The organism is Arthrobacter sp. Y3225116, from assembly GCF_059091245.1.
In genome coordinates this window covers 1-57,671 of record NZ_JBNHGL010000001.1, presented here as the reverse complement: position 1 = coordinate 57,671, position 57,671 = coordinate 1, and the positions used below count along the sequence as shown (strand labels likewise).

Sequence of the window (57,671 nt, the reverse complement as noted above, 5' to 3'; positions counted from 1 at the left end):
GATTACTTTCCGCAGGCTCCTCGCGTGCAGCAGGTCATCAACTACCGGGCCAAGCTCTGGTTCGGACAGCGCGTGTCCGTTAACCTGTCCGTGCAGGACATGGGGCGCACATCCATGACTTTTGGCTTTGAGGTACACGGGCACCCACACGAGAAGTCGGCCGGCGGGCTCGCTGCCGACGGGACATTCACCACCGTTTTCGTTCCTGCCGGCAGCGACAAGGCGCAACCCTGGCCCGAAAACATCAGGACTGCGATCTGCGGCACGAGCGTACTGAGCTAAGGGGGAACGAACCATGCAGATTCCCACGCCTCCGCTCCGGCACCAGCAGTTGATCCTGACCATCTTTGGTTTGTATGGGCGCCGAGGAGGGTCCGCGCTTCCGGTATCCGTCCTGATCGAGATGCTCGGCGACCTCGGTCACGACCCGCCGGGTGTGCGCTCGGCAGTGTCGAGGATGAAAGCCAAGGGCGTGCTCAACAGTGTGCGCAGCGGGGGAGCCGCCCGCTACGAATTGTCGCCGCGCTCTGTTGAGATGGTCCGCGAAGGCGATGAACGCATCTTCAATCCGCACCCGGACGACTCCGACGATCGCTGGGTGCTGGCGATCTTCTCCGTGCCCGAATCGATGCGCGAACGCCGGCACCAGTTGCGCGCCGAACTGGCCCGGCTCGGCTTCGGCTCGATGTCGGCAGGCGTGGGGATCGCGCCGGCCGCTGTCCGCGAGGGCGCCCGCAGGCGGCTCACGGAACGCGGACTGGCCGAGTACGTGGAATTCTTTACCGGAGATTACTCCGAGGAATCAAACATGCGCGACAAGGTCGCGCAATGGTGGGACCTGGAGGCACTCGCGGGCCAGATTGACGAGTTCATGGACTACTACGGCGGGGCGTTGGCCGCCTGGACCGCCCGCGTTGGTGAAGACCCCGCCGCCGCCTTGGCCGCCTCCGGTCCCGAGGCCAGGCGTGACGCTTTCCGCTACTACGTTCCGATGCTGACACTGTGGCGGCGGCTGCCGTACCGTGACCCGGGCCTGCCGTTGAAGTACTTGCCCGAGGGCTGGCGCGGACCGGAAGCCCGCGAAGTGTTTTTCGGCATTCACCGCCTCATCGGCCCGCTGGCTGAGGCGCATGCGCTCTCCCTGGTGGATTCCTCGGCGGCAGCCTGAGCCGGCACAAAAGCCGTGGATAACCCGGCCACGTCCGGATGGCGGAACCGCTCATCTCCGCAATTCGACTTCGGCGCTCAATATCACGATAAAATTACGGCCGCAATATGTGTTGCATATCACGCGCGGCGGTGCGATGCTGAGGAACACCAGACTCATCACCACGAGATGGCGAAGGGCGCACATCACGGCCGGGGTTCAGCCTTGGGGCCTGAAGGAAGGGACAACGCAGTTCCAGACGGTCTCGCGCTCGTCGACAGCTCACTGACGCACCGACCCGCGCATTGCATGCGCAGAAGGAATGCAACCATGCCTGAAACATTCTCGAAGGGCCTTCGCCCGGGACGCCGCACCACCGTCCTGCTTTCCAGCGCGCTCGCAATGATGCTGCTCTCAGCGTGCGGCGGCGGGAGCCTCAACACCGGCGGCGGCGACGGCGGCAGCGGCGGCAAAGACAGCGGCGAAGCCGTAACGATCGGCCTTGCGGTCCCGCAGTCCGGTGTGTACGCGGGGCTCGGCGAGGACATGAAGCAGGGCTTTGAGCTTTACCTGGAGGAGGCGGGCAACAAGCTCGGCGGCCACGACGTCAAGGTGGTTTCTGCCGACACGGGTGAGGGCCCGCAAACGGGCGTCCCGGCTGCCTCGCGCCTGGTCACGCAGGACCAGGCCGACGTCGTCGTCGGCATTGTGAACTCCGCGACTGCCCTGGGCCTCAAGGACACCTTCGTGCAGGCGAAGGTTCCGCTCATCCTCGCCAACGCGGGCGCCAACGACATCACGGCCGAGCCCTCCCCCTACATCTGGCGCACGTCGTACAGCAACGGCATGGTCAGCGGGATCATCGGCAAGCACGTCGCGGAGGAAGTCGGAGACGGATCGGTCTACCTCATCACGGCCGACTATGCCGCCGGGGAAGAGCACATCTCAGCATTCCGTGAGGAGTTTGAAGCCGCCGGCGGCAAGATCGCCGGAGAGACCCGCACCCCCTTCGGCACGACCAGCGACTGGCAGCCGTACCTAAGTGAGATCCGCAATTCGGGGGCGTCTGCCGTCTTTGCCTTCTACGCCGGAGCGGAAGCCGCCAACTTCGTTCAGCAGTACTCCACCTTCGGTCTGGCGAAGGATATCCAGCTTTACGGCAACGGGTTCCTGGTAGAAGGCGACGTTTTGGAGGCCCAGGGCAAGGCCGCCCTCGGCATCCAGACCTCGCTGAACTACAGCCATACGATCGACTCCGAGAACAACAAGAAGTTTGTGGAAGCCTACAAGGCTGCGTACGGCGAAGTTCCGACGACCTACGCCATGGCGACCTACGATGCCGTCGCCGCCGTCGCCGCAGCGTTGGAAGTGGCCGAGTCCGTTGACGGTGAAGGCATCGCCGCCGCGTTGGGCAAGGTGGGGGAGTTCACGGACAGCCCGCGCGGCCCCTGGAGCTTCAACGAAAACCATGACCCCGACCAGCCGTACTATCTCCGCGAGGTCAAGGACGTCGACGGCACGCTCGAGAACGTCGTCCTCCAAGAACTACAGGGCTAAAGGACAGCCAGACGTGGGTTGGCTTGATGCGAACGCCGCAACCATTCTCAACGGCTTGGCACTCGGCTCCGTGCTGTTCCTCATCGCCATCGGTTTGTCCCTCGTCTTCGGCACGATGGATGTGCTGAACCTGGCGCACGGGGCCGTGTCGCTCGTGGGTGCCTATGTGGGGGTGGCGATGTTTGGCGCGCCGCCGGCAGCGGGGATGTTCTTCCTGGCCGTGGTCGTTGCGGCCGTCATCGGTTTCGCCGCCGGCGGCCTGCTGGCGGCGATGACGTCGCCGGTGCGGAACCATCTCAGGCAGGCGATGCTGACGCTGGGAATGGCGCTCATTGTTGCCGAACTCATCCAGGAAGTGTTCGGTGCGAACGTGCGGTCCGTGCCCCCGCCGGACTTCCTCTCCAGCACGGTGACGATGCTCGGCAACCCCTACCCGGTCTATCGGCTCGCCATGGTCGGCGCGGGGATTGTCGTCGCGGTTGTCCTCTACATCGTGCTCGAGCGCACCCGTGCCGGGGCGATCGTGCGGGCCACGGTGGCGGACAGGGCCATGGTCGAGGCCATCGGGATCCGCACCAAGGTCGTCCTGACCCTCGTCTTCGGCTGCGGGGCGGCGCTGGCTGCCGTGGGTGGGCTGCTGGCCGCGCCCATCCTGGGTGCGCAGCCGGGCCTGGATGACCAGATCCTCCTTCTCGCCCTGGTCATCGTCGTCATCGGCGGCCTCGGATCCTTGCGCGGAGCACTGCTCGGAGCGCTGGTGGTCGGACAGGTGCAAACGGTCGGAGTGGTCATGGTCCACGAGTTTGCTACCTTCCTTCTCTTCGCAGCACTGGCGGTGGTCCTCCTGCTTCGGCCGCAGGGGCTGCTGCCGGCACGGGCAGGAGCGCACGCATGAGTCCGACGGTGACAGATTCAGGCCTCGCTACCGGGCGGGGGCAGGCGCGGATGCCCTTGCTCCGCGATCCCCGGCGCACGATGCTGGAGTGCGCGATCGGGGTGGTCATCCTCCTCCTGCTCGCGGCACTGCCGTTCTTCCTGGCGCCATACCCCCTCAGCCTGGCGGGGCGTGCGCTGGCCTTCGGCCTGCTGGTGGTCAGCGTCGACCTGGTGACCGGCGTGTTGGGCATGCCGACCCTGGGGCAGGTGGCCTACTTTGGCGCCGGCGCCTACTCCGCCGGCCTCGTGGGCATCCACTTCTCCGCGAGCGGCCTGGTCCAAGTAGTCGTGGGCATGGCTGCGGGAGCGGTGCTGGCGCTCGTGACCGGGGCCGTGGCAGTGCGCACGGCCGGAATTGTGTTCCTGATGGTCACTCTCGCGATCGGTGAGCTCGCCCACCGCGGCGCCGACTCCCTCAAAGTGGTCGGCGCGAGCAATGGCCTGACCGGAATTCCGCCCATCAGCGTGTTCCCCGGCGGAGAGCCCTTGATCGTGCCCGGTTACGTCTATTGGTGGATCCTGGCGGTATTCGTCGTCGGCTACTGCGCGGCGATGCTCCTGAGCCGCTCGCCTCTCGGCCGCTCCATGCGCGGGGTGCGCGACGGCGAGCTTCGACTGCGCGCCCTGGGACAGAACACGTACGCGGTCAAGCTGCTCGCGTACACCATCGCCGGTGGAATCGCCGGTGCCGCGGGAACGGCATGGGTTGCCCAGACGCAGTTCATCTCCCCCGGCGACCTGGGCTTCGACATGGCCGCGTTCGCGCTCCTCAGCGTCGTGCTCGGCGGGGCCGGGAGCCTCTGGGGACCGGTCATCGGAGCGGCCCTGGTCATCTTCGTGCGCGACTGGCTGGGCGGATACCTCGAGGGCCGCGGCACGCTCCTGCTCGGGATTGTCTTTGTCATAGGCGTCTACCTCCTGCCGAAGGGCGTGGCCGGCGTCCGCTGGCATCCCCTGCGACGAAAGGCAGGTGCATCAAAATGACGACGGCGGACGAACCGATGCTGGAAATCCGGGACCTCACGCTGAAATTCGGCTCGCTCACCGCGGTGGACGCGGTGACCCTGAACATAGCGCGGGGCGTCCGGCACGCACTGATCGGGCCGAATGGGGCGGGCAAATCGACGCTGTTCGGGGTCATAGCCGGACGACTTCGCCCCACGGACGGGACGCTCACCTTCAACGGGCAGGACGTCACGGGACTGAGCGAAGCTGGCCGCGCGCGCGCCGGCCTCGTCCGGACGTTCCAGCATTCCAGCCTCTTCCTTAACATGAGCGTGCTGGACAACGTCCGCCTCGCGGTGGAGCGGGCCACGAGCCGGCCCAAGCGACCCTGGCCGAGCCTCGGGGCCGACCGTGCCGTGACCGATGCCGCCATGGCACATTTGGAAAACGTCGGGCTCCTTGACCGGGCCTCGTCGATGTGCGGCGCACTGTCCCACGGCGAACGGCGCCAGGTCGAGGTGGCCATGGTGCTGGCGTGCGAACCCAAGATGGTCCTCTTCGATGAGCCGACGGCCGGAATGTCCGTGGCGGAGACCAACCGCTTCGCCGAAATCGTGGAATCGTTACCGAGAGAGGTGACCGTGGTCGTCGTCGAGCATGACTTGGACATCGTCTTCCGCCTGGCCGAGCGCGTCAGCGTGCTGGCAGCCGGCAGGCTCATCGCCGACGGGACGCCGGAGGAAGTGCGGACCAGCGATGCCGTGCAGGAGGCCTACCTCGGGCGCACGCAAAGCGTAGACCTCTTCGAGGCGACACCATGACCGGGCGGCCGCTCCTGGAGGTCGAGGATCTGGTGTCCGGCTACGCCGGCAGCCGCGTGCTCGGCGGCGTATCGCTCTCGGTCGATTCGGGCGAGGCGGTGGCACTGCTCGGCCGCAACGGCGCCGGGAAGACCACCCTGGTCGAAACCATCATGGGGATGGTGAGCGCCAAGGGCGGCCACGTCCGGGTCGACGGCAAAGATGTCACCGCAAAGCCCCCGCATGTGCTCTCCCGGGCGGGCGTGGGGATAGTGCCGCAGGGGCGGCGCGTCTTCGCGCCGCTGACCGTGGAAGAAAACCTCGAGATTGCGCTGCACAAGCGTTCCGGGGACTGGACGGTTGAGCGGGTCTACGAGCTCATGCCGCGGTTGCGTGAACGCCGGACGAACCTCGGCTCGCAGCTCTCCGGCGGGGAGCAGCAGATGCTTGCCATCGGGCGGGCGCTGCTGGGCTCGCCCCGGCTGATGCTCCTCGATGAGCCGTCCGACGGATTGGCCCCCGCGGTGGTCGAGCAGGTGGGGAACATCATACTGGACCTGGCCGGTACCGGCATGGCGATCCTGCTGGTGGAGCAGGACCTGCGGCTGGCTTTCACGGTGTCCGACCGGCTCGCGGTCATGCGCAAGGGAGAGATCGTTCACGAGAGCAGCACGGCGGATTTCCGGCGGAACGAGCCGCTGGCGCGGACCCTCCTGGGCGTGGCGTAACCGTTACGCAACGGCGGCAGTCGGTCCGGGGAAACACGGACCGACTGCCGCCGTTCTCGTACCTTCGGAGGGTCGGGCTCCGGTCACCGGTTGGGGATGACGGCGATTCCCTGGATCTCGATGAGGGCCTCCTTCTGCCACAGCCGGGAGACGCCGATGCCTGCCATCGCCGGGTATTCGGTGCCGGCCATCTCGCGCCAGAGGCGACCGATCTCCCGGCCGTTCGCGAGGTAGTCGTCCACATCGGTCAGGTAGATGGTGACGCTCACCAGGTCTTCGGGGCGCCCGCCGGCCTCCACCAGCGTGGCCAGCACATTCGAAAATGCCTGCTTGAACTGCTCCACAATGCCGCCGGGGACAATCTTCATGTCCTTGTCCAGGGCGGTCTGGCCGCCCAGGTAGACCGTGTTTCCGGCCAGGACGCCGTGCGCGTAGCCGGACGGCTTGGGCAGTGACGCGGGATTGATGGTGCGGTTTCCGACGGCTGTCTCGTTGCTCATGTGCTCTCTCTCCTTGGCGATGGGGATGCCGGTTTCACTCGTTGGAAAAAACTCTGGTGCAGATCGTTCGGATCGTGTAGGTTGAGCATATGTGACGGCCGTAAAAAAGTCGACACATGAAAATCCGAAGGAGATCCCATATGAAACTGGCCACCTTGCGAACCGGCCCCGAGAGCACGACCGCCGCCGTCCAGCTGGCGGACGGCGCCTACCTGCCGTTGCCCGCCTCCGATATGGGAACCCTGCTGGCGGACCCGAACTGGCGGGCACGGGCGGAGGAAGCGGTGCGCACCGCCGCGAGCACCGCCGTCGTCAGCGTTTCCGACGCGGAGCTGGCTCCGGTAGTGCCCCGCCCGGGCAAGGTGATCTGCTGCGGACTGAACTACGGCGACCACATCCAGGAGATGGGCCGCGACCTGCCCGAATACCCCACGCTGTTCGCCAAGTTCGCGGACACCCTCGCCGGACCGGCCGACGAACTGACGGTCAGCGGGAGCGAAAGCGTGGACTGGGAGGCCGAACTGGCCGTGGTCGTCGGAACCACCCTCACCCGCGCGGACGAAGTCCAGGCCGCGGCCGCCATCGCCGGCTACACGGTGGCCAACGACGTCTCGATGCGGGACTGGCAACGCCGGACCCTGCAGTGGTTCCAAGGCAAGGCCTTCGACGCGACCACCCCGCTCGGGCCCGTGCTGGTCACGCCCGACGAGGTCGACGGGACCGACGTTGAGGTCCGCGGCTACGTCAACGGCGAGCTGGTGCAGCGTGACCACACCGGCACCTTGGTGTTCGGTCCCGCCCGGCTGCTCTCCTACATCTCGCAGTTCACCACGCTGCGCCCGGGCGACGTGGTCCTGACCGGCACGCCCGGGGGCGTCGGCATGGGCATGACCCCGCCGCGTTTCCTGGCCGACGGCGATGTGCTCGTCACCGAGATCGACGGCATCGGGCGGCTGGAGAACCGCGTCCGGATCCATGCCGCCGGCGCCACGCAGCAGCCCGCACCGCCCTTCGGCGGAACAACGACGGCGGAGCCCGCCGCCCGCGCTTAACGCACCATTCCAACCCCTCGAGAAGGAGAACGATCATGACGGATGCGACAACGGAATACCGCACCGAAGGCGACAACTCGATGTACGCAGGCGCCGACGGCAAGGTCGCCCCGGTTGTCACCCGCGCGGGGAGCGAGGACACCAACACGGCACAGTCGGGGGACTGCGTCCGCGTTTCGGGTGTTTCCATTCAGCACACCCCGGCCACCAAGATCTGGTTCGGGCAGGTCTCCAACGTCCCGGGCTACCGCTCGCTGCCGCACCACCACGGTGAGGCGGAGACGGGTGGCTACGTGCTGCGCGGCCACGGCCGGATCTACTTCGGCGACAACTACTCCGAATACCTGGACATGAAGGCCGGCGACTGGGTCTTCGTTCCGCCGTTCATGCCGCATGTGGAAGCCAACATGTCGGTCACCGAGGAGCTGGTTTGGCTGACCACGCGCACGCCGGAGAACATCGTGGTCAACCTGGACGAGGTTCCGGACGAAACGCTGGAAGGATACCGCCGGGCATGAACGCCGCAAGCGCCTCCGAGACCCAGGTTCCCACGGCCGAGACGTTCCTCAAGGCCGTCGAACTGACGGCCGTCGAACCCCAGATCCACGACGAGGCCTACGAGGCCACGACACAGTACGTGCCGTGGCCCAAGGCCTACGGCGGCGACATGGTCGCCCAGGCCGCCGCGGCCATGATGCGTTCGGTCACCGATGACCGGCAGCTGCACTCGATGCACAGCTACTTCATGCGGCCGGTGGATATCGGCGCCGTCGTCCGCTACGAGGTGGAGAAGCTGCGGGATGGACGTGGCTATTCCACCCGCAGCGTGCGCGGCTGGCAGGGCGGCAAGACCGTGTATGCCGCCATGGGCTCCTTTCACGTGCCCGAAGACGGCCCGGAGTTCCAGCCGCAGATGCCCGCCACCGTCGACCCCGCCTCGCTGCGCAGCGCCGCCGAGGTCCTGACGGGCGTCGAGGGCGACGCCGCGGCCTACTGGTCCCATGGCCGCAGTTTCGACATGCGGCACGTCCCCGGCCCGGTGTACCTGCGCGTCGAGGGGGAGCAGGTGCCGCAGCAGGCGGTGTGGGTGAAGGCGTTCACGCAGCTGCCCGACCAGGCCGATGACCGTGCGACCCGGGACCTGCACCGCACCGCGCTCGCCTATGTCTGCGACTACACCATCCTCGAGCCGATCCTGCGGGCGCAGGGGCACTACTGGGCCGAGCCGGGACTGGTCACCGCCAGCCTGGACCACTCCATGTGGTTCCACCGCGACGGCCGTGCCGACGACTGGGTGTTGTATGCCCAGGAAGCGGTCTCCGGCCAGCACAACCGGGGCCTGGCCACCGGCCGGTTCTTCGACCGCGAAGGGCGGCTGCTGGCCACCGTGGCGCAAGAAGGCATGATCCGCCCCGCGCGCTGAGCCCCGTGCCTCCATCCGGGCCATCGGATGGAGGGCGGACTCACGCCGTCCACTCAATCCACTGAAAGGAACGCCATGGAACTGTCCCCGTCAGCACATGTGGACTCGTTCACGCGCGACCATCTGCCGCCCGCCGAGCAGTGGCCGGTCTTCGAATTCACCCTCCCCGAGCTCCAGTACCCCGACCGTCTCAATGCCGCGACGGTCCTGATTACTGACGCCGCTGCCCAGTTCGGCGGCGACCGGCCGGCCCTGCTCACTCCGGACGGCGAGGTGTGGACGTACAGCCAACTGCTGCAGCGGGCCAACCAGGTCGCCCAAGTGCTCACCGAGGACTTCAGCGTTGTCCCGGGCAACCGCGTCTTGCTGCGCGGACCGAACAATCCCTGGCTGGTCGCCGCCTGGCTGGGCGTGCTCAAGGCCGGTGCCGTCGTCGTCACCACCATGCCGGTGCTGCGCGCCAACGAAGTAGCCACCATCTGCCGCCTGACCCAACCGGCCGTGGCGATCAGCGACTTCCGCTTTTTGGACGGTATGGCCGAGGCCGTGGGGGAGGGCACCGCCGTCGTCGCCTATGGATCGGACGACGCCGATGATCTCACCGCCCGCTGCGCCGCCAAGAGCGGATTGTTCGAGGACGTGGCGACCGCCGCGGACGACGTGGCCCTGCTCGGACCGACCTCGGGCACCACTGGCACGCCCAAAATCACCATGCACTTCCACCGGGACATCCTCGCGAACGCCGATACGTTTGCCCGGTACATCCTGCGGCCGACCGCGGACGACGTGTTCGCCGGTTCGCCGCCGCTGGCCTTCACGTTCGGGCTGGGCGGGCTGGTGGTCTTCCCGCTGCGGTTCGGTGCTTCGGCACTGCTGACGGAACGGTCCACCCCCGTGCAACTGGCCGAACAGGCCGCCGCCGCCGGGGCCACGGTGCTGTTCACCGCCCCCACCGCCTACCGCGCCATCCTGAAGGAAGGGCGGGCGGACCTGCTGCGCGGACTGCGCATCGCGGTCTCCGCCGGCGAGCACCTGCCGAAGGAGACTTGGGAGGCCGTGCACGAGGCCACCGGGCTCGCCCTGGTCAACGGGATCGGTGCCACGGAAATGCTGCATGTGTTCATTTCCGCCGCGGGAGACGACATCCGGCCCGGTGCCACCGGCGTGGCCATCCCCGGCTACCGGGCCACGGTGCTGGACGAGGACGGCAACGAGTCGCCGGTGAACCAGCCCGGCCGGCTCGCGGTGATCGGCCCGACCGGCTGCCGCTACCTGGACGACCCGCGCCAGGCGAACTACGTGCAGAACGGCTGGAACATCACCGGCGACACGTTCCTGCGCGACGAGGAAGGCTACTTCGTCTACCAGGCACGGTCGGACAACATGATCGTCTCCTCTGGCTACAACATCGGTGCCCCCGAGGTGGAGGCGGCGATCGACCAGCATCCGGACGTGGTGGAGAACGCCGTCGTCGGCCGGCCCGACGAGGAGCGCGGCAGCGTGGTCTGCGCTTTCATCGTGCTGCGCGACGGCGTCGTCGGCGACGATGCCAAACGCAAGGACATCCAGGACTTCGTCAAGAAGACCATAGCGCCCTACAAATACCCGCGGGATGTGCGGTTCGTGACCGAGCTGCCGCGCAATCCGAGCGGAAAACTCCAGCACTTCAAACTGCGTGAGCAGGTCGGCAAGCAGGAAACCGACCTGGCCGGCAGCACGGCGTAGACAGACCCTAAGGACAACAGACATGAAAATCGCAATCGTTGGAGGCGGCCCCGGCGGCCTCTACTTCGCGGCCCTGATGAAGCAATTGGACCCGGCGCACGAGGTGACCGTCTGGGAGCGAAACGCGGCCAGCGACACGTTCGGCTTCGGCGTCGTGTTCTCGGACGAGACGCTGGGCGGCATCGGCAACGCGGACCCGGTGGTGGCCGAGTACATGAGCCGCCGCTTCGCCCGCTGGGCCGACATCGACATTCACTATCAGGGCGAGACGGTCACGGTCGGCGGCCAGGGCTTCGCCGCGATGAGCCGCAAGGAGCTGCTGGAACTGCTGCAGCGCCGCTGCGCGGAGCTCGGTGTGGACGTGCGCTTCTCCACGCTGGCCCCGCCGGTGGAGGAACTCGAGGCCGGCTACGACCTGGTGCTGGCCGCCGACGGGGTGAACTCGCAGATCCGCTCCAAGTACGCCGCATCCTTCGGGCCGGAGCTTGACCCGCGGCCGAACAAGTTCATGTGGCTGGGCACGGACCTGGTGTTCGAGGCCTTCAAGTTCTTCATCAAGGAGACGGAGCACGGGGTCATGCAGATCCACGGCTACCCGTACTCCGACGAGGGATCGACGTTCATCGTCGAAATGCCGGAGGACACGTGGCGGGCCGCGGGTTTCGACGAGACCGAGACCGAGGTGTTCCCGCCCGGCGTCTCGGATGAGAAAGCCATTGCGAAGATCCGCAGCATCTTTGCCGACGAACTCCAGGGCCACAAGGTGCTGGCGAACAACTCGAAGTGGCTGAACTTCACCACCGTCCGCAACACCAGCTGGCGGCACGGCAACGTGGTGCTGCTGGGCGATGCGGCACATACCGCGCACTTCTCCATCGGCTCCGGAACCAAACTGGCCATGGAGGACGCGCTCGCCCTGGCCGCCTGCCTGCACGAACACCCCGACCTGGAAACGGCGCTCGAGGCCTACGAAACCGAGCGGCGCCCGGTGGTCGAGTCCACCCAGCGCGCCGCGCAGGCATCGCTGGAGTGGTTCGAGCGCGTGGGGCAGTACACCGGCCAGGACCCCGTCCAGTTCAGTTTCAACCTGCTCACCCGCAGCCGGCGCATCACGCAGGACAACCTGCGGCTGCGCGATCCCGAGTTCGCCCATCAGGTGGAAGAGCACTTCGCAGCCTCGCAGGGCCTCGATTCCGTCGCGCCGGCAATGTTCCAGCCGTACCGCATCGGCGGGCTGGAGCTGAAGAACCGCATCGTGGTCTCGCCCATGGACATGTACTCCGCTGTCGACGGGATGCCGACCGACTTCCACAAGGTGCACCTGGGCAGCAAGGCGATGGGCGGCGCCGGTTTGGTCATGACCGAGATGGTCTGCGTCTCAGAAGAGGGCCGCATCACGCCGGGCGACACCGGACTGTACACCGACGAGCAGCGAAACGCCTGGCAGGACATCGTCGGCTTCGTGCACGGCCACTCCGCGGCCAAGATCGGCGCCCAGATCGGCCACGCCGGCCGCAAGGCGTCCACGAAGCTGATGTGGGAAGGCATCGACCAGCCGCTGGAGACGGGCAACTGGGAAGTCGTTGGCCCGTCGCCGCTGCCCTACGGACCGGACAACCAGGTCCCGCTGGAGATGGACCGTGCCCACATGGACAAGGTCGTCGCGGACTTTGTCGCCGCAGCACGGCGGGCCGACGAGGCCGGATTCGACCTGCTGGAGGTGCACGCCGCGCACGGCTACCTGCTCTCGTCCTTCCTGTCCCCGGTGGCCAACCAGCGCACCGACGAGTACGGCGGCAGCGTGGACAACCGGCTGCGCTTCCCGCTGGAGGTCTTCGACGCGGTGCGGGCTGCCTGGCCGGCGGAGAAACCGCTGACGGTACGCATCTCCGCGACAGACTGGATCGAGGGCGGCAATACCTTGGACGATGCCGTTCACATCGCCAAGGCCTTCGCCGACCACGGCGCCGACGGGATCGACGTCTCCACCGGCCAGATTGCCAAGGGCGAGAAGCCGCGGTTTGGCCGCAGCTACCAGACGCCGTACGCGGACCGGATCCGGCAGGAAGTGGCCGTTCCGGCAGGGATCGCGGTCATCGCGGTAGGAGCGATCTCCACCTACGACGACGCCAATTCGATCCTGCTGGCCGGCCGCGCCGACCTGATTGCGCTGGGACGTACCCACCTCTACGACCCGCATTGGACGCTGCACGCAGCGGCCGAGCAGGAATACCGGGGCGACGGAGTGGCCTGGGTCCCGCAGTTCCGCGCCGGCCGGCGCAAGCCGCCGAGCGCTCGAACCGACGCCGTCCGCCCGCGCCTGTCCCTGTTGCAGGAAACCGACGACCCGACGGCCAACGCTCACCTGCGGTGGAAACCGGTGCGGCCGTCCGAGCCGGCCCTCGCACGGTAGCGACCAGTCCGATGTAACTAGCGGTGGCGCCCGGCCCTGCAATCGCAGGGCCGGGTGCCCCTCGTACGATTCTGTTTGGAGTGCCCATGCTGCCCCTTTTCGGTACGTGGTCCCGCAGGGCTGTGCTAACTCCGCGAATCGCCTTCTGGCTGCAAGCCACTGTGCTAATTGTTCTACTGGCAGCTTCCAGCGCCCCCACACCGCTGTATCCGATCTACCAATCCTTGTGGGGGTTTCCGCCCGTAGTACTCACTGTTGTGTTCGCCGTTTACGCTTTGGCCTTGTTGGCGGCCCTTCTTACCCTCGGATCGCTCTCCGATCACCTTGGCCGGCGCCCCGTCCTTCTCATGGCCCTGACTGTAGAGATTGTCTCGATGCTGGTTTTCGCGTTGGCTGAAAACGCAGCCGTCCTCGTCATTGCCCGCATTATTCAGGGGCTTGCGACCGGGGCCGCCATCGGGACGATCGGAGCGTATCTCATTGAACTCGAACCCACAGTCCGCCAAGGCTTGGGAACCGTACTCAACAGTGCAGGGCCGGCCCTTGGTTTGGCCGTCGGGGCCGTCTCTTCAGGCCTGATGGTGGCCGCGGCCCCCGAGGCGATCCATATGGTCTACCTGACTCTTGTGGCACTTCTTGTTCTCCAAACGATTGGAACCGCATTTTCTCCGGAGACAGTCAGCAGGCGTGCGGGCGCATTGAAGTCGCTGCTGCCCCGCGTCAGTTTTCCAGCAGCCGTCCGTCAGCCGGCTCTGTGCGTGATGCCGGCCGCCGTGGCGGTTTGGGCGCTTTGCGGATTGATTCTTTCCCTAGGCCCCAGTGTTGTCCGGTCAATGACCGGGCAGGAGTCCATTGTTCTCACAGGATTGATTGTCGCGGCGTTGACTGGCACCGGCGGATTGACAATAGTGCTGCTCGGCCGGACCCTGCCGGCAAGGACCCTGACCCTGGGCATGGTGGCTCTGTTTGCGGGCATGGCAGGAACTCTGGCTGCTGCCGCGGCGGACGCCGTTGAACTTTACTTCATTGCCACCATCGTGGCAGGTATTGGATTTGGCGCCGGTTTCTTAGGGGTCATGCGCACTCTGCTGCCCCTTGCCCGGGCTTCTGAAAGAGCGGGGCTGATCTCGGCGATCTATGTTGTCAGTTATCTGGCCCTGAGCGTTCCGTCCGTAGTCGCGGGCGGCATCGCCGGAGCAGCCGGCCTGATCCCGACGCTGATTGGATACACCGGTGTGGTCATGGTCCTGGCATTATTCGTGCTGACAGGTCTTTTCCTAAGAAGGCGAGTTGAAGTAGCTGACGCTGCTGAATGGGACGCCGAACTCGTGTAAGCAGAAGTGGAAGGTCGCGTCCAGGACTAGGGAAGTTACTGGTCGTCGATGGGGCTCTCGCCCCCGTGAAAGATGTCCGTCTCCAGCAGGCGCAGATCCTGCGGTCTATCGATGTCGAGCCCGGTTCCAAGGTCGGTGCAGTCGACATAGTCCACCACGTCTGGATTCTGCCGCAGGAACGTTCTCGCGCCGGCATCACCGGAAGCCTTTGCGGCGGCATCCCGTGCCAAATTGGCGTCGAACAGGACCGGGTGGCCGGGTTTTCCCTGATAGAGCGGCACCGTAACGCGGCCGCTGCCATGTTCGCTTCTTAGCCGGTCAATGGCCTGCCTTGAAATCCCCGGCTGATCCACCACTGAGACGAGGAGATCCCCCTCCAATGGAGCGGCTGCCGCGACCCCTTGACGAAACGAACTGGCCATGCCACTGGCCCATTCGTCATTCACAAGCACGCGAATGCGCAGCAAGTTCGCTGTCTTCAGTACTTCGTCAGCCTTCCATCCCAGGACCGCTGTGACCGGAAAACACCCCGATTCCTGCAGGGTTCGTGCAAGCCGATCGATGAGGTATTCGCCCCGATAGACGAGGAGAGCTTTGGCGAGGCTTCCGAGCCGCGCTCCGCCTCCTGCGGCCAGGATCAAACCCGACGGCTGGCGCTGACTCACTGTTTGTCCCAGCTCGTGGTTGAGCCCCGGAGCGGCTCGTAGAGCCGGGGAATGTCCATCGGCAGGCGCATTACTCCGCAGCGGCATGAGCATGTGTAGGGGAAGACCCATACTCGAAGCGGTCGCTGATTTGGGCTGTTGCTTGCCTTAGCATGTGTGCAATTTGCGGGACTTGCGTCGACTGAAAGCGGGAAGCAGGAACGGCTACTGTCAGCGCGCCGAGGACCTCACCCCGCGGGCCATAGATCGCCGATCCGATCCCGATGATTCCCGACTCCGATTCTTCGAAGTTCGTCCCGTATCCGGCAGATCGGGTTTCGCGAAGGTTTTCGATCACATCACTGACCGTCTCGATGTCGCTCGTCGGCCAGCTTGGAACACCGTCCATATAGAGGTGCTCTATATCCGTGTCGCTCAGTTGCGCCAGAAGTGCCTTGCCGCCGGCAGAAGCAAAAGCCGGGATCTGCACGCCGAACCGGCAGCTGACTCTCAGCAGGTTTTCACCCTCGACACCGTCGACAAACTCGATGTTGCCCCCGCGTTGGATGGCCAGCTGTACGGTCTCCTGCAAAGACTGGGCCAGAGACATCATTGAGGGCCGCGCGATTTCGCGCAAACGCGCCACGGTAATCGGATCCGCACTATCGTTGGCGATTTCCCGACCGGGCCTGTAACGCCGGTCCTGCATCTGCTCCGCGAAATGGCGCTGCACCAGGGTCGTGAGCAGACGATGTGCCGTACTCGGGGCGACAGCCAGGTGTTCAGCGGCGTCTTTGACCGATACGGTGCCGGCCTCTCGCAAATACACAATGAGCTGAAGCGCCCGGTCCACGCTCTCGTTCACTAGCGGCGACTCCGCCATATTTCGCATGCTCGAATTCTTGCACAGTCAGGTGCGCCTGGTCGAACGAATTGGCCGAAATGTATCGAAATATATTGACGCACGTCACACTCTCCACCATACTTGAGATGGATTCGCCGGAACAGAATAGTGAATCGCACATTCGCCTCAGCGAAATAACGGAGTGATGAGGCTCCCGCCGCAGAGGTCGTTTTGTAGCAAGGGTCCGAACGCGCAGCGCAGCAGCGCTGCTTGCGGGTCTTCGTTCATCGCGGATCGGCTTCGCAACTTCATTCACCCACTCAGGGAGGACGAAATGTCCAATCAAGACACCGACACGACGTTACCAAGCGAAAACACATCCAATCTGCGCTCAACCGCAGAGTTCAGTGAGCTACGGCGTAAGTCCAGGAGATTCACCTTCGTCGCGGGCGCAGTGGCATGGGTCTATGTCCTGCTGCTTTTTTGGGCTGTCGGCTATGCGCCGGGAGCAATGGCGGTTCCCGTCTTTGGGCCGGTTAATCTTGGGTTCCTTTTCGTCTGGTCCCAAGTCGTGGTGGCTCTGGTCATCGCGGTCATGTTCATGAGGCACACGGCTGCAAACCAGTCGCTCATCGCAAAGATGCGGGGAGAAAGCTCGGAGGGGGAGAAATGATATCGACCGTAGCGGTAACTACTCAGGCAGCGGCGTCCGGGCTGGAGAGCAATCGTCCGCTGACATTGGGACTCTTTGGCCTCATCGTCCTCATTACCTTTGGCATCACCGGGTGGGCAGCACGCCATAAAAAATCGCGGGACGAATTCTTCACCGCCGGCAGAGGATTGACCGGCCGGCAGAACGGCCTCGCCATGGCCGGAGATTCGCTGTCCGCTTCAGCCGTCCTGGGCAGTGTCGGGCTGGTCTCGCTCTTCGGATTCGACGGCTTCATGTTCGGCATCGCGAACGTCGTAGCGTTCATCCTGTTGCTGCTGCTGGCCGGGTATCTGCGCAACACCGGGCGTTTCACCGTCTCTGACGTCCTGTCCTTCCGGATGCAGGGGCGGCCGGTGCGGCTGGCCGGAGGCCTGTCTTCGCTGACGATCTCCGTGTTCTACCTCATTGCGCAGATGGTCGGGGCCGGGGCTTTGCTCGGGCTCTTGATCGGTGCCGACAGCCCTGCCGTCAAGAACGCCACTATTGTGGTGGTCGGCATTCTGATGACGATTTACGCAATCTTCGGCGGGATGCGGGGAGCGACCTGGGTGCAGATCGTCAAGGCAGTCATCCTCATGGGCATGGTGCTGGTGATGGCGGTACTTGTGCTGTCCCGTTTTGGCTTCAACCTGGGTGCGCTCATGACGGCGGCCGTTGGCGGAAGCGGCCACGGCAGCCAGTTCCTGGAGGCCGGCCTGCAGTACAAGAACCCGCTGGACCTGATCAGTCTCGGCGTAGGAGTAACGCTCGCGTTCATCGGTCTGCCGCACGTCTTTCAACGGTTCTACACCGTCAGTGACGACAGGACCGCCAGGAAATCAGCTCTGTGGCTCTTCGGCATTGAGGCGGTCTTCACGCTCTCCGTGGTTCTGGTCATGGGGCTGGGCGCCGTGGCCATCGTCGGCACCCAAGCGATTGCCGCTTCGAATGGGGGCGGCAACACAGCCGCCGTGCTTCTCGCCCGGGAGTTGGGCGGCGGCGCCGGCACGATGGGCGGCGATCTCTTCATGGCGGCGTTCTCCGCCGTCGCATTCGCAACCATCCTGGCTGTTGTCGCCGGCATCATGGTCTCTGCCATTACGACGTTCTCCCACGACATCTACGGGAATGTGATCAAGCGCGGCGAGGTAACCGACGCGCAGGTAGTCCGCGTCGCACGCATCGCCGCGGGGGTGATCGGCATCGCCGCCATCATCATCAGCCTCACCGTGCAAGGGTTGAATATTGGCTTCATTGTCGGCCTCGGGATGGCGATTGCCGCCTCCGCCCATGTGCCGTCGCTGCTGCTGAACCTCTTCTGGCGCCGGTTCAACACCAGGGGAGCGCTCTGGGGCATTTACGGCGGACTGGGAACCGCGGTGCTGCTGGTTGTTTCCTCTCCGACCGTTTCCGGAGCCGCGAATTCGCTGTTCCCCGCGGTCGACTTCAGCTGGTTCCCCTTGACCAACCCGGGACTGGTGTCCGTGCCGGCAGGCTTCTTGTTCGCCGTCATCGGCGCCCTGTCAAAGCGTGATACTGCCGCCGAGGAAGGCTACGACGAACTCGAACTGCGAGCCCTCAGCGGCGCCCGGGCCCAGTAGCTCAGCCCAAATTTTGAAAGTCGTTTCACGAGAATATGCAAGATAGGAAGTCAAAGGACATGACGATGGAATTCGCACCCGACCTCATTCTGACCAACGGAAACGTTGTGACCGTCGATAAGGAGTTCTCTACCGCCGAGGCAGTGGCCGTATTTGACGGGAAGATCGTTGCCATCGGCGGCACCGATGAAGTCTCTGCCCTCTCCGGCAAGCGCACGAAGCGCGTCGACTTGCGCGGCAAGACCTTGGTACCGGGACAGATGGACAACCATGTGCACTTCTCGCTGGCCGGGATGGATGCCCTGGACGGGGAGGCCAAGGTTAATATCGCGGCCCTCCAGTCGATTGACGAAATCCTCCGCGCTATCAAGGAGCGAGTCGATGTAACACCTGCGGGTGAATGGATCGGCACCTCATGCATGTACCGGGGTGCCCTCAAGGACGGACGCTTCCCCAACCGGCACGACCTCGACAAGGTGGCGCCGGAGCATCCGGTGTATATCTTCCAGTCCGGCAAGAACGTCATCTGCAACACCTATGCCCTTCGCATGGCGGGCATCACGCGCGATACCCCGCAGCCCGTGGAGCCTGAAGGCTGGATCGTCCGCGACGACGACGGCGAGCCCACGGGTCACCTCATAGCCGGCGCCGGCGACATGGCGCGCAAGGCCTGGTGGCGGGCCGCCAACCAACCCATCAAGAAATGGGACTTCCTGTACTTCGACCAGGAGACCCAGATTAAGGCGTTGATGGCCCAGCAGGAGATCTACCACGCCTGCGGCGTCGTTGGGGTCCGTGACATGGGCACCTCCATAGACGAACTCGATTCGCTGACCGAAGCCCACCGCCGCGGTCTGCTCAAGACGCGGACCGATGTGCTGCTGGGTCTCCCCGCCCGCTATATGTCGGAGGAGGAAGTGCTCAACTCCTTGGACTCGTACTTTGGTCCGAAGCAGCACTTGGGTGATTCGATGCTGCGCCTGAACGGCATCAAACTCGTCGTCGTCAATGACGGATGGTGGGCCTACACCAAGGAAAAGCTGAAGTTCCTCATCGACGAGTACAACCGCCGCAACTGGAACATGGCAATCCACATCAATACCGGCGGCTCCGATGATTCGACGGAAACGGTCCTGAACGCCTTGGAGGAGGCAGCGCTGGACAACCCGGTCCTGGGCAGGCGCATCACCTTCGAGCACGGATTCGGGCTGCAGCGACCGGAGCACTACGAACGTGCGCGCAAGCTCGGAGCCATCATTGCCTCGAACTCCCTCCTGGCCTATTACGCTTCGGCCCGGTCGATGCGGATGAACCAGATCATGGAACAGGTCCGGATCGCCAAGATGTCCGATTCCGATCCCTGGCGCCGTACCGTCCGGGACTGGGGGATGCCCATCAAGTCCTGGATCGACAACGGCCTGGTCGTAACCGGTGGCTCGGACAACCCGGCAGTCGTCTACGACCCCGACCGTCCGTTCCTTAGCCAGTACTCGGCGTTGACCGGCGACACCATGGCCGGCGTCCTGCTGCCGGGTGAGCAGATCAGCCGTGAGGACATGCTGCGCATGTACACGATCAATAATGCCTACGCCTGCTGGCAGGAAGACACCCGCGGTTCCATTGAAGTCGGAAAGCTGGCGGATTTCGCCGTTCTCGACCGCGACATCCTCACCTGTGCCGACCAAGAGGTCGCCGAACTCAAGGTCCTGCAGACCTACGTTGGCGGTGAGCTGGTCCATGAGCGCTGAGGCGAACATGATTAAGCAGCACCTCGGCCAGAGGATATCCCAGGGCCACGAGACCGCCGTCGCACTCAGCCACCGCATCCACGCCAACCCCGAAATTGGCTTCGAGGAAGAGAAGGCCAGCAGGTGGCTCGGCGAGGCACTGACCGGCGCCGGGTTTACGGTCGAGGCCGGTATCTGCGGGCTGCCCACTGCCTTCCGTGCGTCGATTGGATCCGGCGACCTCAACATCGCTTTATTGGCGGAGTACGACGCCCTCCCTGGTGTTGGCCACGCCTGCGGCCACAACCTGATCGCCGCTACTGCCTTTGCTGCTGCGGCAGCCTTGGCGCCACTCGCCGATGAGTTAGGGGTGACGCTAACGGTACTGGGCACGCCGGCGGAGGAAAAACTCGCTGCCGGGGGCAAATTGCTCATGCTGGAGAGAGGCGGATTCGACGGCGTTCACGCCGCCTTGATGGTCCATCCCACACCCTTTGAAGCGGCCACGCCTCAAATGATCGCCGCCAGCAGCATGCTCGTTGAGATGACGGGGCGACCGGCGCACGCGTCGGCTGCCCCCGAGCAGGGACGAAACGCTGCCGATGCTTTAAACATCGCCCAAGTCGCCCTCGGACTCCTGCGGCAGCACATGGACAAGGACGCACGGGTCAGCGGTTACACCACTCACGGCGGGGATGCTCCCAATATCATCCCGGCCCACACGTCGGCCGAGTATGTTCTGCGGGCGGCGAACGTGGCCCAGTTGTCGGAACTGCAAGCAAGGGTTGCTGCCTGCTTCGAAGGAGGCGCCCACGCCGCCGGCTGCACCCGCAGGTTCACAGGCGGAGATCGCCATTATGCAGAACTGAAGTCGGACCCGGAGTTGTCCAAGCTATACCGCGAGAACGCCGAGGCGCTGGGAAGGGACTTCACCCCGGATCCCAACATGAACGGGTTCCTGGCTTCCAGCGACGTCGGCAACGTCTCGCAGGTGATGCCGACGATCCAGCCATTCATCGGGCTGGGCACATGGCCCATCGTCAACCACCAGCCCGAGTTCGCTGCGGCTTGTGCCACGCCAGTGGCCGACAGTTCGTTAGCGGACGGCGCCCAGTCGCTTGCAGCGACCATCGTCGACGCGGCTACCCGACAGAATGTGCGGGGAGCCCTCCTCGGTGCGCTGGCGGGACAGGCTGAACTCGCGGAAGGAAGGTAGCAAAAAATGAAGGCAACTACTCCCGTGACGGTGATTACCGGCTTTTTGGGCAGCGGCAAGACGACGCTGATGAATCACGTTTTGGGGCAGCAGGAAGGGCTCCGAATTGGCATCGTGGTTAACGAGTTCGGGGAACTGGGCATTGACGGCGCCCTGATTTCCCAAGCGGAGGGAATGGATATTGTCGAGTTGGCGAACGGTTGCGTTTGCTGTGCAAGCCGCGGCGACCTGGAAGCGGCCTTAAGCGCACTGGCCTCCGGGGGAGTACAGTTCGACCACATCCTGCTGGAAAGCAGTGGACTCGCCGACCCCGGTCCGGTAATGGAGAGGCTGGCCAGCCCGCCGCTGTCGGATGATTTGCATCTGCACCAAACGATCACGGTGGTGGACGCCGCAAACTTTGATAAGAATCTCGAGTTTGCAGAGGCGGCCTATAACCAAATCACGCATGCCGACATTCTGTTGCTAAGCAAGACTGATTTGGTTAGCAACGAAGTCGTCGAACAGATCTGCGCCGGGTTGCAGCTGCTCAACTCTTCGGCCGAGGTCCTCACCGCAGGGTGGGCCTCCCTCGACGTGGCATCTTTGATCGCTGGGTCGCCCTCTTCCAAGCCGGAGGGCCGCCAGGCGAAAAGTCCTCATCCAGGACCGGCACATGCCACCCATGCGCCGTCCCTGACCAGCGTCAGCATTCCGGTGGAAACGCCGCTCGACGAAGCGAAACTGGTTTCCTGGCTGGAGGCCTTGCCGGACAGCGTGGTGCGGGCAAAGGGCATCGTGCAAATCTCCGGGGCGGCCGGAATCAGGACGTCAGCAGTGCACGTCGTCTCGGGTTCTGTCGCCTGGGAAGACGTTGCCCACGATAGCGCTCAAGGCAGGCGCGGAATGGTGGTCATCGGCCACAACCTTGAGGAAGACATCCTGCGGCGTAGCTTTGGCAACTGCCTTTCACAGCCGGACCAATCCGCCGCGTGACTGGCAATTCGGAGTGGCTGAGGACTGTGCGGCAGGAACCCAAGGAGGAAATATCCATGTCTACGGTGGGAACCCCGGCAAGGCACGTTGACTGGACCGCGCTGACCAGCGGAACGGCAAAGTATGCCGCCGACATCGTCCTGCCCGGCGAATTGGTTGCCGGGGTGTTGCGCAGTCCCCACCCACACGCCCGCATTCTGGGAATCGATGTTTCCGGCGCCCGGAAACTGCCCGGTATTCACGCGGTGTTAACTGCCGGCGATGTGACGGACAACTTCTACCTGGACTACCGGGCGGTGGATGCCGACCGGCGGATCTTAGCTGCGGATAAGGTCCGGTACGTGGGGGAGCCCGTCGCACTGGTCGCAGCCGAAACCGCTGATCAGGCTGAGCGGGCCCTGGAAGCCATCCGCGTCCAGTACAAACGACTCCCCGTCCTCGATACGGTCAGTAAAGCGGCAACATCAAGGGCGCCTGCGATCCATGCAGGGGCGACAAAGGGAAACGTGGCCCACACCGTCAGCCGCCGGTACGCTTCACCGACGGCTCTGCAGGTCCCGACGGAGCACACCGTCCGTTCACGGTACTTGTCGACCCGACAGTCACACGTCACGATGGAACCGCATACGGTGATAGCGCACTGGCAGGCAGAAGAGGACTGCCTCCACGTGTGGGCCCCTTCGCAGAACCCGCGGCTGATACACCGCGACCTTGCCCAGCTATTCAATCTGGCTCCGGAGGCAGTCCGGATGCACGAGTTGACGGTGGGCGGAGACTTCGGCGGACGTACCCAAACCTCCGGCACCGAAGGGCTCGTGTGTGCGCTCAGCATGGCCACCGGGCGTCCGGTCAAACTGAAACAGTCCCGGTCGGAAGAGTTTGCCTTCACGAAGTGGCGTCTCAGCTGGGATACCTCCTTGGAGCTCGGCTGCGACAGCGAGGGAAACGTTACGGGGCTCAGTGCCGCGTTCGACGTCGACAATGGAGCTTACAACCAAGCCGGTCCCGGCGAGATGGACTACGGATCGATTGCGCTCGGCTCCACTTACCGCTGGGACACATACAGCGGCGACGGCCGATGCGTTTACACCAACAAGCCGTCGCCTTCCTCGTTTCGCGGTGCCGGGGGCTATGCGGTCACCTGGTCCCTTGAATGCGCCATCGATGAACTTGCCGAAAAGGCCGGCATCGACCCCATTGACTTCCGCCTGCAAAACGCTGTGTCCGAGCCGGCAGAAAAGTCGATTACAGGCTGGGAAATCAAATCCAGCGGGCTCAAAGAATGCTTGCAGGCTGTCCGGCAGGAAATCGATTGGGACCGCAAACGTGCCCAGGGAGGCAATGGGCGGGGCGTCGGCGTAGCCTGCGCAATGCATGTTACCGGCCTCTCACGCGAGAACATGCTGACCTCAGCGGCCGCTGTGGACGTCTTCCCTGACGGACGGGTGAGGATCCGGTCAGGATGCGGTGATGCAGGTACCGGACAAAAGACACTACTCTGCCAAGCGATGGCCGAAGTTCTGGGCATCGAACTGGAGAACGTCTCGATACTGGCAACCGATACTGCACACACGCCCCACGATGCCGGAGCAGGGGCCTCTCGCGGCAGCTTCGTTTCAGTTAGCAGCGTTAAGAAACTGGCCGAAGAAGTCCGGGAAATCCTCGTGACGACGGCGGCGCAAAAGTTCCACGCCAGTCCGGAGGACATCCACTGGGACGAAGGCCAAGCCGAATACTCCGGGGACGCAATCGATATCGGCACCTTGGCGGGGCTCGCGGCACCCGGCGAGGAATCCTTAACCGTCGAGTCGGAGTTCCGGGGACTGGCCCGGCCTGCCGACCCCAACGGGTATGAGGATATTGCGCCGACGTATTCGTTTGCTGCCCATGCCGTAGAGGTGGAAGTCGACCAGAACACCGGAGCAGTTCGGGTCATCCAGGTCGTAGCAGCCCACGACTCCGGAACGATCCTCAATCCCAACACTGCCCGCGGCCAAGTCGAAGGCGGCGTAGTCATGGGCATCGGAGCGGTACTCGGGGAATCGCTGATCTTCGAGGAGGGCCGGGTCGTCAATCCCAGCTATGCCGACTACGTGGTGCCTCGGGCCTCGGACGCCCCCGGTATCCATACGGTTTTCATTGAGACAGCCGATACGGCCGGCCCTTTCGGGGCCAAGGGCCTCGGTGAAATCCCGCTGATGGCCATCGGCCCGGCAGTGACCAACGCTATTCACCACGCCACCGGGGTCCGGCTGCGACAGGCACCGCACACCCCCGACGTCGTCATCAAAGCCCTGCGGGAGCGTGACGGCCTGAAGCAGCGGGCGGGTGCATTGGGAACCGACATTCACAGGTGGTGGGTGGAAGCGATTCGGCGTGCCTACCCGCTCGGTCTTCACAAGGCGCTGAAACGCCTGGGTCCGGTCATTCAGCCCACGCCGGTGGCCGGCCGCGTCCGTGACCTAGTCAGGCCGGAGTCCCACGCGGAAATCCTCACCGAGCTCGCGGCCGGCAACGACAGGATGCCGCTTGCCGGTGGAACCGATATCTTGGCGTTGGAAGGCCAGCGCCTCCCGATCAAGCCGGTATTGGTGGACCTGACGTTGAACCGGCAGCTGACCGGCGTCACCACCACCAGCGATGGCACAGTGCATATCGGAGCTGCCGTTACGCTGGCCGAACTGACACAGAATCCGGCGGTGGGCACGGCCCTACGGCAAACCGCGCACGAAATCGCGACGCCGCAAATACGCCAAGTCGGCACCGTGGCCGGCAATCTCTGCCAGGCCAAACGCTGCTGGTTTTACCGCAACGGCTTTGACTGCTACAAACGCGGCGGCGCTACCCGTCCCTGCTACGCGGTGCTCGGCGACCACCGCTTCCACCACGCGGTCAAAGACGGACACCGCTGCCAAGCGGTCACTCCCTCGGACCTGGCCACTACGTTAATAGCGCTGGACGCCGTCCTGGAAGTTGACCGCAGGGACGGGAGGCGCAACGTGCAGGCGGCCGACCTGTATCGTGGCCCCGGTGAGGTGACGCTGCGGGACGACGAAATCATCACCAAGATCTCTCTTCCCCCGGCTGCTCTTGCCCGGTCAACGGTTTACCGTAAGTTCTCGCTGTGGCACGGGGGTTTCGCCGTTCTTACAGTCGCGGTATCGGCAGCCCAGCCGCTAGCGGGCGTGGGTAGCGACGTCAGGATTGTGCTTGGCGGTGTTTCGCCCTGCCCGCGGCGGGAACAGACCCTCGAGCGGATCCTCGAAGGGACGGCAGTGACTCCTGACGCGGTGGAACGCTGTGTTGCCACGTGGCTCGAGTCGACGAATCCGCTCCAGGACAACCACTGGAAGGCATTTGCCGCGGGGAACGTGCTGCGGGCCGCCCTCAATGAACTGTTCGAGGTGAAGGTCCCATGAAAAAAGTGTTGTCAGTCAACGGCGAGCACCACGAAGTGGAAATTGATTCAGTCGAGCGGCTGCTGACGGTGTTGCGGGACCGCCTCCAGTTAACCGGAACGAAGGAGGCCTGCGGGGTTGGTGAATGCGGGGCCTGCACTGTTTTGGTCGGCGGAAGCGCACAGCAGGCATGCATCACCTTGGCTGCCCGGGTAGATGAAGACATCCTGACCATAGAAGGCCTTCGAGAGAGCGGGGCCGGCCTGGACGCTCTGTTCGCCGAGCACGGTGGTTTCCAGTGCGGGTTCTGCACCCCGGGCCAAATGCTCAGCAGCCATGCCCTGTTGCGGAGGATTGCTGAAACCGGTGCAGATCTGACCGACGAGGAGGTCAGAAAGGAAATGGCCGGAAACGTCTGCCGGTGCACGGGGTACGCCGGCATCATCCGGGCCATCCGTGCCGGCTTGGAGGATGCCGCCACGGATCCTAGGGAGCGCGCCCAGCGACTCCCCGACGAAAAGGATCAGGTAGAGCGGCAGCACGGAACCCGGCCTTCGCCCAGCGGGCGAGTTTAGCTCGACAGGAATTGCTAAGGTCGGGCAGCGTGCACCATCGAAAATTTCTGGATGCGGCACCTCATGGTTCCGCCCGTTGCCGCACAAGGAGCAGCACGTGGACAGCCATATAGAGGCTTACCTCAGGTGGTGGAATAACGGGGAGACTTTCGCGCTGGCCACCATAGTCGGCGGGCAGGGGTCCGCCCCGATGCCGCTGGGCACTGCAATGGGCATTGGACCGGCCGGGCCAGAGGCGATTGCGGAGCACGGTCCCCGTGCTGTCATCGGGTCACTCTCCGGAGGATGCATCGAAGCGTCCGTTTACGCTGCGGCGGATGACCTCTTCAGTTCCAGTGTTCATTGTGCGGTGGAACACTTCGGGTACTCGGATGAAACCTCCTTCGCTGCCGGACTGACTTGCGGCGGCAGACTGGACGTTTTCACGGAACTGGTCAGCAGGAAGACCTTTGCGGAATTTGGCCGGTTGGCCGAAGTGATCAGGAACCAGGAAACCGTGGCACTGGCGACAATCATCGATGGCCCCACCGACAACCTAGGCAGACACCTGCTGATTTTCCGGGATCATTTAGAGGGGAGCCTTGGATCCGATGCGCTGAGCAGTGCCGTCTTCTCCGAGGGCGTCGCCTTCCTCGAGGCAGGGGAAACCGGAAGCTTGGTCTACCAGCCTGAGGGACACAGGCCGGACGGCAGCCTGCGCGTTTTCATCCGCACCTTTAAACCGGCGCCGCGGATGCTGGTCTTCGGTGCAATTGATTTCGCTGCGGCTTTAGCCGACGCGGGGAAACTGCTCGGCTATCACGTCACCGTGTGTGACGCTCGTCCGATCTTCGCCACAGCCCGCCGCTTTCCCCAAGCCGATGAGGTCGTGTGCAAATGGCCCCATAAGTACCTGCAGGACGAATTTGATAAGGGGGCCATCGACGCCAGCACCGTTATCTGCGTGCTGACGCACGATCCGAAGTTTGATATCCCCTTGTTACAACTGGCCCTGCAACTCCCGGTTTCCTACGTAGGAGCCATGGCCTCGCGAAGAACTCACGACGAACGGCTCCGCTTGCTCCGGCAAGCGGGGGTAAGCGAGTCCGATATCGCCCGCCTGAGATCACCGATCGGATTGGACCTCGGTGCTCGAAGTCCACACGAAACGGCCATCTCGATAGTTTCCGAGATCATCGCGACCAACAACGGCAGGTCCGGAGGTCCGCTAGTTCAATCGCGGGGGCCAATACACCGCCCGCGGGAGTCTTTCGTCCTGCATCGGTAAGCGGGTACATGATCTGAAGCCACCCGACGATGCGCTCTGACTTGTGGGAACGTAACCTACTTGGTCATCGAGCGGTGCGCCTCGGGGAGCGGAACTTTCTTTTCGCCCTTGAGCGCGCCGTCCATGGTTTCCTTCCAGACCGGGGCGGCGACTTCGGAGCCGGTCAGGTCGGTGTAGGTGTTGCCGTAGGCCGTGAGGCGGGTGAGCGGATATTCTGCGCCGCCGCGGGGATCGCCGAGCCAGACGGCGGCGGTGAGCTGGGGAGTGCCGCCGACGATCCAGTTGGCCGCGAAGTCGTTGGTGGTTCCGGTCTTGGCCCCAGCCTCCCGGTTGCCGTCGAGCTCAAGGCGTGGTCCCAAGGTTCCCCTCGGGTTGAACGGTTCCTTGAGTACGTCCGCGACGGTGTCCGCGACTTTCGGATCGATGGCGCGGTGGCAGCCGGGGTCCGGGACCGGCAGCTCTTCTTCGGTGCCGGTGCGGACTGCCTTGATGACCGTGACGGGGCGGCACACCGTGCCGTCGCCCATGAAGGCGGCGTAGGCGTTGGCCATTTCCAGCGGGTTGACTTCGTAGGCGCCCAGGGCAATGGAACCTTCCCTGCCGCCAAGCTTCTCGGGGTCGATGGAGGTGATGCCCAGCGTGTTGGCCATTTCGGCGGCCTTGACGACCCCGACGCGCTCGACGAGCTTGATGAAGTAGATGTTCACCGAGGCACGGATCGCCTGGTACGCATTGATGACTCCGTAGTCCTCGTTGTCGTAGTTGATGTAGCCGCCCTTCGGATTGTCCAGTTTCTTTGAGCGGTAGGGGCCGTCCGCCTTGAACTTTTGGGCGGTCGGGATGCCCTGCTCAAGTGCGGCGGCGAGCACGATCGGCTTCATGGCCGAACCGACCTGGAAGGCGTGCTTGGCGTAGACAACCTGCGTCTTCCCGTCGCCCTCGCCCCAGGCACGGTTCTGCGCGATGGCGACCACGTGCCCCTTGCCCGGCCGGACGATCGCGGTTCCCAGGGCCGCGCGGTTGTCGTTGCCGAGCGCCCGCTTCACTGCCTTCTGGGCCGCGTCGGCGGCCTTCCGGTCGAGCGCCGTCGTCAGCGTCAGCCCGCCCAGGTAGAAGCGCTCCTGCCGGGCGTCGTCGGTCTTGCCGAAGGCCGGGTTGCCCAGAATTTCTTCGCGGACCACCTCGCAGTAGAACGGATACTTGGACCCGCCGCAGCTGGACGGCACGGAGCCGCGCTTTACGCCCAGAGGGGCTTCGCGGACGGTCTGTGCCTCGCGGGCCGACAGGACTCCCTCCTTTTCCAGCACCTGAAGCACGGTGTTCCGCCGCGCGCTGGCCGCGTCCGGCTGGGTGAACGGGTCGTAGGCGACCGGCGCCTTGAGCAGTCCGACCAACAGGGCGGACTGCGCGTGGTCGAGCTTCGCCGCCGTCGTGCTGAAGTACACACGGGCGGCGGCCTCCACGCCGTAGGCCCGGTTGCCGAAATAGACCGCGTTCAGGTAGCGCGTGAGGATCTCGTCCTTGGGCAGCTGCTTTTCCAGGGCGACGGCATACTTCATCTCGCGGAGCTTGGCGTTATACGTATCGCCGACGGCGACCTTGTCTTCCTCTTCATTGCGGGCGTGGTTGACCAGGATGTTCTGGACCAGCTGCTGGGTAATGGTGGAAGCTCCCTGGACGTTTTCGCTGGTGACGTTGTTGATCAGCGCGCGGGTGATGCCGAGGGGATCGACTCCGCGGTGCTCGTAGAAGCGGGCATCCTCCGTGCTGATCAGGGTCTCCTTAAAGGCCTCCGACACCTGGTCAAGCTCAACGTCGATCCGGTTCTCGCTGTAGAGCCGGGCGAATTCCTTGCCGTCCTTGTCCAGCAGGACGGTGTGCTGTGGCAGCGGTCGCTCCACCGGCAGATCGGTCGGCAGGTCTTGCCACATGTCCAAGACGGAATTGCCGACAACGGAAACGCCCACCGCCGCGGGTGCGACGATCGCCCCGGCCCCTAGGGCCGCCACAGCAACGCTCACCAGCCACAAGTCGAGGCGCCGACGCCGGAGCTTCTTCTTCGGACGACGGGCAGACGCCATCAGTTCGTCGAAATCGACCTGCTGAAACCTGTTTCGTCGAAAGGGCCACATGATGCGTTATGCGGGAAATCCAAGTGACGGATGCATCCGCGCGTAGCCTTCAGGCGGGGCGTTGGGGAGCATTTCCTGACGATGGATCCCACACCCCTCCTTCCCCGCAATGGAGCAGTAGAGAAAATGGTAGAAGCTCAAAACCCCCTTCGGTAGAGGCCGGCCTACCCTGTTTTGACCAGGGGAGGGGCACCGTTGTGGAACGCTGCTGCAGGATGGCGGAGGCGCCGGATATGGTGGCCACGAACAGCCATTTCCTGACCGAAGGAGAAACATGCAACGCGACGTGCAGGCCGGTTTCGTGGACCGCCAGACCGCGGACGGGCGCCCAGCCGCGGTGGCCACCGTGCAGATCGACAATGACCGGGTGACGGTGACGGAGTGGCGGTTTCCTCCCGGCGGGGAAACCGGTTGGCATGTGCATCCCGTGGACTATGTCGTGGTTCCCATGAGCACCGGTTCGCTGACCCTGGAGACCAGCGAGGGGGCATCGGCCAGCCAGCTGACCGCGGGCCTTTCCTACACCCGCAAGGCGGGCAGCGAGCACAACGTTGTCAACGAGTCCGACGACGATTTTGTGTTCGTCGAGATCGAGCTGAAATAGCCCGGCCGGCAGAAGGCCGGTCGACCGCGGCTCAGCCGGTGACCACGTGCGCGTCGATGAGGACCGGGCCGTCGGCGGTAAGCGCCTTTTGGTAGGCGGCTTCGAATTCTTCGCGGGTGTTGGTGCGTTCGGCGGGGACGCCGTAGCCCTCGGCGATGGAGACGAAGTCGATGCCGCCGAGTTTCAGGCCGGGGACGTCGGGTACGCCCATGCGTTGGGCGAAGCCGGCGAGGGCGCCGTAGCCGGAGTTGTTGACGATGACGAACACGGTCCGCGTCTGCCGCCGGGCCGCGGTGTAGAGGGCGGTGATGCCGTAGTTGGCGGAGCCGTCACCCACGGTCGCGACGATGGTTTTCTCCGGGGCGCCCAGGGACATGCCCACCGCTGCGGGCAGGCCGAAGCCCAGGCCGCCGGAGGCCGGGAAGTGGTACATGCCCGGCCGGTCGATGGCGATGCGTTCGAGGTAGTCCAGGTCCAGCGTGGTGGTCTCGTTGACGTAGGCGACGGTGTCGTTGACGTGGGTGTTGAGGACTTCGAGGATTTCGGTGCCGGTCATGCCGTCCGGGGAGGTCCTGGCCGCCGGCAGCTCCCGGGTGCCCGGTTCGCCGCGCCGCCGGCCGCGGTCCTTCACGCCCTGGGCCAGGGTCTTGACCGCCCCTGCCACGTCGGCGACGACGGACCGGCCGAATGGTGCCCGGGTGGCCTCGCGCGCGTCCTGGGTGAGGTGGATGACGCGGGTTCCTTCTTCGAGATAATTGCTGGGTTCCCAGCGGTGGTACCGGAAGAGGGCGGCGCCGAGGACGAGCACGACGTCGTGGCCGGCGAGCCGGTCGCGGACGGACTTGATGCCCGGGACCAGGACCGCCTCGAAGTTCGGGTGGGTGGTCGGAAACGGGCCCCGCGAGGGGGAGGGCGCGACATAAACGGAGGCATCGGCCTTCTCCGCCAGGGCCACGACGGCGTCGAACACGGCCGGGTCTTCGACCGCGGCGGCGTCCACCTGCGGGCCGACGACCAGGGCCGGGTTCTTGGCACCGTCAACTGCCGCGATCAGTTCCCAGGCCAGGTCCTCGGTGAGGCCGCCGGCGGTGGCGACCGAGCGGTCGGTGAGCAGGGCGTCGTCGTCGAGGGCGGGCTCGGACCAGTCATCGAGGGGGACCGAAACGTAGACCGGTCCGCGGGGCTGGGTGCAGGTTTCGAACACGGCCTGGGACAGGGTGCGCGGCACGTCGTCGGCGGCCAGCGGCTCGTGCGAGTACTTGACCAGCGGTGCCGGCAGGGCCGCGGCGTCGGCGCTGGCGAGCATCACTTCCTGGCCGACGGTGCGGCGGACCTGCTGGCCGGCGAGGATGACCATCGGGATGTGCCCGTAATGGGCGTTGGTCAGGGCGCCCATGGCGTTGCCCGACCCGGAGGCGGCATGCAGGTTCACCAGCGCCGGCCGGCCGGTGGCGCGGGCATAGCCCTCGGCCATGCCCACGACCACCTGCTCGTGCAATCCGAGGACGAAGTCGAAGTCCCCGCCCAGGCCGGCGAGGAACGGAAGCTCGTTCGACCCGGGGTTGCCGAAAATCGTGGTCATCCCGTGTGCGCGGAACATCTCCAGCGTCGCCTCGAGAACCGTCTTCTTCTTGCCCGTCACTCTTCTGCTCCTCCAACTTCGCGAACGAGGCGGTCAATACTGCGACCGGCCGGCCCGGCGTCATGCCATTGGACGCAGCCTATGTGTGTGAATCACTAAATCCAACAGCCTCCGGGCTTCCCGAAGGCCTGGCCCTTTCGGCAGCGCCGGTAACGTAGGGACGCGCGGCAACGCGACGGCCCGGACGCGATAGCGTGGACCCATGATGGTCCGGGCGGTTCGGACCCGAAAGGAGCAGCATCGTGTCCATCGTCGTCATCAACGCGCTCAAGGTACCCGAGGGCTCGGGCACCGAATTGGAGGCGCGGTTCGCCGCGCGCAAGCACGCCGTCGACTCCGCTCCTGGGTTTGAGGGCTTCCAGCTGCTGCGTCCGGTCGCCGGCGAAGACCGCTACTTCGTGTACACCCAGTGGGCCACGCGGGAGGACTTCGAGAACTGGCGCGACAACCGTGCGCCGCGCGATCACGGCTCAAAGACCCCGGTGGCCAGTGGGTCGGAGCTGCTCGAGTTCGAGGTTGTCGAGCTCGCCGACTGACAACCCCGACTGGCAACAGAGTCACGGCTTGGGGCCGGACTTGCGGTCGGGCGAAACCCAGGCTGCCCGATTGGAGCTTCGAAACCCACCCGGTGTCCGCTGGGAGCTCCTTCCGGGAGAGGATCTCCTAGCGGTGGCGCATCCGGAACAAACCGGTGAGACCGCCGAGGACGAGGAGGCCCGCGGCCAGGGCCGCCAGCACACCGGGCGGCAAGGCCCCGTAAACCATCCCAAACCCGGCGGAGCCCAGCGCCTGTCCAATGGCCAGCGCGATGAAGAGCCACGAAGTCCCCGCTCCGGCACTGGCGGGCCACACGCTGCGCGCCCAGAGGATGAGCACGCCGGACAGGCTCATGTAGCCGGCACCGAATACGGCCATGCCGGCATAGGCGACCCAAGCGGTGCCGGTGGCTGCTGATACCGAGACCCCTGCAGTGGCGATGGCCAGGACAATGGCGAAAAAGGACCACGCTGCCTGCATTCCCAAGCGCCGGACCAGGGCCCCGGTGAGTATGCCGAGGACCCCGCCCAGGCCCAAGGCGATCCACAGCCATCCGACCCGAGCGGCAGCCACGGAACCGGCATCCGTAACCAGCGATGGTCCAAACGTCCAGATCAAGGCCGAGCCGGCGCCCGCAATGACCGCGGCCCCGGCGGGGACGATGAGAAGATGCCACGGGCCATGGCGTTCGGGGTTCGAGGCCGGCGCGGAGGCCGGGCGGGCAGAGGTGCCAAGATCCGCCCGTGCCCGGACGGGATACCACGCCGCGACCGCCGTCGCCGCGCACACCAGCGCCATGAGCGCCCATGCCCAGTGAATCGAAGTGACCACTGAGGCGACTATGCCGGCTCCCACGACGCCGACAGCGGTTCCGGAGTTCACCAGGGACTGTGCCGTCGCACTGGTGCGGCGTGCCACGAGCGCGTCAATAACCGGCACCAATGCCGGTGAGGCGAAGCCCCCGCCCATACCGCCGACGAACACAGCCGCCACGAACGTGCCCGGGGATGAGGCAACGGCCACTCCCAGGCAGCCGAGAGCAGCAGTGCCTCCGGCGAGGATGAGACCGGCCCGAGGCGCGCGGTCGACGAAGCGGGAGGCCGCCACGGCAGCCACCGAATAGGAGGTGAACTGCGCGCCCGCAGCCCATCCCAGCACCCCGGTAAGTTCCGGCCGCTGCGCGGCCAAGAGCGGGGCGAAGAGGCCGACCCCGAACCGTGCCATGCCGTAGGTGGCCGCGATCAACAGCATTCCGGCCAGCGCCACGCCGAGGCCGGAGCCTGCTCGGCGACCCGCCGCGGTCCTCCCCATGCCGGGCACCTCCACCCATAACGCCCGTTACGCCATAACGAGCGTTACACTAGCCCCATGCCTGACCTCCTGACTACCCGCGACCGCATCCTGAATGCCGCCGAGATGCACTTCTTCCAAGAAGGCATCTCCGTCACGGGGGTGGATCGCGTTGCCGCATCGGCCGGGGTGGCGATCGTGACCCTGTACAAGCACTTCGGTTCCAAGGACAACCTCCTGCGCGAAGTGCTCTCCCGCCGGCTCGAGGCCTGGAGCGAACACTGGGATGACGCCGTAGCGGCCGCTGCGTCCGCGGAGGAACGGCTACTCGCGGTTTTTGACGCCGTCGAGTCCTTCCGTGCGGCAGCGAACCCGACCCAGTGGTGCAGTTTCCTGGCCACCGCGTCGGAACGGCCCACGCCCAAGGACGGTGAGGCCGACCCGGTCTTCGCACTGATCCGCCAGGACACGCAGATGGTTACGGAGCGGCTGGCACGGCTGGCGCAGGAAGCCGGATGCCCCGACCCTGACGCGCTGGCTTCAGCGCTGCTGCTGCTTTACAACGGCGTCCTGGGCAGCCTGCTGCGGGGAGCTCCGGCCGCTCCGGTGAGGCATGCGCGCAACGTCGCGCGCATGATCATCGAGTCGGGGGTAGGCCAGGATCAAGCCGCCCGGTCATAGGGGCAAGCTTCCGTTATCGTTAGGGCATGCCCGAGATGCCGGAAGTGCAGGGACTCGTCGACTTCCTGCGGCTGAAGCTCATCCCGACCGACGCCCCGCCGGCCCAGGTGGCCAAAGTGGAGGTGCTGTCCTTCTCCGTGTTGAAAACGGCGGACGTGCCGCCGGAAACGATGGGAGCCGAGCCGGTGTCCGCGGTCTCGCGCCGCGGGAAGTTCATCGTCATCACCGCGGGGCAGACGCACCTGGTGATGCATCTGGCCAAGGCCGGGTGGCTCCGCTGGTCGGATGCGCTGAAGCCCGAACCCCTGCGGCCCGGCAAGGGCCCCATTGCGCTGCGCGTGCGGTTCGCCGCCGCCGACGGCGCCGGCCAGCCCGGGTTCGACCTGACCGAAGCAGGCACCAAGAAATCGCTGGCCGCCTACGTGGTCAAGGACCCGATGGATGTGCCGGGCATCGCCCGCCTGGGACCCGACGCGCTCGACGTCGACCACGCGGCGTTCGCGCGGATGCTCGCCTCCCACTCGGGACAGATCAAGGGCCTGCTGCGGGACCAGTCGGCGATCGCGGGCATCGGGAATGCCTACAGCGACGAGATCCTGCACGCGGCGAAGCTCTCGCCGTTCGCCAACGCCTCGAAGCTGGATGCAGAGGACGTGGAGCGGTTGTTTTGGGCGATGCACCAGGTGCTCGAGTCGGCGATTGCCCACGCCTCCGGCCGACCGGCCAGCGAGCTGAAGGATTCCAAGCGCAAAGCCATGCGCGTGCACGCCCGAACCGGCGAGCCGTGCCCGGTGTGCGGCGACACGGTCCGGGAAGTGTCCTTCGCGGATTCCTCGCTGCAGTACTGCCCCAGCTGCCAGACCGGCGGGAAGCTGCTGGCGGACCGGCGGATGTCCAAGTTCCTCAAGTGAAACTGCTGCGGTCTGCGGTCCGGTTTTTCACCGTAGATATTCGCGGTGCTCCTTGACGGGTGGTTCCTCCGACCGCGGTATCTTCAAAAGGGACGACGCGTACTGCGGGAAAGAGGGGGGGGCATGATCGCTGAGCCATACGAGGCAACACCTCGTGCCTGAATTTGGTTTCGGATTACACCACATTCAGCTCGCACTGCCGCCGGGTGGTGAGGATGATTGCCGGAAGTTTTACCTCGAAGTCCTTGGGCTCACGGAGGTTCAAAAGCCACCGATTTTGGCTGCGCGTGGTGGGCTGTGGGTGCGCGCCGATAACCTAGAGATTCATCTAGGAGTCGAGGAAAATTTCCGTCCTCAGCGGAAGGCACATCCCGGAATCCTCGTTCGGGACATCGATGCACTGGCCCGGCGGATAGAAGCTCATGGGCATGCACCCGAATGGGATGACAATTTCCCTGGAATGCGCCGGTTCTACCTACGGGACAACCACGGAAATCGGCTTGAGTTTCTCTCGCCTCATAGCGGGTAGAAGAGCAGAGGGTGGCGGAAGCAGGTTTGCGTCCGCCACCCTCACTGCACCACCGATCAGGCGTGCGCCGCGCCGGCGCCGGCCGCCGCCGTCGTTGTTTCCGTTGTCCGGCTGCCGCGGATGAGGTCCGCGCAGCGTTCGCCGATCATCATGACGGTCAGGTTCGGGTTGACCGTCACGTGCTCGGGCATGACCGACGCGTCCGCCACGCGCAGGCCGGTGACGCCCTTGACCCGCAGCTCGGAGTCCAGCGGGGACATCGCGTCGTCGTCCGGTCCCATGCGCACGGTGCCGACGGGGTGGTAGACGGTGTTGTGCGTCTTGCGGATGTAGTCCTGCAGCTCTTCGTCCGTCTGCGCCTCGACGCCCGGCGACAGCTCCCGGCCGGCCCACTCCGCCATCGCCGGCTGCGCGGCGATCTCGCGGGCCTTGCGGATGCCGGCGACCATCACGCGCATGTCGTGGCCCTCGGGGTCGGTGAAGTACCGGGGATCGACCATGGGCTTGTCACGGAAGTCGCGGCTGCGCAGCCGGACGGTGCCGCGGGAGCGGGCGTGCGTGACGTTCGGGGTCAGGCTGAAGCCGTTCTCCGTGGTGGGGTAGCCGTGCCGCAGGGTGTTCATGTCGAACGGCACCGAGCCGTAGTGCATCATCAGGTCCGGGCGGTCCAGGCCCTCCTCGGTGGGGGTGAAGATGCCGATCTCCCACCACTGGGTGGATGCGGTGACCATCGGCTGCTTCGCCTCGAACTGGACCACGCCCTCGGGGTGGTCCTGCAAGTGCTCGCCTACGCCGGGGGAGTCCACCACCACGTCGATGCCGTGCTCCGCCAGGTGGGCGGCCGGCCCGATGCCGGAGAGCATCAGCAGCTTCGGCGAATCGATGGCGCCGGTGGACAGCACTACCTCGCGCCGCGCGGACAGTGTGTGCGTGCGGCCGAAGGCATTGTCCACGATCTCGACGCCGGTGCAGCGCTTGTCCGCGTCGAACACCAGCCGGCGGGCACGCAGGCCGGTCAGCAGGGTGAAGTTCTCCCGCTCGATGATCGGGTGGATGTAGGACACGGAACTGGAGGAACGCGTGCCGTCCGCCCGGCTGTTGATCTGGAAGAAGTTGGCGCCGTTGACCACGGTGGTGCCGTCGTTGAACGTGGCCCGCGGGATGCCGGCCTGTTCGCAGGCATCCAGCAGCGCGACGCCGGTGGGATCGGCCGGCGGGACGTTCATGACGTGAACGGGGCCGGAGTCGCCGTGGTGCGGGGCGTCCGGGCCGGCGTCCTCGTTGGTCTCCAGCCGCTTGTACAGCGGGTAGGCGGCCTCGGCGTTCCAGCCGGTGACCCCGTGCTTGGACTCCCACTCGTCCAGGTCCTCGCGCGGGGCCCAGAATGCGATGCAGGAGTTGTGGCTGGAGCAGCCGCCCATGACCTTCGCCCGGGAGTGGCGCATGAAGGAGTTGCCGTTCTCCTGCGGCTCGATCGGGTAGTCCCAGTCGTAGCCGGACTCGAGCAGCTCCATCCAGCGGTCCAGCTGCAGGACCTCGGGCACGCCGCGGTCGTCCGGGCCGGCCTCCACCAGTGCCACGGACACCGCGGGGTCTTCGCTCAGGCGGGCGGCGACGGCGGCGCCGGCGGATCCCCCGCCGACGACGATGTAGTCGAAGTCCCGGTCGATAAGGTTCTCGACGTTGTCGATGTGCATCAGTTCTCCTTGCGGTGGTCAGCGAACCAGCCGGTCACCTGCGGGCTGGTGTTCTGGTAGATGTGCTTGGACTCCTGGTACTCGGCCAAGCCGGTGGGGCCGAGCTCGCGGCCCACGCCGGACTGGCCGAAGCCGCCCCATTCGGCCTGCGGGAGGTAGGGGTGGAAGTCGTTGATCCAGATGGTGCCGTGGCGCAGCCGGCCGGCCACGCGCTGGGCCTTGCCGGCGTCCTGGGTCCAGACGGCTCCGGCCAGGCCGTAGATCGTGTCGTTGGCGGTGGCCACTGCCTCGTCCTCGTCGCGGAACGTCTCCACCGTCACCACCGGGCCGAAGGCTTCGTCCACGACCACGGACATCCCCCGCTCCACGCGGTCCAGGACGGTGGGCAGGTAGTAGAAACCGTCGTCGTACTCGGGGCCCTCGGGGGCGGCGCCGCCGCAGCGCAGCCGCGCGCCCTCCTCCACGCCGCGCTTCACGTAGGCGTCCACCTTCTCCCGGTGCGCCGCCGAGATCAGCGGGCCGGTTTCCGCGGCCTCGTCGAAGGGGCCGCCCAGGCGGATGCCCTCGGCGCGGCGGACGAGCTCGTCCACGAAGCGCTCGGCGATCGATTCCTCGACCAGCAGGCGGGCGCCGGCGGAGCAGACCTGCCCGGAGTGGACGAAGGCCGCGTTCAGGGCGTTGTCCACGGCGGCGTCGAAGTCGGCGTCGGCGAACACCACGTTCGGGTTCTTACCGCCGAGTTCCAGTGCCACCTTCTTCACGGTGCCGGCGGCGGCCGCCGCGACGACCTTGCCGGTCACCAGGCCGCCGGTGAAGGAGACAAGGTCGACATCGGGGTGTTCGGAGAGCGGTGCGCCCGCCTCCGCGCCGGGGCCGGTGACCAGGTTCGCTACGCCGTCCGGCAGGCCCAGGTCCTTGAGCAGTTCCATGGTCAGGATGGCCGTGGACGGGGTGAGCTCGGCGGGCTTGAGCACGAAGGTGCAGCCGGCGGCCAGCGCGGGCGCGATCTTCCACGCGGCCTGCAGCAGCGGGTAGTTCCAGGGCGTGATCATGCCGCAGACGCCCACCGGCTCGTGGACAATGCGGCTGACGACGGCGGGGTCCCCGGCATCGACCACGCGGCCCGCCTGCTGCGAGGCGATCTTGCCGAAGTACTCGAAGGAGGCGGCGATGTCGTCCATGTCCATGCGGCTTTCGACGATCCGCTTGCCGGTGTCCAGCGACTCGGCGCGGGCGAACTCCTCGCGGCGCTCCCGCAGGCCGGCGGCAACCTTGAGCAGGAAGTCACCCCGCTCGGGCGCCGGGACGGCGGCCCAGACGCCGGAGTCGAAGGCGGCGCGGGCGGCGGCAATGGCCCGCTCGGTGTCGGCGCGGCCGGCCTCGGACACGGTGGCGACAACCTGGCCGTCGGCCGGATTGCGGATCTCGCGCACTGCGCCGTCGGCGGCCGGCTCCCAGGCGCCGTTGATGAACAGGGTGGAGGCGGGGGTGGTCATGGTGTCTCCTTCGGAAGTGCGGCGACGGGTTCTGGGACGGCGGCGACGGGTTCGTCGACGGTGTCGTAATCGGTTTCCCAGTCCGCCTTGGGCGGGACGTTTTCCGCGGCGGTGCTGTAGGGCAGCGTCGCGCGGTGCTGGTGCAGGAACTCGAGGTGCACCTCGTAGTGGTCCAGCACATCGGCGATGACCTCGTCCTTGCTGTACCCCATGAGGTCGTAGCCGTGGCTGCCCTCGAGCGAGAACACCTCGATCCGGTAGTACTTGCCGCCCGCGGCGGACGAGCGCGCATAGGACGGGACGTCGTTCTGCACCGGATAGATCTGGTACTTGAAGGTGCGTTCGCCGTCGAGCTCCACGCAGAGGTCGGCGGTGTCGATCCCGAAGGCGTCGACGGTGCTGGTCTTCAGCGTGGCCTCCAGCCCGCGGGCGGCGAGGTCGGCGCGGACGTCGGACAGAGCGGGCACGGCGACCTCGGCCACGAAGCGCTGGGCCTGCCGGCGGCCCGGGTAGTTCATGGCCCGGGCCAGGCGCTGGCGCCAGCCGCGGCGGCCGTCCGCCCCGTGCGGCACGTTGGTGCGGGAGTTCAGCACGGCGTGCAGGCCGGCCTGGTAGCTGTCGGCCAGGGCCGTCTCCAGCCGCAGCGCCTTGTAGAGGCCCAGCATGATGAAGACCAGCACCACCGAGAACGGCAGGCCCATGATGACGGTGGCGCTCTGCAGCGTGGGCACCCCGCCCACCAGCAGCATGGCCAGGGTCAGCAGGCCGGTGGCGACGGACCAGAAGACGCGCAGCCACTTGGGGCCGTCGGAATCGGCGTCCTTGAGGTACGAGGTGAAGTTGCTCATCACGAGGGCACCCGAATCGGCGCTGGTGACGTAGAACAGCAGCCCGGTAAAGGTGGCGATCGCGGCGCTGAGCGGGGCCATCGGGTACTGCTCCAGCAGACCGTAGAAGGCGCGCTCCGGCTGGCTCATGGCCACCTCGCCGAAGGCGGTGTTGCCGCTCATCACGATCTCGAGGGCGCTGTTGCCGAAGATCGAGATCCACAGCAGGATGAAGGCGAACGGCACCACCAGCACCCCGACGACGAACTCGCGCAGCGTGCGTCCGCGCGAGATGCGCGCCAGGAACAGGCCCACGAAGGGAGCCCAGGCGATCCACCAGGCCCAGAAGAACAGCGTCCAGCCGTTCAGCCAGTCGTCCGGCCGGTCGTAGGCAAAGGTGTCCAGGGCCATCGACGGGAAGCGGGAGAGCGTGTCGCCGATGTTGGTCACGATGCCGTCGAACAAGTAGCGGGTGGAACCGGTGATCAGGATGAAGACCATCAGGGAGATCGCCAGAATGACGTTGAGTTCGGACAGCCGGCGGATGCCCTTTTCAATCCCGGTGAGCACCGAAATCGTCGCCATCACCACTGCCACGGCGATCAGGGCGATCTGCACGATGGTGTTTTCCGGAATGCCGAACTGGAAGCTCAGGCCGTAGTTCAGCTGTGCGACGCCGATGCCCAGGCTGGTGGCAATGCCGAAGATGGTGCCCAGCATGGCGGCAATATCGACAGCGTGGCCCACCGGCCCGTGGATTCGCTTGCCGAGGATCGGGTAGAGCGCCGAGCGGATGCTCAGCGGCAGGTTGTGCCGGAAGGCGAAGTAGCCCAGCGCCAGCCCCATGAGGGCGTAGAGTCCCCAGCCGAGGATGCCGTAGTGGAACAAGGTCCAGACCACGGCCTGCCGGGCGGCTTCGACGGTGGAGCCGTCGCCCGTGGGCGGTGCCAGGTACTGGGTGACCGGCTCCGCAACCGAGAAGAACATCAGGTCAATCCCGATACCCGCGGCGAAGAGCATCGCGGTCCAGGTAAAAATGTTGAAGGTGGGTCGCGAATGGTCCGGCCCCAGCCGGGTCTTGCCCACGCGCGACATGGCCACGAAGAGGACAAAGACGAGGACCGAGACGACGATCAGCGAGTACCACCAGCCGAAGGTCGAGCCAACCCATGTGACGGCGCTGCCGATCACCGCGTCGGCCGACTCCCGGTCCAGGATGGCCCACAGCGCGATGCCGAGGACACCTGCCGCGGAGCCGATAAAGACGGTCTTGTTAACCCGCGTCCGCGGCTCGGGTGCGGCGGCGGTGCCGGGGGGAGGCGCCGGTGGGGCGGCTCCGGGCGCCGTCGTCGGGCGCTTACTGTGTTCGTCGTCGAGCGTGGGCTCGCCGGTCTCGGGCGGCGTACTCATATCGGTCTCGTACCTCGCATCGTAGGGGTGCTGGTCGCGGTCTCGCTGTTGTCTTCGCCGGGTGAGGGCAACTCTCGACGCTAGCAAGAGCAGGAATTAACCTGCCTGCGCGCGTATAGCACATTAGTTAAGTGAGGAAGGTTACCCGGTTACGTGGGGAGACTCACGCCTATATCCCCGCGTGTTCTGTTTACGCAAGGGTGTGTGCAGTTCGGGCACCTCGCCCGGGGAGGGGAAGCACGCCCGTTCGCGGTCAGCTCGTGCGCAACACGCTTGCGGCACGCGTCAATTGCCAGGTCAGTATGGCGCCGAGCAGGGCGAAAGCGCACGTCATCCACCAGGTCGAATGCCACCCTCCGGATATCGTTGCTACCCACGCCATGAGCGGCGGGCCGGCGAAATTTCCGACGTTGAATATTTGCTGCATCAAGCCGATGACTGCGGGGACAGACCCGTCGGGCGGCGCCAGTCCCACCGCCACGCGGGTCAGGATGGCCGGCGCCATGCCGCCGACCAAGGAGAAGATCATGGCGAAGGTGAATTGCCCGGCGAGGCCGGAAGATCCCGCCGGCCAGGGCACGGCAAAGATCGCCACTGAGGTGACCGCCATGGTGCCGAACGTAACCATCAGCAGGGCTCTTGGGCCGGATCCGCGTTGCAAAAGCAGCCCGGATGCCAGCGCGCCGATGGCGTTGACGCCTCCCACCGCCGCGGACAGCAAACCCGGCCAGGGGCTGTCGAGTCCGGCGGCGCTGTATATCGACGGGAGGAACCCCATGACTGCCATCCATTGGACGGTGTAGCAAGCGAAGACGGCGCCAGCGGTCCACGGTGCTTGATGACGCAAGGTGGCCCGCACACGTCGCCCCGATTCAGGAATACTGCCCGCCGTCATGGCTGCAAGCGGATCCCGCGGAACCCAGCGCAGCACCGGGATTACCGGGGCCAAGGCAAGGGCCGCCATGACAATCCACCATGCGCGCCAGTCCATGGCTTGCAGTGCCAGGGCAGCGGTGGAAAAGCCGAGCAACGCAGCTGTGCCTTGGAAGGCACCCCAGCTCGCCATGGCGATGTTCATGCGTCCCGGAGGGCAACTGCGTTGGATCAAAGGAGGCGCCAACACTGTGCAGAGCAGAAACCCCACGCCTTCGATGGTCCGCGAAACCATGAGAACCGCGACGCTGGGCGCCACGGCACCGAGCAGGGAACCGCCGGCCAAAAGCAGGAGGCCGAGGATCAGCAGGCGACGGAGCCCGAAGACTTCACCCGACCAGGCGACCAAGAGGCCGCCGAGCATGCTTGCCACCTGAATGATCCCCACGAGCAAGCCGGCGAGGACCAAAGAAATCCCAAGTTCCGCTTGAATGGCAGCCAAGGCATTCGGCAGCTTCCAAATATGGGTCGCAGCCGCGATGCCAGCGAGGACGACGACGATCCACCCGAGGTTGCTTTCGGGGCGGAGGTTCCCACCCACAGCTTGGCCGGAAGCCTGCAGTTGGCCTGCGGGTACGGGCGGCTGCGGCACGTTGAAGCTCCTTGGGGTGGTTTGGCACCAGTTTGCCGCAGGAAACCGGCCAGCGATCGGCGAATTTCCGTCCAATGGAAGGCGCCGGGGTGGCCCTGGGGTGAAACTGCATCAGCTGCCGGTGCCAAGTCCTCCCTCGCGCAGGATGCTCACGAGCAATTCCACAACGTGGCTGGGCTGGCGCTCGCTGGACCAGAGGGCGGCAGCCTGCAACGGGGGAATATCGTCGGACAACTCCCGGAGGACGACCGGCGTCGTGCCCATGCCGCGCACGGAATCAGGTACCAAAGACACGCCCAGGCCGGATGCCACCAACGGAATGGCCGTCTGCAGCGTTGCCACCCTTCGCGTCTGCGGCGGGGTCAGGCCCAGCCCGTCCCACAGCGTGTCGAAGAGCTCCGGCAAACCGCGGATCCTCAACGACCTGCGCGGCATGATCCAGGTCTCGCCATGCAGTTCGGCCAGGCTAAGCCGCTCCGGGGCATCCGAGAAGGATGGGGGCAAAGCCAGCAGCATCGGAAGATCTCCGGCATGAAGGACGTGCAGCGAGGAGCGGTAGGAATCTTGCAATTGATCGCAACTAAGCGTTGCGATCAGGCCGACGTCCGCCTCGTTGGACAGCACCATCTCAAGAACTTTCGCGGGGGGCGGATCGGCCACGGTGATGTCGGTAGTGGGGGAGTCTGAAACAAATCTCCGAAGCAGGCGCGGAAGAAGGAACCACGTAATGGTGGGGACTGAAGCGATCGACAATCGGCCATCCGTGCCGATGACTCCGTTGCGCATGTCATCCCGCAGTTGGTACAGATCCTGAAGAATCCGCTCGGCCTCCTCCGCGAAATGGGAGCCAGCTTCCGTCAGCCGTACCCCTCTCGCTTCGCGGGCCAGCAGGGGGCGGCCTAAGTCGGCCTCCAGCTTGGCGATCGAGATGGACAGCGGCGGCTGAGTCATGTGGAGCGACTCCGCCGCGCGAGAGATCGACCCTTCGGTGGCGACCCGAAGGAAGTACTCAAGCTGCCGTAGTTCCATATATCAAATATATGTCACCCCCGCTAAAAAAATAATAGACGAATGTCTGAGTGGCAGATCACACTGAGATCTGCAAGTCTCTGGAACTCCATCGGGTTCCTCTCTTTGATCCTAAGGACACGCCGTGACATTCACTGCTGCCGATGCTTCCACGCGGCATCCGGCGAAAGGCCGGGCGGCCGGTGGACCGGAACCGGTTTCGGGGCGGCCGCGCCTACTGAGGCGGGGCACGTCCCGCCGGGTGCCCTGGCGCGGCGCCGCCACCGTTGCCGCCCTCCTCCTGCTGTGGGAGGTGGCCTCGCGCGCCGGGCTAATCCCTGCAAGTTCGCTGCCTCCGGCCAGCGAAGTGCTGGCCGCATGGCCGGCGCTCGCCGCCGCGCCTGCCTTTTGGGCCGCTGTGGGCCACACCTTGGCCAGCGCCCTCGGCGGACTGGGAATAGTAGTCCTCATTGCGGTGCCGCTGGCCTTGGCTATTGGCCTCAGCCGCTTTGCCCGCGAATCCACCTGGCTCGTCATCGAGTTCCTGAAGCCCATACCGCCGGTCGCGATGATTCCGCTGGGACTGCTGCTCTGGGGGCCGTCAGAGACGATGAAGCTCATGCTCATCTGCTTCGGTGCGCTGTGGCCGTTCCTGACCCAGATGGTTTACGGCATTGGACAGGTCGACCACGTCGCCCTGGACATGGCCCGCAGTTACCGGCTGAAGGCCTGGCTGACCACCAGCCGGATAGTGGTTCCGAGCCTGCTGCCCTTCGCGGCTACCGGCCTGCGCGTTTCCGCCTCCATCGCCATCGTGGTCTCAGTCGTGACTGAGTTGATCGGCGGCGCGGCGGGCCTCGGCCGCGACATCATGATCGCCCAATCCTCGGGGAACCTGCCCGCCATGTATGCCCTCATCCTGACTACCGGACTGCTTGGGCTGCTCATCAATTTCGCCTTCGCCGCGGCGGAACGTCCCCTGCTCTTCTGGCACCCCTCCCAGCGAAAGGATGCCGAGCGATGAACCGCACACTTCCAGTCCTGCGCACCGCTGCTCTGCGGCTGTGGCTCCCCGTCCTGCTCGTTGCCGCGTGGTGGTTCACCTCTGCCGGCAGCCAGAACATCTATTTCCCGCCGTTGGCCACCATCATGGAAACCTTCGCCCAGGACTGGCTGGGCAGCCGCGTTACCACCGATCTGCTGCCGTCGCTGGGCAAGTTCGGCCTGGGATTTCTGATTTCGGCCCTGGGCGGTGTCGCGCTGGGAACCTGGTTGGGCCTGTCGCCGGCGGCGCGTGAAGCCGCAGAACCCGTCGTCCAGTTCCTTCGATCGCTTCCGCCACCTGTCCTCCTGCCGATCGGGCTGCTGTTCTTCGGCATCACCGGGACCATGAACGTCGCCATCATTGTCATGGGCGCCATCTGGCCCACGGTGCTCAACACGGCCGACGGCGTCCGCAGCCTGGACGGCCAGATGGCGGACATGGCGCGCAGCTACCGCCTCACTTTCGCGCAGCGGTTGCTGTCCGTGGTGCTGCCGAACGCTGCCCCGCAGATCTTCGCCGGGCTGCGCACCACGCTGCAGCTTTCGATCATCCTCATCGTAGTCAGCGAGATGGTCGCGGCCGTCAGCGGTGTGGGCTATTACGTGCTCAATTCACAACAGACCTTTGCCGTGGCCGAAACGTGGGCGGGCACTCTGGTCCTGGGCGTTATCGGCTACCTGTCCACCCTCGTATTTCTCGCCGTCGAGAAACGAGTTCTGAGCTGGCAGCACGGCATGCGCCGTGCCGCAGGAGGAGAATGAAAATGCAAGAATCAACCACGGACGCACCGGTTGGGCTCGGGCTCCGGCCGGAGCAGGCCGTCGTCGAACTCCGCGACCTGCGCAAGTCCTACGGATCGGGCAATACGGCCGTTCCCATTCTCGACGGCGTCAATTTTGAGGTCCGTCGTGGCGAGTTTGTCTGTGTTGTCGGCCCATCCGGTTCCGGCAAAACGACGTTGCTCAAGTGCATCGCAGGCCTTCTCAAGCCCACCGCGGGCCGCACCGTCTTCGAAGGCGAAGAAGTCGTTGAACCGCCGGCCAAGCTCGCCGTCGTCTTCCAGGATTACAGCCGCAGCCTGCTGCCGTGGATGACCATTCGCCGCAACATTGCCTTGCCGCTGCGCAACAAGTTCCCGAAAGGGGAACGGGATGCGCGCATCGACGAGGCACTCGAAAGTGTGGGACTGGCAGGCAAGGGCCACCTGTACCCGTGGCAAATGTCCGGCGGTATGCAGCAACGCGCAGCCATCGCGCGCGGGCTCGCCTACCAACCGGACGTGCTGCTGATGGACGAACCGTTCGCGGCCGTTGACGCGCAGACACGGATCGACCTGGAGGACCTGGTCTTGGAGATCCGCGCCAAATACAACACGACCGTCCTGTTTGTCACGCACGATATCGACGAGGCCGTCTATCTCGCGGACCGCGTCATCATCCTGTCCGGAGCTCCGACGAGTGTCAGCCACAACATCTCCGTCGACCTGCCCCGCCCCCGTCACCAGGTGGAGACGAAGCGGGAACCGCGCTTCGCAGAGCTACGCTCCTTCGTCTTCGAACAAATCCAAGCCGCCAAGTCCAACGCCGTGCGCAACCGCGCCGACGCCTAACGCCGCCCCATTTTACGTCCCCGAGAGGATTACATCCCATGCGAGTAACCAAGACATCCTTCGCTGCGGCATCCGCCGCAGCAGCACTGTCCCTGTTCCTGGCCGGCTGCGGCGGTTCGGCACCGGCCGGCGATTCCACTGCTGCCGCCGGGGCAGCTGCCGCCACGGAGATCAAGGTCGGCCTAATTCCGGTCGCTGAATTCTTCCCGGTCTACGTCGCGGAAGACCAGGGATTCTTTGATGAGGCAGGACTGGATGTCACGATCGAATCCATGTCGAATGCTGCCTCGATCGTTCCTTCAGTTCTCAACGGCCAGTTGAATATCGGTACTGCCGCCACGCCGCCCTTCCTTACCGCCATTGAGAAGAACATTCCCGTTACCGCCGTCGCCAACGCCGGCAACACAACCTCGGTGGCAGGCGAAGACACCGGAGCGTTTGTGGTGGCGGCCGACAGCGCCATCACGTCTCCGAGCGACCTCGAGGGCAAAACAGTAGCGGTGAATGCGCTGAGCTCCTTGCCTCACGTCGCCGCGGCTGCCCGCATCGCTGCCGACGGCGGCGATGCGGACGCTGTGAAGTTCGTTGCCATGCCGTTCACCGACATGCTGGCCGCACTGCAGCAGAAGAGGGTGGATGCCATTCTTCCGGTGGAGCCCTTCATGTCACAGAGCCTCGAGGCAGGGGCCAAGAGCATCTCCCCGCTGTATACCGATGTTTACCCCGCCGGAACAACTCACACGCTGTACTTCGCGTCCAAGCAATTCGCAGCCGAGAATGCCGGGGCCATGGCTGGCTTTCGGGACGCGGTGGCCAAGGCTAATGACCTGATCTCCCAAGACGTGTCGGTACTGCGCGCCGCTTTGGTAGAGCATGGTGGAATGGCTGAATCCACGGCGGAAACCGTAAACCTGCCCGCGTACGAGACGGACTTCAACATCGAAGGCATGAAGGTACTGGCGGCTAAGATGAAGGAGAACGGCTTCCTGACCACCGACGTGGACGTCGAGGGGTCGATCCTGAAGTAAACCAGAACTTTCCCGGCCGGGCGCCACGGTGCCCGGCCGGCGCCGGTTTCGGACCATGCGATCGCCGGGACGCCGTCGGAGGAGGTTTCGTGGCCAATCCATATCCACGCAAGGCGAAGTCAACGGAGGCCGCAGCGCCCGAGCCGCAGAATACTGTGACGGCCAAGGCCTTGTCGCTGTTGGCTACTTTCGACCCCGAAAACAGCCGGCATTCCCTCAGTGAGATGGCCCGGCGCGCCGGCCTGCCCGTGGCCACCGCGCACCGCTTGGCGAACGAACTGGTGGCTTGGGGAGCTTTGGAACGTGTCGGCGGCGCATATTTTATCGGACACCGAATCTGGAGGCTGGGCCTGCTGGCGCCGGTACGGCAAAACATTACCGAATTGGCTGCCCCCTACATGCAGGACGTCCTGTTCGTCACCCAAAACGTGGTAAATCTCTTCATCCTCGACGGCGAAGAGGCGTTGCTCTTGGAACGGATCTCAGGAACCAGGGCAGGCCTGCCGTTCCGCAGGGTGGGGGCGCGCATGCCGCTGCATGCGAGTGCCGCCGGCAAAGTCTTTTTGGCCTTCGGGCCCGCGCTTGTTCGGGAGATGCCCGGCCGCCGGATGGAGGCCCAGACCGAACACACCATCACTGATCCGGTCGCGCTGAAAGTCGAACTCGAACGGGTTCGCTCCCGCGGCTTCGCCACGACGAATGAAGAAGCCGGCCTGGACAACTATGCCGTGGCCGTGCCGGTCCTGATGTCCAATGGCACCTGCACCGCGGCACTCGGTGTAGTCGCCCAGGGAGGGCCTCCATCCGTCGGGTCCGTGGTTCCAGTGCTTCGCATTGCGGCCCGGAGCATCGCCCGCCGGCTTGCTGCCGGCAGCGGGTACTGACTCGCGGACTTCCTGCCGCTGGCTGCCGCAGGGCTTTCCATTGGCCGGAAAGGGCGCGGGGGACTGTGGCGCCGCGCACCTAGCATGGTGATCACTGCCTCAACCGCACTGCGGGGCCGGCGCGATTTACCCGATATCTAGGAGCGGTACAGCATGACAACCACTGCCCCAGTGATGGCTCCAGCAGTCATTGATACCACCATAGAGGCCGTGGAACACGTTGCCGACGGTGTTGCCTCCCTGGTACTGCGCCGCACCGACGGCCAGCCCTTCTCCCCCTGGGAACCCGGAGCTCACATTGACGTGTTTCTGGAGGAGGGGCTGATTCGGCAATATTCGTTGTGCTCGACACCCAACGACCTCAACACCCTGCGCATCGGAGTGCTCCGAGTACCGGACTCCAGGGGCGGCTCACAGCATGTGCATGAGAAGCTTGCCGTCGGGGCGCCGCTGGCCATCTCGGCCCCGCGCAACAATTTTCCGTTGGCAGATTCACGCAAGTACTTGTTCCTCGCGGGCGGCATTGGCATCACACCCATCATCCCGATGATTGAGGCAGCGGAGACTGCTGGCCGGGAATGGGTGCTCTACTACGGAGGGCGCAGCCGGGACACGATGGCCTTCGCCGACCGCCTCGTCGCTCAATACGGCGAGGAGCGCGTGCGCATCGTGGCCGAGGACACTGACGGCCGCATGGACCTGCAGAGAATCTTGGGAATGCCGCGGGCCCACATGCTCGTTTATGCCTGCGGTCCCGGAGGCATGCTCAATGCGGTCGAAGACTTCTGCATGGGCTGGCCTCCAGGGGCCCTCCACACCGAGCGGTTCGTCGCGGATTCCCTCGGCGCCGGCGCCAATGCCGAGCCGTTCGACGTTGAACTCGCCCGCACTGGCGGTACCGTGACCGTGGCGGCTAACCAGACGATCTTGGAGGCAGTGGAGCAGGTCGGGGCCCGGGTGCTGTCGAGCTGCCGCGCGGGGTTGTGCGGAACCTGCGAAACGCGGATCCTCTCCGGCGAGCCGGAACACCGCGATGCCGTCCTCACCCAGGAAGACAAGGATGCCGGCGAGATCATGCTGGTTTGCGTCTCCCGTGCAGCTGCCGGCTGTGACCGGCTCGTCCTCGACCTCTGACCGTTCCAGGAGCAATCATGACCATCACATCGCACGAACCCGCAGTCATCGCTGAGGATCCGTTCAGCCCGGCAGTCATCACCGACCCGTACCCGTTCCTTACGCGCCTTCGCGACGCCGGGGCAGTTACCTGGCTTGAGTCCGCCGGAAGCTACGCGGTCGCCGGTTACGAGGAGGTGTACGAGGTCCTCACTGATTTTGAGACGTATTGCTCCTCCGGTGGCCTCGGTCCCCGGGACATTCGCAAGGACGAGGGGTGGCGGCCGCCGAGCATCCTCGAGTCGGACCCGCCGATCCACACCGTGATGCGCCGGGCGCTGACCGGCGTCATCAATCCCGGGACCGTGCGTGCGCTGCGCGCTCCCTTCACGCCCCCGGCAGAGGAGTTGGCCAGCGACCTGGCCCGACGCCCGGGGTTCGATATCGTGAAGGATCTTGCTGAAAAATATCCGCTGCGGGTCTTCCCCGACGCCGTCGGCATCCCAGACGAAGGCCGTGAGCACCTGCTGCCTTACGGGAACATGGTGTTCAACGCGTTCGGACCGGAGAACTACATCTTCCAGCAGGCATTTGCCCACGGTGACGAGCACGCGGCCGCCGTGATGAAGAGCTGCGCCCGGGAATCCCTGGACGATGTCGGTTTCGGCGCCCGCATTTGGGACAAGGTCGGCGAAGGGCTGATCACGGAACAGCAAGCAACGCTGTTGGTGCGCGCGCTGTTGTCCGCCGGGGTGGACACGACGGTGTTCGGCATCGGCAATACCCTGTCAGTACTGTCCCGCAGCCCAGACGTGTGGGCCAAGCTGCGCGAGAACCCCACCATGGCCAAGTTCGCCATCGACGAGGCGCTGCGGCTGGAATCACCATTCCAAAAGTTCCACCGCACCGTCACCGTGGACACCACCTTGGGCGGTGTACGCATCCCGGCCGGTTCCAAGGTCCTGGTCTTCATCGGGGCAGCCAACCGGGATCCGCGCAAGTGGGGGGACGATGCCGATTCGTTCAGTTTCGAACGCAGCTCGTCCGGACACGTCGCTTTCGGCATGGGCCTGCACCAGTGCGTCGGCCAGCCGATTGCCCGGCTTGAGATGGAGATCGTCCTGCAGGAACTGCTCCAGCGGATCGCCACGATCGAGCCGGCAGGCGCACCGGTGCCCATCGTGCACAACGTGCTCCGTGGCTTCGAGTCCCTGCCCGTGAGCATCACCGCAGCCTGACTCTGCCTGGCGGCGACTGCCGCGTCCGCACAGTTCCGGCAGTTCGCCCCTGCGGGAAGCCCCGCCACTCCCAACCGCGGAGCTTCCCGCCGCTCCCTACCAGCGGCGCCGCGCTACTTCCTGCCTCCGGACGCCGTCGCGCCACTTGCCGGCAGCCCACGCGAATCGTTCTCCCCAGAAGGAACCACCATGGCTATCGATACCTCCGCGCCGTCCGACGCAGCCGCCGCAGACCACCGGGACCCTGCCCGCTGGAGCCCACGGAAACGCAATGCATACGGTTGGGGCATCACCGGCATGCTGCTGATGCTGATGATGATCAGTTGGGCAGACAAGGCGATTCTCGGCATCGTTGCGGTGCCGCTGATGGCGGACCTCAACCTGACAACGGAGCAGTTCGGCCTGCTCGGCAGCGCCGTCTTTATGCTCTTCGGCGTGGCGCAGCTGGTCGCCGCGCCGATCGCCAACCGGGTCAAGTCCAAGTGGATTCTGCTGGTCCTGTGCCTGACCTGGTCCGTGGCCCAAGTGCCGATCTTCGTTTTCGCCTCGCTGCCCGCCTTGTGGTTCAGCCGTCTGCTGCTGGGACTGGGCGAGGGGCCTTTGGCGCCGATCTCGATGCACGCCACTTATAAGTGGTTCCCCGCGGCGCGCAGTGCAGCGCCAGCGGCCGTCACCTCCTCAGGGGTCACCCTGGGCATTGTGGCCTTCGCACCGGTCCTGGCCTGGATCGCAGCCGAGTTCGGTTGGAAAGCCACCTTCGTCTTCTTGGCCGTCATTGGCGTGGTGTGGGCCATCGCATGGATCTTTGTGGGCAAGGAAGGCCCCTATGTCTCGGCGCAGGCCGAGCGGGAGATGGACGGCAACGACCAAGGATTTGGCGAAGACGCCTCGGCTGCGGCCGCTGTTGCCGCCGACACCAAGGTTTCCTATCGCCGCTCCTTCGCTACGCCGACCTGGCTGCTCGCGGTGTTGTGCTCCTTCCTCGGGTACTGGACCTTTACGGTGGCCACCACATGGCTGCCGGCATACTTCGAGACAGTTCATGGTGCCAGCACGCAGGAGGCCGGTTCGCTCATTACCTTGCCGGCGCTTTGGGGCACGATCGCAACGATCGGGCTGGGGGTGCTGTCCCAAAAGCTGGCCGGGCGAGGTATTCCGACCAGGCGTTCGCGCGGGGTTGTCCTTGGTGGCGCCGCGGCCTTTGCCGGGACCATGGTCATCTTGGGAACATTGGCTCCAGCTGCCTGGCTCGCGGTTCTCTGCTTTACCTTCGGATTCGGTACCGCTCCCGCCCTGTTTGCACTGACTTACCTTGTCGCATCCGAGACCACGACCGTCGGGCAGCGCGGCGCGGTGCTCCAGGTGACGAACGCGGTGCTGACAGCCGGTGGGCTCTTCGCCCCCGCCGCCGTGGGTTTCATTATCGGACGGGCGACGAGCGCCCCTGTCGGCTATGCCGACGCCTTCCTCCTGACGGGCGGAATGCTGGCCGCCGCGGGCATCCTCGGAGCGGTTTTCATCAATCAGCAGCGTGACCGCCGCCGTCTGGGACTGGACATCGCCCAGCCAGCCTGACCCGGCAAGACTCCTTTCAGCGCAACCGGACAGCGCCGCCGCCCCTCGGGGCGGCGGCGCTGCCTTGTCGCACCTGCAGGCCATGCCGGAAACGAAAGGGCCAACCCCGAAGGGTTGGCCCTGGCACCGCACGGCGGAGTCAGTTCGCCGTCTGTAAGGCCGGCGCGAGGGTGAAACGATCGCCGCTGAGGGCGACGTCCACAGGCCCGGCGAAGGTGCTGCGCGCGCGTCGTCCCCATTCCTCGGTGCTCGCGACCCCCGCTAAATGCGACAGCACCAGACGTTTGGCGCCCGACTGGGAGGCGATGCGGCCGGCGCCCTCGGGGGAAGTGTGCGACATGCTCTGATGGTTGAGGAAAGCCGGATCGAATCCCCGCCGGGCAAAAAACTCAAGATTCACGGCTTCATGCACCAGGATGTCCGTGCCCTCGGCCAGGCGGCTCAGGGCGGCGCATTCTGCGGTATCGCCTGAGAACGTGACGGAACCTGCTGCGGTGTCGAAACGAAAGGCGAGCGCCGGCCGCACCGGAGGGTGGTCCACGAGGACGGCGGTGACCCGGACAAGGTTGTCTTCATAGACAGGAAACGGCGCCCCGGCTTCGACCGAGTTGTAGGCTGGGGTCTGGATCTCGGTGGCCTTGACCAGACTCTTTAAATTGGGACGTGCCTCATCCGTCTCGCGGATGCTGACATCGTAGGAAAAAGCCTCAAGCGCATGGTTCACCATCTCGTGGGTGCCAGCCAAACGAAGGCCGTCGGGATGCGTGGTGTCCCGGCCCGGCCCGTATATTCCGACCTCGCGGGTAAAGCCCTCCACGGGCTCTCCCCAGTTCCAGAGAAGGAAGCCGGGCAGTTCGACAACGTGGTCGGAATGCAGATGGGTCACGAAGCCTGCAACGAAATCACGGCCGCGCAGCCCCGCCTGATGAGCTGCCCGGACACAACCCAAGCCAAAGTCCACCATGTAAAAAGAATCTCCGACGACGACGGCGCTGGCGATACCGTTTTCCGGGCCGCGGATAGCGGGTCCGGCCGCGGTACCCAGCGTGACGAGTTCGGTGGTGGGAATGGATGTCAATGGACTTTCCTTCGTCGTGTGCGGCATGGCTAAGCGTGGGGCCGCATGTTGAGGGTGCGGGTCTCCAGATATTCGTCGAGGCCCCAACGGCCTCGTTCCCGGCCCACTCCGGAAGCCTTCCAGCCGCCGAACGGTGCATCCGGTTCGACGACGGTGTGTTGGTTAATCCAGACCGTCCCTGCTTCGAGCCGGGAGGCTATGCCGTGGGCGCGGGCCGTGTCCGGTGACCAGACCGAGGCGCCCAGGCCGAACTCCCCGGAGTTGGCCGAGTCCACCGTGGCGTCCAGGTCGTCATAAGTCACGATCGGAAGGGCGCTGCCGAACTGTTCCTCATCCACGAGGCGCATACCTGGTTCAGCGTCGATGACGACCGTGGGCGACAGGAAGTAGCCGGGGAGGTCGCAGCCCCGGGAGCCGCCGGCGGCTATCCGCGCACCGGAGGCAACGGCTTCCTCCACCAGGCCGTGGACGGTCTGCAGTTGAGAAGCGTTGTGCATGGGGCCCATCGTCGTACCTTCGACAACTCCGCGTCCCAGCACATGTTCCGAGGCCACGGCGACGATTGCCTCGGTGAATTCACTGGCGCGACTGCGCGGCACGTACACGCGCTTCACTGCCATGCAGACCTGGCCGGCGTTGCGGAAGGCGCTGCCAACGATGCCGCGGGCCGTTGTTTCGGCGTCGGCGTCGTCGAGGACGATGGCCGGATCGTTGCCGCCCAGTTCCAGAGTCACGCGCTTGACCGTGGCCGCCGCCTGCGCTGCCACGGAGGTTCCGACGTCGGTGGAACCCGTAAAGGAAATTTTCCGGACGCCCGGCATGGAGCTGAGCGCCACGTTGACCGTGCGCCGGCTGCTCGTGCGCACCTGCAGCACACCAGCCGGGAGGACCGTGTTAAGGACCTCCGCAAGGGCCAAGGTCGAAAGGGGAGTGCTGGCCGACGGTTTGGAGATGACGGTGCAGCCCGCGACCAGAGCAGGGGCAAGTTTCACACAGAGCAGCGAGATCGGGAAGTTCCACGGAGTGATCGTCCCAACCAGTCCGACCGGCCGGTAATGGACTTCCAGGGAGCGGTCGGCACGCGGTGGCAACGGCTCGACCTCGTCCCACTGCAAGTCGGCGTAGTAGTCGAATAGGCTTGCCGCGACGCGGAATTCTCCCACTGCTTCGGCCAGCACTTTACCCTGTTCCAAGGACAGGATGCGTCCCAGGCGGTCCGCGTCTGCGCGGATCAGCTCGGCGATGCGCCGGAGTGCTGAGCGCCGGGCGTCCCGGTCAGCGGCCCAGTCCGCGGCGACGGACTGTGCCGCTCCTATGGCCTGGCGGACGTCGTCCTCGGAATGCTCCGGGGCTTGGCCAACGACTTCTAGGGTCGCGGGATCGAGGACGTCGTAGACGGCGTGCGGCATGGTGGTCCTTCCGGATCGGGCGTGCTTCCTCATAGCATCCCGTCCGGCGGCGTATCACGTATCCCGGTGTTCCATTGGGTGGAAAGAAGGTGTGGTCCGCCTCGTGAAGAGATGCACGATAGGAGCCAAGAGAGAACTAGCCGACGCGCCCCCGTGGGGTGAAGGAGTGGGATGACATGACCACCAATCTGCCGATTGCTGTTACAGGAGTTTCCTCCGGAATCGGTGCGGCCACCGCACGGTTGTTGAGCGGGCAGGGCGCCACGCTTATCGGCATTGACAGGGCCGTGCCGGCGTCGTTCGAGGGCAGGTTTATTCAAGCGGATCTCTCGACGCCTGAGGGTGCCCGCGAAGCCGCCGCGCAGGTGGCGGCGGCAGCACCCGAAGGAGTGCAGGGCTTGGCCAATATCGCCGGCGTTCCGGGGACCGCACCGTGGCGCACAGTCCTCGGTGTCAATGTCTACGGGCTTCGTGAGCTGACACGCGGGTTGGCGCCCTCGCTGGTTGAAGGCGCGGGTGTCGTTAATCTGGCCTCATCTGTGGCCTTCCAATGGCGCAGCCTGATCGACTCCTGTGCCCGGTTCGCCCTTGCTGTGGACACCGAAGCTGCCCTTGAAGCCGTCGCGGACGACCCGCACGCCACCGGGGAGTCCTACCTCTTCTCCAAACAGTGTGTTCGTTTCCTCACCGAGCAGCTCTCGGCGGAGCTGTTGCCGCGCCGTATCCGGGTGAACTCGGTCAGCCCGGGCCCGGTGCAGACGCCTATTTTGGAGGACTTCAAGAACGACCACGGACGGGACAAAGTCGAGGGGGCGGCCAAGCTTCTGGGCAGGTTTGGCGAGCCCGAAGACATCGCGGCCGTGGTGGCCTTCCTGCTCTCCAGCGAGGCGGCCTGGGTGAACGGAGCTGATATCCGGGTCGATGGCGGGCTGACCGCGTACCGTGCCTCGTCTGCCGTCACCGCGGGAGCCTGACGGCCTGCTCCTCCTTTAGGTCTCAGGCGCCGTCGTCGTAGTACTGGCTGTTCATCCCGAACTCGGGGTCCTGTTCGGAGCGGACCATGCGGTGGTCTTCGGGGTGGTCCAGGCAGGGGCTGGTGAAGGAGAGGACGACGGCGCCCACGCCGCCGGCAACGTGGTGGGCGGCGGTGGCGCCGAGGTCGCCGTTGCGGAAGTAGAGGGTCCGTACGTCGCCGGTTTCCGCGGCAGCCTCGTTCTTTTGCTCCCAGCCGTGCGCGGTGAGGTAGCCGGCGGCGGCGTCGAGGGCGGCGTTGGCCTGGTCCGCGTCCGCGACCTTGCCGGTGGCCCGGGCAATCCAGGCGGTTTGGGTTTGCGGCTGCTCGTCCTCCGGGCGCAGGCAGGTTTGCTCGCGCAGCAGGTTGATTTTCAGGTCGGCGGCGGCGGAAGTCTCGGCGATCGCCTGGGGGAGCAGCTGCTCGAGCTGGCGGCCGTAGTCCTGCGACGTCGGTTGTATCTCCTGCGGCTGGTTCTCCTGCGGCATGGCGCAGCCTCCTAGAATGACGGCGGAAAGGGCGGCAGACGCGGTGAGGGCGGCGGCGAAGCCGGGGCGCCGCCGTCGTTCTTCGCCGCGCGGGCGGGCGGGGCGGCGCCAGGGGGAGTGAGCCCGCATGTTCATTTCTCCAGACTTTCGACCGTCACGGTTTCAAGGTTGCCATATGCGTAGTCCTCGGGATTCTGCTCGAGCGGGCTGGTGATCAGCGGGCCGTAGGGGGAGTAGGTCTGCCGGATCCGGTCCGGGACGAACGGGCTGACGCTCGTGCCTTCGACGACGCCCTGGATGTTGGTGGCCGAGGTGGAGCCGGGCCAGAAGTAGTCCGTGTGCCCGTCCATCAGCGAGCCCGGGTCCTCCGGCTTCAGGAAGCCGGTCTCGAGCCGGACCGGGTCCATGGCGGTGGGGCTGCCGCCGCGCCAGAACGACGCTCCGTGGTAGCCGCCGCCGAGGACCTGGGCCGCGCTGATCGGGTCGTCGCGGGTCTGCAGCCAGTAGCGGTGGGCGTCGGGGTTGGCGGTGTCCGCGGGGCTGCCCACGTTGTGCCCGGTGCCGGCCGGCGCGACGTAGACGATGTTGGTGGAATCCAGGCCCTCGCGTTCGGCCGTGCCCAGCAGCGAGCCGCCGGCGCTGTAGCCGATGTACGTGGTGCGGGCGTCGGGCCGGGTCTCGAGGTCGAGGGCGTGGTCGAAGGCGGCCAACAGGGGCCCGCCCCGCTCGTTAAACGAGGTGGTGATGTTGTCCGGGACCTCATCCGGCAGGTCGGTTCCCTGCCAGTAAAAGGAGACCGTGCCAGCGGGCGGTTCTCCGTTCACGGCGTCGAGCCGGGCCGAGTAAGCCTCCAGCTGGCCCAAATCTGCGCCGGTGCCAGGCACCAGGGCGGCCACGGTCCTGGTGTCCGGCGTCAGCGTGCCGTTCATGGTGACGATCCGGCCGTCGCCGTCCAGGCTGACCAGGACCACCTGGGAGTGATGGCCGACGGCGTAGTCCAGCCCCGTCTTGAGCGTTGCCAGCCGGTCGTGTTCGGACTGCCAGGTTTCGAGGTCGTCGGTGTACTGCCGGTAGGCCCGCTGGTAGACCATCCGCGGGTGGCCCTGCTGATTCCCCGCGGCCGCGAGGTAGTCGCTGAGGTCGGGCTGCGGGCCCAGCTGCGCCTGCCGGGTCGCCACCGTTTCGCGGTAGCCGGCGGTGGTGACGGTGTTGGCCCGGATCCGGCCGGCGAAGGGGATGCCGTTCAGGCTCCCGAACACCGCCGGGTAGAGCAGCAGCAGCCGTTCCTGCTCGGACGGCGCCAGCGTGAGCCAAGCCTCGCGGATTCCCGCGATCCCGCCCTCGGTCAGCGCGGCGTCGCCGGTCATCGCCTCCGCCATGACGGCCTCGGCCGAGCCGGGCATCC

Annotated in this window: 50 protein-coding genes (1 of these 50 running past the window's edge); 35 read left to right on the top strand and 15 right to left on the bottom strand. The window is 65.5% G+C overall.

Annotated features, from left to right (window positions below):
• From AC5RV2_RS00250 to AC5RV2_RS00220, 7 genes are all read left to right on the top strand, one after another.
• A protein-coding gene (locus tag AC5RV2_RS00250; protein WP_494090625.1) for an acyl-CoA thioesterase crosses the window boundary here: on the top strand, nt 1-282 show its 3' portion. 180 nt of this gene lie to the left of the window's left edge; 282 of the gene's 462 nt are visible here — the last part of the coding sequence; the start codon falls outside the window, past its left edge; it ends in the stop codon at nt 280-282.
• A gap of 13 nt (nt 283-295) precedes the next feature.
• Nucleotides 296-1,168, top strand: a complete 873-nt coding sequence (locus AC5RV2_RS00245; protein WP_494090624.1) for a PaaX family transcriptional regulator — start codon at nt 296-298, stop codon at nt 1,166-1,168.
• Between the two features lie 309 nt (nt 1,169-1,477).
• Nucleotides 1,478-2,704, top strand: a complete 1,227-nt coding sequence (locus tag AC5RV2_RS00240; RefSeq protein ID WP_493969555.1) for an ABC transporter substrate-binding protein — start codon at nt 1,478-1,480, stop codon at nt 2,702-2,704.
• Between the two features lie 13 nt (nt 2,705-2,717).
• Nucleotides 2,718-3,599, top strand: a complete 882-nt coding sequence (locus tag AC5RV2_RS00235) for a branched-chain amino acid ABC transporter permease (protein WP_493952168.1) — start codon at nt 2,718-2,720, stop codon at nt 3,597-3,599.
• Nucleotides 3,596-4,624, top strand: a complete 1,029-nt coding sequence (locus tag AC5RV2_RS00230) for a branched-chain amino acid ABC transporter permease (RefSeq protein WP_494090623.1) — start codon at nt 3,596-3,598, stop codon at nt 4,622-4,624. The genes AC5RV2_RS00235 and AC5RV2_RS00230 overlap by 4 nt, the downstream gene beginning before the upstream one ends.
• Nucleotides 4,621-5,406, top strand: a complete 786-nt coding sequence (locus AC5RV2_RS00225; RefSeq protein WP_494090622.1) for an ABC transporter ATP-binding protein — start codon at nt 4,621-4,623, stop codon at nt 5,404-5,406. The genes AC5RV2_RS00230 and AC5RV2_RS00225 overlap by 4 nt, the downstream gene beginning before the upstream one ends.
• A complete protein-coding gene (locus AC5RV2_RS00220) occupies nt 5,403-6,113 on the top strand; it encodes an ABC transporter ATP-binding protein (RefSeq protein WP_494090621.1) in 711 nt (236 codons plus the stop codon). Before AC5RV2_RS00225 ends, AC5RV2_RS00220 begins: the two co-directional genes overlap by 4 nt.
• Before the next feature lie 83 nt (nt 6,114-6,196).
• Here the strand turns inward: AC5RV2_RS00220 and AC5RV2_RS00215 are convergent, their stop codons facing one another.
• On the bottom strand, nt 6,197-6,613 hold the full coding sequence (locus AC5RV2_RS00215) for a RidA family protein (RefSeq protein ID WP_494048972.1): 417 nt from the start codon (nt 6,611-6,613) through the stop codon (nt 6,197-6,199).
• A gap of 140 nt (nt 6,614-6,753) precedes the next feature.
• Between AC5RV2_RS00215 and AC5RV2_RS00210 the strand changes: the two genes are divergently transcribed.
• The 6 genes from AC5RV2_RS00210 to AC5RV2_RS00185 all read left to right on the top strand — a co-directional run bounded on the left by AC5RV2_RS00210 (nt 6,754) and on the right by AC5RV2_RS00185 (nt 14,560).
• Nucleotides 6,754-7,665, top strand: coding sequence for a fumarylacetoacetate hydrolase family protein (locus tag AC5RV2_RS00210; protein WP_494090620.1), 912 nt, complete (start codon nt 6,754-6,756; stop codon nt 7,663-7,665).
• A gap of 35 nt (nt 7,666-7,700) precedes the next feature.
• A complete protein-coding gene (locus AC5RV2_RS00205) occupies nt 7,701-8,183 on the top strand; it encodes a cupin domain-containing protein (protein ID WP_493969562.1) in 483 nt (160 codons plus the stop codon).
• On the top strand, nt 8,180-9,088 hold the full coding sequence (locus tag AC5RV2_RS00200) for an acyl-CoA thioesterase (RefSeq protein ID WP_494090619.1): 909 nt from the start codon (nt 8,180-8,182) through the stop codon (nt 9,086-9,088). The genes AC5RV2_RS00205 and AC5RV2_RS00200 overlap by 4 nt, the downstream gene beginning before the upstream one ends.
• A gap of 75 nt (nt 9,089-9,163) precedes the next feature.
• On the top strand, nt 9,164-10,813 hold the full coding sequence (locus AC5RV2_RS00195) for an AMP-binding protein (protein ID WP_494090618.1): 1,650 nt from the start codon (nt 9,164-9,166) through the stop codon (nt 10,811-10,813).
• A gap of 22 nt (nt 10,814-10,835) precedes the next feature.
• Nucleotides 10,836-13,226, top strand: a complete 2,391-nt coding sequence (locus AC5RV2_RS00190; protein ID WP_494090617.1) for a bifunctional salicylyl-CoA 5-hydroxylase/oxidoreductase — start codon at nt 10,836-10,838, stop codon at nt 13,224-13,226.
• Between the two features lie 86 nt (nt 13,227-13,312).
• A complete protein-coding gene (locus AC5RV2_RS00185; protein ID WP_494090616.1) occupies nt 13,313-14,560 on the top strand; it encodes an MFS transporter in 1,248 nt (415 codons plus the stop codon).
• A 35-nt stretch (nt 14,561-14,595) separates the two neighbouring features.
• Here the strand turns inward: AC5RV2_RS00185 and AC5RV2_RS00180 are convergent, their stop codons facing one another.
• Both AC5RV2_RS00180 and AC5RV2_RS00175 read right to left on the bottom strand, forming a co-directional pair.
• The gene (locus AC5RV2_RS00180) at nt 14,596-15,225 is read right to left on the bottom strand and encodes a nucleotidyltransferase family protein (protein ID WP_494090615.1); all 630 of its coding nucleotides are present in this window, start codon (nt 15,223-15,225) and stop codon (nt 14,596-14,598) included.
• 70 nt (nt 15,226-15,295) lie between these two features.
• Nucleotides 15,296-16,069, bottom strand: a complete 774-nt coding sequence (locus AC5RV2_RS00175) for an IclR family transcriptional regulator (RefSeq protein ID WP_494090614.1) — start codon at nt 16,067-16,069, stop codon at nt 15,296-15,298.
• A gap of 313 nt (nt 16,070-16,382) precedes the next feature.
• On the opposite strand from AC5RV2_RS00175, the gene AC5RV2_RS00170 reads away from it, so the two are divergent.
• From AC5RV2_RS00170 to AC5RV2_RS00135, 8 genes are all read left to right on the top strand, one after another.
• The gene (locus tag AC5RV2_RS00170) at nt 16,383-16,721 is read left to right on the top strand and encodes a DUF485 domain-containing protein (RefSeq protein ID WP_494090613.1); all 339 of its coding nucleotides are present in this window, start codon (nt 16,383-16,385) and stop codon (nt 16,719-16,721) included.
• Nucleotides 16,718-18,340, top strand: a complete 1,623-nt coding sequence (locus tag AC5RV2_RS00165) for a solute symporter family protein (RefSeq protein ID WP_494090612.1) — start codon at nt 16,718-16,720, stop codon at nt 18,338-18,340. Before AC5RV2_RS00170 ends, AC5RV2_RS00165 begins: the two co-directional genes overlap by 4 nt.
• Before the next feature lie 65 nt (nt 18,341-18,405).
• Nucleotides 18,406-20,088 carry an amidohydrolase gene (locus tag AC5RV2_RS00160; protein WP_493952154.1) on the top strand — a complete coding sequence of 561 codons (1,683 nt, stop codon included), beginning with the start codon at nt 18,406-18,408 and terminating at the stop codon, nt 20,086-20,088.
• Between the two features lie 7 nt (nt 20,089-20,095).
• On the top strand, nt 20,096-21,283 hold the full coding sequence (locus AC5RV2_RS00155; RefSeq protein ID WP_494090611.1) for an amidohydrolase: 1,188 nt from the start codon (nt 20,096-20,098) through the stop codon (nt 21,281-21,283).
• A gap of 6 nt (nt 21,284-21,289) precedes the next feature.
• Nucleotides 21,290-22,258 (top strand): CobW family GTP-binding protein, encoded by a 969-nt coding sequence (locus AC5RV2_RS00150; protein ID WP_494090610.1) that lies wholly within the window; start codon nt 21,290-21,292, stop codon nt 22,256-22,258.
• 56 nt (nt 22,259-22,314) lie between these two features.
• On the top strand, nt 22,315-25,677 hold the full coding sequence (locus tag AC5RV2_RS00145; RefSeq protein WP_494090609.1) for a molybdopterin cofactor-binding domain-containing protein: 3,363 nt from the start codon (nt 22,315-22,317) through the stop codon (nt 25,675-25,677).
• Complete coding sequence (locus tag AC5RV2_RS00140) at nt 25,674-26,231, top strand: (2Fe-2S)-binding protein (protein ID WP_494090608.1); 558 nt, start codon at nt 25,674-25,676, stop codon at nt 26,229-26,231. The genes AC5RV2_RS00145 and AC5RV2_RS00140 overlap by 4 nt, the downstream gene beginning before the upstream one ends.
• Before the next feature lie 97 nt (nt 26,232-26,328).
• The gene (locus AC5RV2_RS00135) at nt 26,329-27,498 is read left to right on the top strand and encodes an XdhC family protein (protein WP_494090607.1); all 1,170 of its coding nucleotides are present in this window, start codon (nt 26,329-26,331) and stop codon (nt 27,496-27,498) included.
• Between the two features lie 56 nt (nt 27,499-27,554).
• Here AC5RV2_RS00135 and AC5RV2_RS00130 read toward each other — a convergent pair whose 3' ends face one another.
• Nucleotides 27,555-29,519, bottom strand: a complete 1,965-nt coding sequence (locus AC5RV2_RS00130; protein WP_494090606.1) for a transglycosylase domain-containing protein — start codon at nt 29,517-29,519, stop codon at nt 27,555-27,557.
• Between the two features lie 385 nt (nt 29,520-29,904).
• Here AC5RV2_RS00130 and AC5RV2_RS00125 point away from each other — a divergent pair, with 385 nt between their 5' ends.
• On the top strand, nt 29,905-30,234 hold the full coding sequence (locus AC5RV2_RS00125; protein ID WP_494090605.1) for a cupin domain-containing protein: 330 nt from the start codon (nt 29,905-29,907) through the stop codon (nt 30,232-30,234).
• Between the two features lie 31 nt (nt 30,235-30,265).
• Here the strand turns inward: AC5RV2_RS00125 and mdlC are convergent, their stop codons facing one another.
• Nucleotides 30,266-31,876: a benzoylformate decarboxylase gene (mdlC, locus tag AC5RV2_RS00120; RefSeq protein ID WP_494090604.1), complete on the bottom strand. Its 1,611-nt coding sequence runs from the start codon at nt 31,874-31,876 to the stop codon at nt 30,266-30,268.
• A 242-nt stretch (nt 31,877-32,118) separates the two neighbouring features.
• On the opposite strand from mdlC, the gene AC5RV2_RS00115 reads away from it, so the two are divergent.
• Nucleotides 32,119-32,412, top strand: coding sequence for an antibiotic biosynthesis monooxygenase family protein (locus tag AC5RV2_RS00115; protein WP_494075798.1), 294 nt, complete (start codon nt 32,119-32,121; stop codon nt 32,410-32,412).
• Between the two features lie 127 nt (nt 32,413-32,539).
• Here the strand turns inward: AC5RV2_RS00115 and AC5RV2_RS00110 are convergent, their stop codons facing one another.
• Nucleotides 32,540-33,724 carry an MFS transporter gene (locus tag AC5RV2_RS00110; protein WP_494090603.1) on the bottom strand — a complete coding sequence of 395 codons (1,185 nt, stop codon included), beginning with the start codon at nt 33,722-33,724 and terminating at the stop codon, nt 32,540-32,542.
• Between the two features lie 57 nt (nt 33,725-33,781).
• Between AC5RV2_RS00110 and AC5RV2_RS00105 the strand changes: the two genes are divergently transcribed.
• The 3 genes from AC5RV2_RS00105 to AC5RV2_RS00095 all read left to right on the top strand — a co-directional run bounded on the left by AC5RV2_RS00105 (nt 33,782) and on the right by AC5RV2_RS00095 (nt 35,824).
• Nucleotides 33,782-34,384: a TetR/AcrR family transcriptional regulator gene (locus tag AC5RV2_RS00105; RefSeq protein ID WP_494090602.1), complete on the top strand. Its 603-nt coding sequence runs from the start codon at nt 33,782-33,784 to the stop codon at nt 34,382-34,384.
• A gap of 26 nt (nt 34,385-34,410) precedes the next feature.
• A complete protein-coding gene (locus AC5RV2_RS00100) occupies nt 34,411-35,295 on the top strand; it encodes a DNA-formamidopyrimidine glycosylase family protein (protein WP_494090601.1) in 885 nt (294 codons plus the stop codon).
• Nucleotides 35,296-35,449: 154 nt separating this feature from the next.
• Nucleotides 35,450-35,824: a VOC family protein gene (locus AC5RV2_RS00095; RefSeq protein WP_494090600.1), complete on the top strand. Its 375-nt coding sequence runs from the start codon at nt 35,450-35,452 to the stop codon at nt 35,822-35,824.
• A gap of 56 nt (nt 35,825-35,880) precedes the next feature.
• Here the strand turns inward: AC5RV2_RS00095 and AC5RV2_RS00090 are convergent, their stop codons facing one another.
• The 5 genes from AC5RV2_RS00090 to AC5RV2_RS00070 form a co-directional block, all read right to left on the bottom strand.
• Nucleotides 35,881-37,521, bottom strand: coding sequence for a GMC family oxidoreductase (locus AC5RV2_RS00090; protein ID WP_494090599.1), 1,641 nt, complete (start codon nt 37,519-37,521; stop codon nt 35,881-35,883).
• Nucleotides 37,521-39,017, bottom strand: a complete 1,497-nt coding sequence (locus AC5RV2_RS00085; protein ID WP_494090598.1) for an aldehyde dehydrogenase family protein — start codon at nt 39,015-39,017, stop codon at nt 37,521-37,523. Before AC5RV2_RS00085 ends, AC5RV2_RS00090 begins: the two co-directional genes overlap by 1 nt.
• Nucleotides 39,014-41,254, bottom strand: coding sequence for a choline BCCT transporter BetT (gene betT, locus AC5RV2_RS00080; RefSeq protein ID WP_494090597.1), 2,241 nt, complete (start codon nt 41,252-41,254; stop codon nt 39,014-39,016). Before betT ends, AC5RV2_RS00085 begins: the two co-directional genes overlap by 4 nt.
• A gap of 253 nt (nt 41,255-41,507) precedes the next feature.
• Complete coding sequence (locus tag AC5RV2_RS00075) at nt 41,508-42,779, bottom strand: MFS transporter (protein WP_494090596.1); 1,272 nt, start codon at nt 42,777-42,779, stop codon at nt 41,508-41,510.
• Nucleotides 42,780-42,890: 111 nt separating this feature from the next.
• On the bottom strand, nt 42,891-43,808 hold the full coding sequence (locus tag AC5RV2_RS00070) for a LysR family transcriptional regulator (protein WP_494090595.1): 918 nt from the start codon (nt 43,806-43,808) through the stop codon (nt 42,891-42,893).
• Between the two features lie 124 nt (nt 43,809-43,932).
• Here AC5RV2_RS00070 and AC5RV2_RS00065 point away from each other — a divergent pair, with 124 nt between their 5' ends.
• The 8 genes from AC5RV2_RS00065 to AC5RV2_RS00030 all read left to right on the top strand — a co-directional run bounded on the left by AC5RV2_RS00065 (nt 43,933) and on the right by AC5RV2_RS00030 (nt 52,279).
• A complete protein-coding gene (locus AC5RV2_RS00065; protein WP_494090594.1) occupies nt 43,933-44,811 on the top strand; it encodes an ABC transporter permease in 879 nt (292 codons plus the stop codon).
• A complete protein-coding gene (locus tag AC5RV2_RS00060; RefSeq protein WP_494090593.1) occupies nt 44,808-45,593 on the top strand; it encodes an ABC transporter permease in 786 nt (261 codons plus the stop codon). The genes AC5RV2_RS00065 and AC5RV2_RS00060 overlap by 4 nt, the downstream gene beginning before the upstream one ends.
• 2 nt (nt 45,594-45,595) lie before the next feature.
• Entirely contained in the window at nt 45,596-46,441 is an 846-nt protein-coding gene (locus AC5RV2_RS00055) for an ABC transporter ATP-binding protein (RefSeq protein WP_494090592.1), read from the top strand.
• 38 nt (nt 46,442-46,479) lie between these two features.
• A complete protein-coding gene (locus AC5RV2_RS00050; RefSeq protein WP_494090591.1) occupies nt 46,480-47,469 on the top strand; it encodes an ABC transporter substrate-binding protein in 990 nt (329 codons plus the stop codon).
• A gap of 89 nt (nt 47,470-47,558) precedes the next feature.
• Complete coding sequence (locus tag AC5RV2_RS00045; RefSeq protein WP_494090590.1) at nt 47,559-48,353, top strand: IclR family transcriptional regulator; 795 nt, start codon at nt 47,559-47,561, stop codon at nt 48,351-48,353.
• A gap of 153 nt (nt 48,354-48,506) precedes the next feature.
• Nucleotides 48,507-49,487 carry a PDR/VanB family oxidoreductase gene (locus AC5RV2_RS00040; RefSeq protein WP_494090589.1) on the top strand — a complete coding sequence of 327 codons (981 nt, stop codon included), beginning with the start codon at nt 48,507-48,509 and terminating at the stop codon, nt 49,485-49,487.
• Nucleotides 49,488-49,504: 17 nt separating this feature from the next.
• Entirely contained in the window at nt 49,505-50,704 is a 1,200-nt protein-coding gene (locus AC5RV2_RS00035; protein ID WP_494090588.1) for a cytochrome P450, read from the top strand.
• Between the two features lie 189 nt (nt 50,705-50,893).
• On the top strand, nt 50,894-52,279 hold the full coding sequence (locus AC5RV2_RS00030; RefSeq protein ID WP_494090587.1) for an MFS transporter: 1,386 nt from the start codon (nt 50,894-50,896) through the stop codon (nt 52,277-52,279).
• Between the two features lie 139 nt (nt 52,280-52,418).
• Here AC5RV2_RS00030 and AC5RV2_RS00025 read toward each other — a convergent pair whose 3' ends face one another.
• Complete coding sequence (locus tag AC5RV2_RS00025) at nt 52,419-53,357, bottom strand: MBL fold metallo-hydrolase (protein WP_494090586.1); 939 nt, start codon at nt 53,355-53,357, stop codon at nt 52,419-52,421.
• Nucleotides 53,358-53,386: 29 nt separating this feature from the next.
• Nucleotides 53,387-54,766 carry an aldehyde dehydrogenase family protein gene (locus AC5RV2_RS00020; RefSeq protein ID WP_494090585.1) on the bottom strand — a complete coding sequence of 460 codons (1,380 nt, stop codon included), beginning with the start codon at nt 54,764-54,766 and terminating at the stop codon, nt 53,387-53,389.
• A 176-nt stretch (nt 54,767-54,942) separates the two neighbouring features.
• On the opposite strand from AC5RV2_RS00020, the gene AC5RV2_RS00015 reads away from it, so the two are divergent.
• On the top strand, nt 54,943-55,740 hold the full coding sequence (locus tag AC5RV2_RS00015; RefSeq protein WP_494090584.1) for an SDR family oxidoreductase: 798 nt from the start codon (nt 54,943-54,945) through the stop codon (nt 55,738-55,740).
• Nucleotides 55,741-55,762: 22 nt separating this feature from the next.
• Here AC5RV2_RS00015 and AC5RV2_RS00010 read toward each other — a convergent pair whose 3' ends face one another.
• On the bottom strand, nt 55,763-56,395 hold the full coding sequence (locus AC5RV2_RS00010; protein WP_494090583.1) for a hypothetical protein: 633 nt from the start codon (nt 56,393-56,395) through the stop codon (nt 55,763-55,765).
• A 2-nt stretch (nt 56,396-56,397) separates the two neighbouring features.
• Nucleotides 56,398-57,671: alpha/beta hydrolase (locus AC5RV2_RS00005; protein WP_494090582.1), on the bottom strand; the 1,274-nt coding region annotated here is incomplete at its 5' end.

Excerpts from the sequence above, each read along its gene's own strand:
- AC5RV2_RS00195 (WP_494090618.1), top strand. The coding sequence starts at position 9,164 with ATGGAACTGTCCCCGTCAGCACATGTGGACTCGTTCACGCGCGACCAT.
- AC5RV2_RS00240 (WP_493969555.1), top strand. The coding sequence starts at position 1,478 with ATGCCTGAAACATTCTCGAAGGGCCTTCGCCCGGGACGCCGCACCACC.
- AC5RV2_RS00040 (WP_494090589.1), top strand. The coding sequence starts at position 48,507 with ATGACAACCACTGCCCCAGTGATGGCTCCAGCAGTCATTGATACCACC.
- AC5RV2_RS00020 (WP_494090585.1), bottom strand. The coding sequence starts at position 54,766 with ATGCCGCACGCCGTCTACGACGTCCTCGATCCCGCGACCCTAGAAGTC.
- AC5RV2_RS00185 (WP_494090616.1), top strand. The coding sequence starts at position 13,313 with ATGCTGCCCCTTTTCGGTACGTGGTCCCGCAGGGCTGTGCTAACTCCG.
- AC5RV2_RS00150 (WP_494090610.1), top strand. The coding sequence starts at position 21,290 with ATGAAGGCAACTACTCCCGTGACGGTGATTACCGGCTTTTTGGGCAGC.
- AC5RV2_RS00100 (WP_494090601.1), top strand. The coding sequence starts at position 34,411 with ATGCCCGAGATGCCGGAAGTGCAGGGACTCGTCGACTTCCTGCGGCTG.
- AC5RV2_RS00035 (WP_494090588.1), top strand. The coding sequence starts at position 49,505 with ATGACCATCACATCGCACGAACCCGCAGTCATCGCTGAGGATCCGTTC.
- AC5RV2_RS00210 (WP_494090620.1), top strand. The coding sequence starts at position 6,754 with ATGAAACTGGCCACCTTGCGAACCGGCCCCGAGAGCACGACCGCCGCC.
- betT (WP_494090597.1), bottom strand. The coding sequence starts at position 41,254 with ATGAGTACGCCGCCCGAGACCGGCGAGCCCACGCTCGACGACGAACAC.
- AC5RV2_RS00085 (WP_494090598.1), bottom strand. The coding sequence starts at position 39,017 with ATGACCACCCCCGCCTCCACCCTGTTCATCAACGGCGCCTGGGAGCCG.
- AC5RV2_RS00145 (WP_494090609.1), top strand. The coding sequence starts at position 22,315 with ATGTCTACGGTGGGAACCCCGGCAAGGCACGTTGACTGGACCGCGCTG.
- AC5RV2_RS00125 (WP_494090605.1), top strand. The coding sequence starts at position 29,905 with ATGCAACGCGACGTGCAGGCCGGTTTCGTGGACCGCCAGACCGCGGAC.
- AC5RV2_RS00220 (WP_494090621.1), top strand. The coding sequence starts at position 5,403 with ATGACCGGGCGGCCGCTCCTGGAGGTCGAGGATCTGGTGTCCGGCTAC.
- AC5RV2_RS00070 (WP_494090595.1), bottom strand. The coding sequence starts at position 43,808 with ATGGAACTACGGCAGCTTGAGTACTTCCTTCGGGTCGCCACCGAAGGG.
- AC5RV2_RS00165 (WP_494090612.1), top strand. The coding sequence starts at position 16,718 with ATGATATCGACCGTAGCGGTAACTACTCAGGCAGCGGCGTCCGGGCTG.
- AC5RV2_RS00215 (WP_494048972.1), bottom strand. The coding sequence starts at position 6,613 with ATGAGCAACGAGACAGCCGTCGGAAACCGCACCATCAATCCCGCGTCA.
- AC5RV2_RS00160 (WP_493952154.1), top strand. The coding sequence starts at position 18,406 with ATGGAATTCGCACCCGACCTCATTCTGACCAACGGAAACGTTGTGACC.
- AC5RV2_RS00055 (WP_494090592.1), top strand. The coding sequence starts at position 45,596 with ATGCAAGAATCAACCACGGACGCACCGGTTGGGCTCGGGCTCCGGCCG.
- AC5RV2_RS00230 (WP_494090623.1), top strand. The coding sequence starts at position 3,596 with ATGAGTCCGACGGTGACAGATTCAGGCCTCGCTACCGGGCGGGGGCAG.
- AC5RV2_RS00155 (WP_494090611.1), top strand. The coding sequence starts at position 20,096 with ATGATTAAGCAGCACCTCGGCCAGAGGATATCCCAGGGCCACGAGACC.
- AC5RV2_RS00140 (WP_494090608.1), top strand. The coding sequence starts at position 25,674 with ATGAAAAAAGTGTTGTCAGTCAACGGCGAGCACCACGAAGTGGAAATT.
- AC5RV2_RS00030 (WP_494090587.1), top strand. The coding sequence starts at position 50,894 with ATGGCTATCGATACCTCCGCGCCGTCCGACGCAGCCGCCGCAGACCAC.
- AC5RV2_RS00205 (WP_493969562.1), top strand. The coding sequence starts at position 7,701 with ATGACGGATGCGACAACGGAATACCGCACCGAAGGCGACAACTCGATG.
- AC5RV2_RS00050 (WP_494090591.1), top strand. The coding sequence starts at position 46,480 with ATGCGAGTAACCAAGACATCCTTCGCTGCGGCATCCGCCGCAGCAGCA.
- AC5RV2_RS00090 (WP_494090599.1), bottom strand. The coding sequence starts at position 37,521 with ATGCACATCGACAACGTCGAGAACCTTATCGACCGGGACTTCGACTAC.
- AC5RV2_RS00010 (WP_494090583.1), bottom strand. The coding sequence starts at position 56,395 with ATGCGGGCTCACTCCCCCTGGCGCCGCCCCGCCCGCCCGCGCGGCGAA.
- AC5RV2_RS00170 (WP_494090613.1), top strand. The coding sequence starts at position 16,383 with ATGTCCAATCAAGACACCGACACGACGTTACCAAGCGAAAACACATCC.
- AC5RV2_RS00015 (WP_494090584.1), top strand. The coding sequence starts at position 54,943 with ATGACCACCAATCTGCCGATTGCTGTTACAGGAGTTTCCTCCGGAATC.
- AC5RV2_RS00200 (WP_494090619.1), top strand. The coding sequence starts at position 8,180 with ATGAACGCCGCAAGCGCCTCCGAGACCCAGGTTCCCACGGCCGAGACG.
- AC5RV2_RS00060 (WP_494090593.1), top strand. The coding sequence starts at position 44,808 with ATGAACCGCACACTTCCAGTCCTGCGCACCGCTGCTCTGCGGCTGTGG.
- AC5RV2_RS00245 (WP_494090624.1), top strand. The coding sequence starts at position 296 with ATGCAGATTCCCACGCCTCCGCTCCGGCACCAGCAGTTGATCCTGACC.
- AC5RV2_RS00105 (WP_494090602.1), top strand. The coding sequence starts at position 33,782 with ATGCCTGACCTCCTGACTACCCGCGACCGCATCCTGAATGCCGCCGAG.
- AC5RV2_RS00190 (WP_494090617.1), top strand. The coding sequence starts at position 10,836 with ATGAAAATCGCAATCGTTGGAGGCGGCCCCGGCGGCCTCTACTTCGCG.
- AC5RV2_RS00110 (WP_494090603.1), bottom strand. The coding sequence starts at position 33,724 with ATGGGGAGGACCGCGGCGGGTCGCCGAGCAGGCTCCGGCCTCGGCGTG.
- AC5RV2_RS00225 (WP_494090622.1), top strand. The coding sequence starts at position 4,621 with ATGACGACGGCGGACGAACCGATGCTGGAAATCCGGGACCTCACGCTG.